This window comes from Paenibacillus spiritus, from assembly GCF_008710135.1.
Classification (GTDB): domain Bacteria; phylum Bacillota; class Bacilli; order Paenibacillales; family Paenibacillaceae; genus Paenibacillus_AQ; species Paenibacillus_AQ glufosinatiresistens.
Genome location: NZ_VYKK01000018.1, coordinates 1 through 56746 on the forward strand (window position 1 = coordinate 1; position 56746 = coordinate 56746).

Consider the following 56746-nt stretch of genomic DNA (forward strand, 5'->3'; position numbering starts at 1 on the left):
GCGTTCCCTTGAACACGGCGGTGGGTTCGAACGGAGTTCCGCTGGTATACGTGAATGCAAGTTCGGGCAGCAGCGCGCCCAGGTCGGGCAGCGTGAGCAGCGGCAGTGTTCCCTTGAATACGCCGGTGGGCTCGAACGGAGTTCCGCTGACGTATCTCAATTCAAGTTCCGGCAGCAGCGCGCCCAGGTCGGGCAGCAGTAGCAGCGGCAGCGTTCCCTTGAACACACCATTGGGCTCGAACGGAGTTCCGCTGGTATATACCAATTCGGCCAGCACCACTGTTAAGCCGTCCGCGGCTTCTGTTCCAAAAGTCAACGAGGCCAGTATGCAAAGTTTATTGCAGCAATTTGGCCGGGATACGGGATATACTTTATTCCCGGGAGAAGTGAGCGAGACTTTCAATCGGGAATCACTTAAATTCAAGCAATACGCTTTACAACAAGGTTATGACCCCGTAACCTTCGATTATATCCCGCCACAGGAACGATCGGCTGCTCATCAGAAATACGACGGTGCCTATTTTGGCAATCTGCAGATGGAGGTGGATGCCTACCAACAGCAGATCCCGCTCGGCCTGCAATTGGCTACCACCTTCGGGGAAGGCGTTATGGACGGTGCCTGGCATGAGGCCGGACAAGCTGCCCAGTTTGCCTATTTAGCAGCAACAGATTTACCAAAGGCAGTGGGGCAGGTGAAGGATCAGGCGGGACAAATCCTGTATGCGTCCACCCATTTGACGGAAACGGCGACGAATGCCTATCAGATGACACAGCAAGCCTATACGGCCTTGAAGCAGATGAGCCCGGAAGAACGGGCGAGAGTCCTTGGGGAAAAGGCCGGAGAATTAGCTGTGGACGCGCTACTCACAAAGGGAGCAGGCGCTCTTGGAAAAGAGGCGCTGAATGCCACGCTGGAGACGGCCGGGACATTAGCCCAAAAGGCCGGAGAGCTTTTGCCTAAACCGGGCGCTGTACTGACCACGCCTGAAGGCATCCGAATCCCGGTGAGCGAAGCGGAGGCTGATTGGGTCCGGAAGATAGAGGGAGGAGTTGAGGGGACGGGTGATCTTAAACCACAAGGACTTATGGACGAACTTGCAAATAGTGGAGTAAAGTATAATCCAAATGATGTTGTTGCTGTAACAAGAAATGCTGATGGTAAATTAGTATGGATTGAAAATGGAAACTCACAGGCAGGGTTAAATCATATTCTTAATCATGCTGATGATTTTGCCGCCAAAGGAATTAGTCAAGGTCAATTGCCTGAATTTATAACAAAGGCAGTAAGTGGTGGGAAAATTGTGGGATATCAAGGCAAGGGAACTGGCAGACCAATTTACGAGGTCAGCTTCAATGGACAGACGCAAAGGGTTGCAATAACTACAGGCAACAATGGATTTATTGTAGGTGCAAATCCAGTGTCGATAAAATAGGAGGGAATATGAAAAAAATAAAACTATACTTAGAGTATCAGTGCTATCCAATGTGGATTTACGATGAAGTTGGTGAGTTGGTTGACAATAATATTGCTATTGAACTTGAGAATGATTCCTTCATTGCTAAAGCGTTAGATGAAATTCAAGAAACGTATGATAGCTTGTTTGAGGATAATGAAGTGAATTTTGAATTTAAGGGATTTGCTCAGGAACAAGATAGAGAGGATTTTCTACGTTTAGTTAACGAAATCGTCATTTCCATTGAGAGAAAATTAAGCAATAAATATAAGGTCGAAAACAAGATTAATCTTTAAAGCTTTATTTCCTTGATTGGCTTTATGCCTTTCAAGGTTTCTTTTTTGGTGGGGCTACCCAGTGCCTAATGAATTCATCATTCAACCCATAACTCAATATAACCCATGTAATACCCGTATAAAGATATTATCATTCCATTGTGCGTACAACGAAGACTGAATTTTATACCCTAAGTAACGCTATTCCATTAAACAGGTCGATTATGGTCAGACACCACCATGATTGACCTGTTTTTTGTTATTCTTTGTTTGCGGACTGAATAGTGGGGCAAGCAATCAGGCTGAACAAAGGAAACCGCGACAAATGCCTATCAGATGACACAGCAAGCCTATACGGCCTTGAAGCAGATGAGCCCGGAAGATCGGACGAAAGTGCTTGGGGAAAAGGCCGGAGAGTTAGCTGTGGACGCGGTACTCACAAAGGGAGCAGGAGCGCTTGGAAAAGAGGCGCTGAATGCCATACCTGATGTTGGTAATACACCAACCATATCTACAAGATTGAGGGATGGAGCAACTTGGCATAGAGCTACTATAAATGGTATAGAAATTGATGTAATCAAAGATGGCGATGATGTAACTAGCGGATATCCAACAGGTACGATAAATTCGTCACGCCCATCAGGTTTTTAGCCCAATTTTAAGTGGAGGCATCAAATATGTTCAAAGAACTAGATAACCTTTTATCTGCTGAAGCAACAGTAGATTCTTGGTACGATGATGGCTGTGTCATAGCTAGCGAGATACTTCTAGAGTTTAGTCCAAGTGATTGGGATGAACTTTCAAATCAGGTGCTTAGTAAGCCAATAGAATGGCAAAGAAAAATAGCATATTGCTTGGATAACAAGTGTAATGTTCATGAACTTAACATTCTAATCTCTTTGCTCAGTACTAATGATAGCGAATTATTCGAGATAGGCATCGATACGTTAAGAAGTTATTCAAATCAAGAAAGTAGAAATATGATACTGGATAACACCCAGATTCTACAACGTGTAAATGATTTACTCCCTACTGCTAGCATACCAGTAAGGAAAATACTCGAAGATTTTCGTGCTAAAATCCGTTCGTAATATTTAGATTTCAGGTTTGGATGTAATATTTTTTTGGCAATGTGCCTAGCCATGCATCACGCACCGCCTAAGTAGCGTGCGGGAGATAAAGGAGCCGAGCAAATTTAGCTTTTCCTGTTCGTACGAAGATTAAAGTCAAAGAATGCATTCAGAAGCTAGGGCCCTGTATCCCATCTAATGGGAGGGTTTCGTAGTTGCATGTATGATTTATTGATCCTAGACTGGAATGAAGGTAAGGTTTGACCCGGGAAAACCGGGAGCGAATGGCTTTGAGGGCAAAGACCATTACCATGTTAATAATCCGAATAGTAACATAAAAATATATAATTATATTGACACAAATGGTAATCCTGTTGCTAAAGGCTCAAAAGCGTCTCATATCGTCCCGTAGGAGGAGATTATTATTAAACCAACTGAGTTGCTGGCGACTTTTGACTTGCACGATAACATTGTAGAGGACATTGAATATTTGCTTAATGAGAATAAGGTTCAAATCAAACTCGACTTGTGTCAGTGGAAGCAAGCAAATTATGATGAATCTGAACCCGAGATGCAGGCGGGGGTACTGACTTTCACTGATGTAGGCTCGTTTCAGATTGAACCGCCAAAGTTTATGATTAACAGCAATGAGATTCTCGAAGTGAAAGTCCAAGATGATAAGGGGAATATAGAAATCATTCTTGCAGGTAATGATGATGTTGGAAAGGTCTGCATTGTAGCTCAGGACGTTTACTGGGAAGTATGCGACTAAAAGCGGCGGGGGCTACCCAGTGCCGAATAAACAGGTCGATTATGGTCAGATAACCCATGATAGGCCTGTTTTTTGTTATCTTCGTTTTCTTACAGGTTTTTGAAAAAAATCGCAACTTTGCGAACAGATACCCCGATAGATATAGTGTCGGGTACATCGCAACTATTTTATAGTCCGACAACTATATTGTCAGGACTATACTGAACATTTCACAACGGGAAAGTCATGTGTTAAAGGCTAGCCACCTGCCCTCTAATTAAGCCAAAAAGTTATTAAGCGAAAATCAACGAATTACTGATAGCAATAAGTAATAAATTAAGCTAATTTCATTTATGTTGGACGGCGGGGTGTTTCGTACTAAAGGGTTCAAGGTGGCGAAATGCCAAATGCTAGCCAAGTTAGAATACAGCTTGATGTAAATACAAATGTGATACCGAACAAAGAAGCGATCCTTCGTAATCAATGGGAGCAGCACCATATGAATTTCCTGCCCCTTGGATTCAGTGGCTTGAAGAGGATGATAAAATAAAAAAATAGAATTATCGAGGTACTTGAATGCTGAGGAGGAGGCAAAGTGCTTAAGAAGCCGAAGTATGCTGAGACTGTAATAGTTCTTGTTAAAAATAAGAACCATTTCAGATGGTTTGTTGCAGATAAGGAGATATGGTTTTTAGATTTGAAAAAACTAAATTCTTCATATCTTGAGAAAGGATATAACATTCCTGATCCTGATGATTTCTCCGACAGATTTAATATTGCCGTAGTAAGCGAGGAAACGGCGGAAGACTTCCTCCTACAGCTTAGTGACTTCGAGGCAAGAACAGAAGAATTAAGGGAGATGTTAGAACAGAGAACGTATAGTCATATTTCAGATATGTTACCTTCCCTATACGTGGATTTTGATAATAAGGAGTTGACATCCTACTATCCCGAGCCTGCGTCTTATGAATTTTATGTGCCGGATGGATGGCTGGGAAAGTACGGGCAATTTATAGAGGTCATTCCTGAGGTCTATCGTTATTGGATAATACAAGGAACAAATCAATTTTTGTAAGGAGAATAACGTATTCGGTTACATCGAATAGGTCGATTATGGTCAGACGCCACCAATGATTGATCATGCTCAAGAAGTTTCTGATGCATATCGTGGTTTAGTTGATTTAAAAAGAAGTTGGGAAGGGATGCTGAAAAATCCTAATTTAGATGCTGAACTTCGACAAATTTACACATCTAAGTTTAATGAGGTAAATTCTAAAATGGAAAAAATTGAGACTATGTTTAATCCACATGGCGGAGTGTTTCCACCTAATTAAGGATTGGAGTAATGTATATGATTAATAGAAAAAAGACATTAAAAGAGTATTTGACTGATCAAGAATATGAAAGTGTAGTATATGTCACTACCTGTATGGCACTTGGAAATCACCGGGAAGTGTCTATGTGAGTTATCTAATTTTGATTTGATTCGTTGTATCAGACAGGATGTTTTTACAGATTTAGTGACGTTTGAAATTATTGAAAGGATTGATGAACAGAATACACCTTTCTATGCTGATATTGATTCAATAGAATTAATGGAAAAGTTATCATCTGTTCATTCGGAAATACTCTCTGCATATAAGAGTAAATTAGACAGAATGATTGAAAACGTTGAAAAAAACGAATTAATAGATTTAGCGGATATTTGGATGTTCGATGAACAGAAGGAAACGTATCAAGGCTATATCAATATAATAAAAAATAAAATTCTGGAGTGCTACGATATAAATGCAATCGAAAAACACCCTCGTATGAAATAAAATGAAAGCTGACGAGGAGATTAAAGAAGATGCAGTAAGATTGAGCGATGAGATGGTACCAAAGAAAGCCGCCGAGCAGTTAGGCTTACCCTACTATACCTTGCAGGAATGGATAGAAAATGGAAATTTTATTCCAAAAAATTGCAAATATATTAAATAGCATGATTCCGGAAGATTGGGACAGAGTGTCACTCTATGCTGAGGTTAGGGAAGGTTTCTCACAGGTTTTTTTCTACTATTACCCTATCGGCTCTGATAAACCAATTTATAGTTTGGATATTTTGGATATCTCCAGTGTAGACAAACGGAAACACAGAGAATTAAAGCATCAGCTTTATGAATTTTTTGAGGAACTTTGGAATGAGTTTAAGGTTCAAGAACAAGAGCAATGGACGAGTTTGACCTATTTACTAGATATTTCGGGTAAAATGAAAGTCAACTACGGCTATGAAGATATTTCACTTCTTAGTCCAGTTAAGAAACAAGAAAAGTGGGAAGCGGAATACCTGCGTTAATAATTAATACAATTAAGACCTTGTGTGGTAGAAATACTCAGTGCTGAAGAACCCATCATTCAAGGTAGTCTCAATCGGCTTCCCGTTTCGAGCCGCATACAGGGGACGTAGGCAGGATAGATCTGGTTCATCCCCTAGATAAGAATAATGGTTACTATGGGCAGGTCGATTATGGTTGGATACAACCATAAAGGCCTGTTTTTGTTAATCTCGTTTCAGAAACGAGCTGAAGTTAAGGAAATCTCCGCGTAGGAGGTGGAGATGTCGACTAGTGGATTCGGGCGGTTCAGCCGAACCGCTGTCGGTGAAACGGCAAGTCTCTTTATCCGTTAAATATGGTATCAGAACAAAAGGGAGACTATGGGGATGGATCAGTTTTTTGAAACAAAACTCACCATGTTGAAGCATGAAAAGGAAATTTGGAAGGAGTATCAAAAAGCGGAGAGAAAGCGTCATCGGCGCTATAGGAATTGGATCACCATCTCTGTAAGGAGTGCAGCCCTTTTATTGAGCATTCTTGGTGTTGTCGGAGTACCTTGGATCATCATTACCCGACAACTGGTTTGGTATTGGCAGATTATAGATGTTAGTGTGATGTTTGCAGGGTATTTCCTACTCAAACTTGCCGATAACCTTGAATTCGGCCTTATGGCGAAATCTGCCCCCTTCCATGCTCTAAAGCCGGATTCTCCTCCCTGGCTCTTCTTCGAGCTGGAGCGCCATCCCCTTCACATAGCATTTCTGGCACACGAACTGGGCATGTATATTTCAACGATCTCTCCAGAACAGCGCAAGCAACTTTCGAATATTTTTCTAAAGCGGTCAGAAACTGCAAAACGAAAAGTGTGGTTTACGCTTTCAATGATTGGCGTGTTTTCCTTTGCTTCCTATGGAGCATTTGTACAAGCTGCTCTTGGTCTGGATACAGACGTTAAGAAGATGATGGAGGATTCTATAATTTACACTATTCTCTCGATGACCTTTGTTATCGTGGTTGTGTTCAATCGGTTCTCTCTGGAGAAAAGCGTTTTAAAAAAGTCGGTAGATTATCAGATACTCTCCGAGCTTTTGTCCGATTGCTAATTTATGGGTCCTCTCCTGCTTCAAGCGAAAGATAAGGTCTGACTTTATATCCAACCCTCATGAAATACCCGTATAAGAACTTTAGTTTCAGTAGTAAGACATCCATGCTTCAAGTTGAACAGGCTACCAAGGCAGGCTCCGTACCCGCCAAGATAGGCCTGTTCTTTGTTATCCAGCGTTATTCAAAAAAAGGTCTGCTGAAGCTGGTTCAGCCATTCATTCGGGAAGTGTCCGGAATGGAGGTCGGACAGAATGAGATGCAGCGACTTCAGGCTGCCATCTACTTGTTCGGGGCCAAGCACGCCCAGGCGGATAGCGGTTCGGTATTCATCCAGATCCAGTACCTGGTAGCTGCCGTCCGGATTTAGGGCGACGTCGATGAACAGGTCATGCACGCAGAAGACATTCGGCCGAATCTCCCGGATGTCCACAATGTCGATTAACCACCAGGGGTACCGGGTCTTGTAGTGCAGCGAGTATTGGAGGCCAAGGTCCAGGCGGTACACGATAAGAAAAGGCCGGTCGGCCGGCGATGCCGGCAGCTCCAGCAGGGTGACGTCGTCATAGCGGATATAGCGGGTGGAAGCGGCATTGTCCCGGCAGCGGCGCTCTTTGAGCGCCAGAGCCTGCGCAATGACATCCGGCGGGTTCTTCCGGATATCGGGGGCGTATTCCAGTCCGCCGTGTTCCCTGCCGACATGGTTCCAGAAGATCAGAGTCTCCACGGTGCTTCCCCTACACCCGTACCCGGACTTCGCCGAGATAGGCCAGCAGGGCGGCGATGCCCGCCCCGATCATCGTTCCGCGCGATCCGAGCTTCGAGAAGGCGATGGTCAGTTCGCGTTTGTGATAGGGCAGGGTGCGCTCGGAGACGACCCGGCGCAGCGGTTCGCCGAGCCATTCCCGGGCTTCGGAGAGCGGGCCGCCGATGACAATCAGCTCGGGGTTGAAGCTGTTGATGAGGTTGGTGATGCCGATGCCGAGATATTCGCCGATCCGCGCAAAATGTCCGGCCGCGACTGCATCGCCGGCCGCCGCCAGCCGGGTCAGCCCGCCGGTCGTACGGGCGGGCAGGTCGGCGTCGTCGTAAGTCTTCTCCGACGCGTACAGCTCCCAGCAGCCGCGGTTGCCGCAGCTGCAAGACCGGCCCTGGGCCTCGATGGTCATATGCCCGGTCTCGCCGGCATAGCCGCGGGCTCCCTTGTACAGTTCGCCGCCGATAATGATGCCCGACCCGATCCCCGAGCCGGCGCTGATATAGAGCAGATGGCGGACGCCGCGCGCCTCGCCGTAATTCAGCTCGCCCTGCGCGCCGGCATTCGCTTCATTGTCGATTGTGACCGGAACGCCGAAGGCCCGCTCCAGTCCGCTCTTGAGATCCACGCTCTCCCAGCCCAGGTTGGGCGCAAGCAGAATCAGTCCGTCCTCGTCCACCATGCCCGGGACGCCGATGCCGATTCCGACCAATCCATGGGGCGTCGCCGGAGCGAGGCCGGTCAGCTCCCGGCCCAGCGCGATCAGCGTCTCCAGCACCTCTTCCGGCCGGTGGGAGGGGAGGGCCGCCTCGCGCTCCTGCAGAATATGGCCGCCGAAGTCGCACAGCACGCCGGCCACTTCCTTAACCCGCAGTTCCATGCCGATCACACAGCCTGCGCCTTCGTTGAAATGCAGCATGAGCGGCTTGCGCCCGCCGCTGGATTCGCCGGGTCCGGCTTCGATGACCAGCTTATCCTCGCACAGCTCGGCGACCAGGTTGGAGACCGTGGCCTTATTCAGTCCCGTGAGCTGGGAGACCCGGGTCCGGGAGAGGGGAGATGCGCCGCGAATCGTGCGGAGGACAAGCGATTTATTGATTTTTTTGACGAGTGCCTGATCGCCGGTGACGTTCACAGAGAGATGCCCCATTTCGTATCGTATCGTTGGTTACAGGCCGCGTCGGCCAGTTGCTGCCCCTAAGTCTAGGACGGTCTCCGGCAAAATGCAACAGATTTCACACCCAAGTCCCGTCCGGTTCCAGGGGAATAAAATTTTTTGAATAAACTTAGTTTAACCAATATACAAAGTCAAATCCATATGCTATGATGATTTTGCAAACGCTTGCTAATGCAGGCGCTCCATTATGAAGACCAGGGAGGATTTTACCAAATGGCATACTTTGAAACGGTCGGCAAGATCAAGTATGAAGGCAGCCGTTCCACCAACCCTTACGCATTCAAATTCTACAACCCCGAAGAAGTGGTAGCCGGCAAGACGATGGAAGAGCATATGCGCTTCTCGATGGCTTATTGGCACACCCTGACAGCCGGCGGATCGGACCCGTTCGGCGCAGAAACCGCCATTCGCGGATGGGATAAATACAGCGGTATGGATAAAGCGAAAGCCCGCGTTGAAGCGGCTTTTGAATTCATGGACAAGATGGCGCTGCCGTTCTACTGCTTCCATGATGTAGACATCGCTCCGGAAGGCAGCTCGCTGCGCGAATTCTACGCCAATATTGACACCATTGTGGATCTGCTGGAAGCCGGAATGAAGACTTCGGGCAAGAAGCTGCTCTGGAATACGGCCAACATGTTCACGAATCCGCGCTACATGCACGGCGCAGGTTCGACGTGCAACGCCGATGTATACGCCCATGCCGCAGCCCAGATCAAGAAGGGTCTGGAAGTCGGCAAGCGTCTGGGCGCAGAGAATTACGTGTTCTGGGGCGGCCGCGAAGGCTACGAAACCCTGCTGAACACCGACATGGGACTGGAGCTGGACAACATTGCCCGCCTGTTCCATATGGCCAACGACTACGCGAAGGAAATCGGCTTTGAAGGCCAATTCCTGATCGAGCCGAAGCCGAAAGAGCCTACCAAGCACCAGTACGACTTCGATGCCGCTACCTGCATCTCGTTCCTGCAGAAGTACGAGTTGGACAAGGTCTTCAAGCTCAACCTGGAAGCGAACCATGCGACACTGGCCGGCCACACATTCGAACATGAACTGCGCGTTGCCCGTCTGAACGGCATGCTGGGCTCGCTCGACGCGAACCAGGGCGATCCGCAGCTCGGCTGGGATACGGATGAATTCCCGCTGAACATCTATGACGCCACGCTGACTCTGTATGAAGTGCTGATGAACGACGGTCTCGGCAAGGGCGGCATCAACTTCGACGCGAAGGTCCGCCGCCAATCGTTCGAGCCGGAGGATCTCTTCCTGGCCCACATCGCGGGTATGGACACGTACGCCAAGGGGCTGAAAGTAGCTGCCAAGCTGATTGAAGACCGCGTATTCGAGGACTTCATCGCCAAACGCTACAGCTCCTTCAAGGAAGGCATCGGAGCGGACGTCGTCGCAGGCAAGGCCACGCTGGCTTCCCTGGCCGAATATGCCCTGAATAACGAGAACCCGCGCAAGAACGAATCCGGGCGTCAGGAAATGCTGAAGGCTGTCCTGAACCAATACATTCTGGCGGAATAGAAGGCTCGCGTGAAGCCGGGCGGCGAGGCGGATGAACCGTCTCCCTCCCGGCTTTTTGACATTCGGCGCGCCGCGGAGAACGGCCGGGGAGCGGACCATTATCAGAGGAAGATTCAAGCCAAATACAGGAGGTACGTTCATGAGTTATGTAATCGGGATCGACCTGGGAACCAGCGCCGTGAAATCGGTGCTTGTAGACCGCGAAGGCAGAGTTACAGGCGAACATTCGGAGAGCTACCCGCTGATGCGCCCCAAGCCGGGCTACAGCGAGCAGAACCCGGAAGATTGGGTGAAGGGAACGCTTGTCTCGCTGAACCGGCTGGTCGAGAAGACCGGCGTCCGGCCCGCCGAGATCGACGGAATCAGCTTCTCGGGGCAGATGCACGGACTCGTGCTGGTGGATGCGGAAGGCAAGCCGCTTCGCCCGGCGATTCTGTGGAATGATACGCGCACTACGGCGCAGTGCCGGCGAATTGAGAGCACGCTCGGCGCCAAGCTGATTGACATTGCCCGGAACAAGGCGCTGGAAGGCTTCACGCTGCCGAAGCTGCTCTGGGTGCAGGAGAATGAGCCTGAACTGCTGGATCAGGCCAAGCTGTTCCTGCTCCCGAAGGATTATGTGCGCTACCGCCTGACCGGCGAATACGGCGCGGAATATTCGGATGCGGCAGGAACGCTGCTGCTGGACGCCGCCTCCAAGAGCTGGAGCGCGGAGATCGCCGAAGCCTTCAACCTGCCGCTGTCGCTCTGCCCGCCGCTTACCGAATCCTTCGGACAGACGGGCGGACTGCTGCCCGAGATCGCCGAAGCGGCCGGACTTGAGCCGGGCACCAAGGTGTTCGCAGGCGGTGCGGACAATGCCTGCGGCGCGCTGGGAGCGGGGATTCTTGGAGAAGGCAAGACGATGTGCAGCATCGGGACTTCGGGAGTCGTTCTGTCCTACGAGAGCGACAAGACGCTGAACCTTGGGGGCCGCGCCCACTTCTTCAACCATGCCGAGAAAGACGGCTATTACATCATGGGCGTAACCCTGGCGGCAGGCTACAGCCTGACCTGGTTTAAGGAGACGTTTGCCGCAGAGATGGGCTTCGATGAACTGCTTGCGGGAATTGACCGGATTCCGGCGGGAAGCGGCGGTCTGCTGTTCACGCCTTATATTGTCGGCGAACGCACGCCTCATGCGGACTCCGACATCCGGGGCAGCTTCCTCGGTATGGATTCGGGCCACACGCTGAAGCATTTTGCCCGGTCGGTGCTGGAGGGGATTACCTTCTCCCTGCGGGAGTCGGTGGATATCGTGCGGAGTTCCGGCAAGGCGGTTACCGAGATCGTCTCGATCGGGGGCGGAGCGAAGAATGCGGACTGGCTCCAGATGCAAGCCGATATATTCAATGCTACAATAATAAGGCTGGAGAGCGAGCAGGGACCTGCCCTGGGAGCGGCCATGCTGGCAGCTTACGGCGCCGGATGGTTCGACTCTCTCGGCGACTGCGCGGCCGCCTTCATCCGGACAGCCGGCCGCTACGAGCCGAACCCGGAGCAGGCGGAGCGCTATGAGAAGATCTATGCGCTGTACCGCGAAGTATACGGACAGACACAGGAACTCAACCGCCGGCTCGCTGAATTCCGCAACTAACAGAGCCCGGCATCACCCGCCGGACCAGCGACGAAGGGGTAATCCTATGATAAAAGTGCTGATCGTGGATGATGAGCCCAAGCTGAGGGAGGGGCTGCGCCTGCTCATTCCCTGGGAGGAACTGGGCTATACGGTGGTGGCTACCGCAAGCAGCGGTATCGAGGGGCTTAAACAATATCAGCTTTTTGCTCCAGAGTTGATCATCGCCGATATCCGCATGCCCGGAATGGACGGCCTGCGGATGCTGAGCGAGCTGAGGCAGGGAGGAGAAGAGTGCCATGTGCTGATTCTGAGCGGCCATGCTGACTTCGAGTATGCGAAGCAGGCCATCACGCACAGGGCTGACGGCTACCTGCTGAAGCCGGTGGATGAAGACGAACTGATCGATTATCTGAACAAGCTTCGGGAGACGATCCAGAACGAAGCGCTCCTGAAAGAGCAGAGCGGACCTGACCGGGACACGCTGCTGTATCAGCTCCTTCAGCCGGGAGGAAGCCGCGAAGCCGCCGATGAGGCGGCTGTGCTGCTCGGCGTAGCCGGCCGCGAGACCGAGGTGGTCCTGATCGAGCTGAAGCGGCCCTTGAAGAAGGAGGAAGAACGCCAAGAACGGGAGGAGCGGGCCAGACAGGCGCTGCAGCGGCGCTGGTCCGACCCCGAACGCGGCTTGTTCTTCGTCTATCCGCCTTATCTCGGTCTGCTTCTGACGGAACCGCTCCAGGATCAGGAGGCCCGGGCTGCGCTGTGGGGAGAGCTGGAGCGAATCATGCTCAAGGAGAATCTGGAGTTCTTCGCGGCTGCGGGCGGAGCGGTATCCGGCGCCGGGCTGTCCGTTCGTTCCTGCGCCGCAGCTCGCGAGCTGCTGGGTGTCCGTTTCTTCGGCGCGAAGGGCGAGCTCTTAAGCGGAGATTCTTCCTCCTGGCCGCTGCCTTCCGTTCATCCCGGAGAAGCTTCTCTCCGGGATGAGGAGCACCGGCTGCTGCTGGCCGTTGAGAGCGGCAGCGCCGGAACCATTGAAGATACGGTAACGTCCCTGCTTGGCCGGCTGGCCGCAGACAAGCAGGAGGAACGGACCGTCAAGGACCAGCTGATGCGGATTGTCAGCGGCATTTCGGCGCGGCTGGAGAGCGCCTATCCGGAGTCCCGCCCGATGATCGAGGAGAACCAACCGGCGCTGAGCCAAGCGTATACCGCCGATTACCTGAGCGAGTTCCGCGAACGGCTGATTGCCTACCTGGAGCGGGTTGCGGAAGGGCTGACCGCCGGAAGGGGAGACGAGCTCAAGCGGATTCTGGATCTGATTCAGCGCCGCTATAGCGAGAATCTCAAGCTTGGCACGCTGGCCGATATGTTCAACTACAACAGCGCCTATCTCGGCAAGATGTTCAAGAACTACACCGGCGAACATTTCAATACGTATCTGGACAAGGTGCGGATCGAGAACGCCAAGCAGTTCCTGGCGCAGGGCATGAAAGTGTATGAAGTGGCGGAGCGGGTAGGCTACGTCAACCCGGATTATTTCAATGCCAAATTCAGGAAATATGTCGGCATGTCGCCGACAGCCTACCGCAAGGAATGCTAGGCGGCACGCCAGCGCAAAGGCAGGCGGACCGCTTGCCCTTGCGCTCTGACGTCCAAGCGGCGCACCGGCCGAAGGCCGCGGTAACCAAGCAAGCAGAGCGTCTCCGCCCCGCGGACGGAGACGCTCTGCTTGTGTTTTTTTATCGGGTATTATGATAGTATAGGACCTCGGGCACGAGCCCGGCGAAGGGGTGGGTATCATCAAAAAGCTGATTCGCGCCATCAATGATATGAAGATGAAGAACAAGCTGATTCTGTTCTACTGTGTGTTCGTCATGCTCCCCGTGCTTGTGGTCGGCATCAGTCTGACCAGCTACTACCGCAGGGAGGCGCTGAGCCGAGCCATTGACCAGGCGACCAACAACGTAGCCAAGATCAAGAGCCAGATGTCCTCCATGCTGACGGTGCCGACGAACATCTCCAGTCTGCTCGTCTTTGATTCGAACCTAAGCGAGCTGGTCAATACCAGGTACGAGAGTCCGCTGCAGCTCACGAAGGCCTACCACGCCTACGAGGTTTTTGACAATTACGTTCTTCAGTATCAGGAAATCTCGAATATCCGCTTCTTTATTGACAATCCGACGCTGGTCGACAATATGTCCATCGCTCCAATCAACGACGAGATCAGGTCCAGCATCTGGTACAACTCGGTGTTGAAGAACAAAGGGACGTACTGGCTGTACATCCCCGACAAGGACATCTACAGCTCCAGCTCGACCGGATCGATCAACAAGCTGAGTCTGATTCGTCAGGTGAACTACCAGGAGTACAAGCGGACCGGGATATTGATGATTCAGATGAAGCCCGATGTATTGGCCCGCATGCTGTATCAGGAGCCCTTTGAGACGCTGGTTGCGGATCAGCAGGGCTATATCGCCGCCGCCAAGAGCCAGGAGCAGGTCGGCCGAACGCTGGATTCGCTGGACATCGGAGTCGATCTGTCGAACGATACGCGCAAGGTCATCAAGACAACCGTCAAGGGCGTGAATTCCTATGTGATTGTCGATGAACTTATGCCCCTCTACAGCATCAGCAAGCTGAAAATTATCTCGGTGTTCGCCACCGAGGATATTGTCCGCGATGCCAATCGCGTCAGCGCGCTCGGTCTGGGCATCATTCTCGGCGTTCTGGTCGTTGCGCTGGGCATGGTGAACGCCATTTCGTTCCTCATGACGAAGCGGCTGCTCCGGCTCAGCCGCCAGCTGAATCAGGTTGCGCTCGGCAATTTCAGCGTGCTGTCCAATATCGACGGCAACGACGAGATCGGCCAGCTCAGCCGGCAGTTCAACTACATGGTCGGGAGCATCAATCAGCTGATCGAACGGGTGGTCGAGACCAATGAGCGGAATAACAAGCTGGAGCTGGCCCAGAAGGAAATCAAGTTCAAGATGATGGCCAGCCAGATCAACCCGCACTTCCTGTTCAATGCGCTGGAGTCGATCCGGATGAACGCCCATATCAAAGGCGAGAAGGAAATTGCCAACACCGTCCGGCTGCTCGGCAAGCTGATGCGCAAGAACCTTGAGGTCGGCCGTGATATGGCTCCGATCAAGGATGAGATCGAGATGGTCCGCTCCTACCTGGAAATTCAGAAATTCCGTTACGAAGACCGTCTGGCGTACACGCTGAATGTCGACCCGGACTGCATGGCTACCCTCATTCCGCCGCTGATTGTTCAGCCGCTGGTGGAGAACTCGGTCATCCATGGGCTTGAGAACAAGGAAGGCACGGTTCAGGTCAAGGTGTGCATTCTGTGCCGGGACGACTATATCGATATTCGGGTCAGCGACGACGGAGCGGGGATGACGGAGGCTCGTCTGGAGGAAATCCGCAGCGTTATCGGCCGGCCGGAGGAAGAATCCAAGAACCGGATCGGACTCCGCAACGTTCACCAGCGACTTGTGCTGTACTACGGGGAGGGCAGCGGACTGCATATCGACAGCAGGGAAGGAGAGGGCACCACAATCGAATTCAGCATTCCGAGAGTGGCCGAACCGATTCAGTAACAGGGCCAGTCCTCTGGATCAATGTCAAATTTCTATATGATTTTACGTGCAATCTGCCGGGTACTGAAAGCGCATCCTTTTCGTTATCATTAAGGCATAACAACGAAGGGGGATGTAGAAAGTGGAAGCGCTAACCGAGCCAAGTGTATCGGCCAATGAAAGCGTAAACTCCTCTACCCCGCGCAAGAAGCGGTCGAATGGATTGTGGAAGAGCATTGTTCAGCAGAAGTATCTGTATATGATGTCAATTCCATTCGTAATTTGGGTGTTTATCTTCAGTTATGTACCGCTGTGGGGCTGGACGATGGCTTTCCAGAATTACAAACCGGCCAAGTCATTCAGCGAACAAAAGTGGGTAGGATTCGATAACTTCACCAGGCTGTTCCAGGATGACCGTTTCTATCTGGTACTCCGCAATACGCTCGTCATGAGCGGACTCGGCCTGGTATTCGGCTTCATCGTTCCCATTATATTCGCCGTTATGCTGAACGAACTCCGAGGCAACAAGTTCAAGCGCACGGTTCAGACCGTATCGTATCTGCCTCACTTTGTATCCTGGGTCGTGGTTGCGGGGATCGTCACCAAGATGCTCTCGATCGACGGCGGCATTATCAATCAGCTCCTCTTGTGGACGAATATTATCGACAAGCCGATTCAGTTCATGGCGGAAGGGAAATACTTCTGGGGCATTGTAACCGCCTCGGACCTGTGGAAAGAAACCGGTTGGAACGCGATCATCTATTTGGCAGCGATTACAGGCATCGACAAGGAACTGTATGAAGCCTCCCGCGTCGACGGCGCAGGCCGGTTCAAGCAAATGTTCCATATCACGCTTCCGGGTATCCGCTCTACCGTAATGGTCCTGCTGATTATGTCGATCGGCCATCTGGTCGGCATCGGCTTCGAGAAGCAGTTCCAGCTCAGCAACAACCTGGTTACCGATTATTCGGAAGTCCTGGATTTGTACGCGCTTAAATACGGCATACAGATCGGACACTTCTCATACGGCACCGCAATCAGCATGTTCACCTCCGTGGTCAGCATCATTCTGCTGCTAAGCGCCAACGGCTTGATGAAGAAATTCACGAAAGAAAGCATCATGTAAGGGGGGACCAAAGATGAACACCAAGGCTTTTAACATGACCAAGGGAGAACGCCTCTTCGACATCTTCCTCTACGTCTTTCTCGCAATCATCATGATCGTAACTTTGTATCCCTTCCTGAACGTGCTGGCTATTTCGCTGAACGAATCGGTCGATACGGTAAGAGGCGGCATCTACATCTGGCCCCGGGAATGGACACTGGAGAACTACGAGCGCATCTTTGCCTATAAAGGTCTGATCCAAGGTTTCAAAATCTCGGTTCTGCGCACCCTGGTGGGCACAATCATCGGTCTTATCAGTGCCTCGATGCTGGCCTTCACGCTCAGCCGCCAGGAATTCCGGGCCCGCAAGGCGCTGTCTACCTTCCTGGCCTTGACGATGTACGTCTCGGGCGGTCTGGTTCCGATGTACATCCTGATGAGACAGCTCGATCTGATCGGCACGTTCTGGGTCTACATTCTCCCGGGCGCCGTATCCGCCTTCAACGTATTCGTCATCCGTTCCTTCATGGACGGATTGCCATACGCCCTGCAGGAATCCGCGAAGCTGGACGGAGCGAACGACTTCAAGATCTACTACAAAATCATCATGCCGCTCTGTAAGCCGGTTCTTGCGACCATCGCTTTGTTCCTGGCCGTCGGCCAGTGGAACGAATGGTTCTCCACCTATCTCTACAACGGCAGCAAGCCTCAATTGACGACACTGCAGTACGAGCTGATGAAAGTGCTGGCTACCACCAACCAGGGCGGCGCCGGCGCAGTAAGCAATGTGAACGACATGGCGAAGCAGATGGCGAATATCTCGCCGGAATCCATCAAGATGGCCATTACCATCGTGGTTACCGTACCGATTCTCCTCGTCTATCCGTTCCTGCAGAAGTACTTCGTAGGCGGCATGACGCTCGGGGCGGTCAAAGCCTAGGAACAGCCAGTACTCAAGGGGGAAAGGGAAGTCCGGCAAGCCAGCCGGGCTCCCTGAATCTCTGCTAACAACCGGAAAAATTATGAAATTGTCGGCCGCTTCAACTCCTTTTTTACAGCTGGTGTTGTAAGCGTTACCCAAGTATCGGCATAGCCAGGCCTTGCCTGATCCATGCATAGATGAACCAGATTTAACATTATCAAGGGGGATCGAACCATGAAAAGCAAAAGCATCCGTTCCGTCTTTATGCTGACGCTCGCCAGTTCTATCATGATTGCCGGCTGCGGCGACGGAAACAACAACAATAACAAGGAAAGCAGCAAGGCCACCAACAGCGGGGCCGCTGCTTCCGCAGGCGCCTCTGCAGGCGCTTCAGCAGGCGCCGAGAAGATGGATACATCGCCAATCACGTTCTCGTTCTTCGGGGCAGACGCCAGCCCGAACTGGAACGGCATGAAGGACGACGTGGGCAAAGTGATCACCGAGAAGACCGGCGTTACCATCAACGCCGAATATGACGTAGGCAGCGGCGGCGGACAGAGCCGCATTCAGCTGATGGCCGCCAGCGGCGAAGTTCCGGACATTCTGTTCGGCAAAAGCGAAATCAAATATCTGGTCGATGCCGGCGAGCTGCTGGATCTGACCGATCTGATCGATAAGTATGCGCCGAACATCAAGAAGATCTTCGGCGACAACATGAACCGTCTGAAATACAGCAATGACGACAAGGGCATCTACTCCATTCCGACGAACGTAGGCGTGGACGGCGTAGCTTTTGACGCCGGCGGCGGCTTCGAGCTTCAGCACCGCGTGCTGGAAGAACTCGGCTATCCGGAGATCAAGACGGTGGAAGATTACGAGAAGGCACTCAAGGATTATGTTGCCAAGCATCCGGAGACGGACGGCCAGCCGACGATTCCGCTGACGCTGAACGCCGATGACTGGAAGATCATGATTACGGTAACGAACCCGGCCTTTATTACAACCGGAGCACCGGATGACGGCGAATACTATGTCAATCCGGAGACCTATGAAGCCCAGCTGCACTACAAGCGTCCGGAAGAGAAAGAATACTTCCGCTGGCTGAACAAGCTCTACAATGAAGGTCTGCTCGACAAAGACACCTTCGTGCAGAAGGATGACCAATACAAAGCCAAGATCGCCAGCGGCCGCGTACTGGGCCTGATTTCGCAGGAATGGGAGTACCAGGAAGCCGAGAACGCGCTGAAATCGGCCGGCAAGGATCAATACACCTACGCCCACTTCCCGGTGACGATGTCTTCCGAGTATAAGGATCACTCCTTCCAGAGCGTAGGGGTAGACGGCTACGGCATCAGCATCAGCAAGAACTGCAAGGACCCGGTTCGCGCCATTAAGTTCATGGATTGGCTCGCTTCCGAAGAAGGCCAGGTTCTGCTGAACTGGGGCGTTGAAGGCAAGCACTACACGGTTGACGCCAACGGCAAGCGCACCATTCCGGCCGACGTGCTGGATAAGAAGGTCAACGACAACTCCAACTTTGCCAAAGAAACCGGCATCGGCCTCTACACAGCGTTTGCTCCGCACTACGGCGACGGCGTGAAGGATTCGACAGGCAACTACTACACCACGAACTTCCCTGAGCAGATTACGGCAAGCTACTCGGAAGCCGAGAAGAAATCGCTGGCTGCTTATAAAGCGACGACCTGGAAAGACCTGTTCCCGCAGGAATCGGATTTCGAACCGAAGGCATGGGGCGCGCTGTACAACATGGCGGTTCCGACCGACGGCGACTATCAGGTGATCTACCAGAAGACGCAGGACATCGTCCGCAAGCGGATTCCGGAAGCCGTTCTCTCCAAGATAACGGACTTTGACAAGGTATACGACGGATTCCTGCAGGAGCTGGACAAAGCCGGCGCCAAGGATATGGAAGCCCAGTATACGGAGCTCGTGAAGAAGAGAGTCGAGCTGTTCACAGGCAAAGCCCTGTAAGGCAACGGCCGCTTGGCCGAATGAAGGATAACTGCCAGAGACCCCGACCTTGCGTCAGGGTCTTTGCGCATTCCGGAGGCGTCGGCCGCCCGCGAAGGGAGAAAGGATGGGGAGCATGAACGGGAATACGGAGAAGGCGGAAGGCAGGAACTGGAGACTGCTGTATGACAAGCCGGCATCGGTCTGGGAAGAGGCGCTGCCGCTCGGGAACGGCGGCTTCGGAGCGATGCTGTTCGGCGGCGGGGCGCGCGAGCTGGTGCAGCTCAATGACGATACGCTGTGGTCGGGGTTCCCCCGGGACACGAACAATTATGAGGCCATCCGCCATTTGGGCAAGGCGCGCGAGCTGGTATTTGCCGGCAAGTATGCGGAGGCGCAGGAATGGGTCAATGCGCGGATGCTGGGCGTGAACTGCCAGGCGTATATGCCGCTCGGCAGTCTGCATCTGGAGCTGGAAGGCGGACGGGAAGGCCACGCCTACCGGCGTCTCCTCGATCTGGACAGCGGCATCGCCCGGGTCGAGGCGGAGGCCGGAGGCCATCCGGTCCTTCGGGAAGCGTTCGTTAGCGTCCCCGACGGAGTGTGCGTAGTGCGGGTGGAAGGGAGGGCTGGAAGCCTGAACGCCCGGGTGACGGCAGACAGCCCTCTCCGCTATGAGACGGCTTCCTTGCCGGAAGCCGGACTGGTCATGAAGGGTCGCGCGCCCTCGAACATCGCCGACAACTATTTCGGCGACCATCCGCTCTCGGTACTGTACGAAGAGAACCTCGGCATGACCTTTGCGCTTCATATTCATGCTGTCGCCCAGGGCGGCAGCGTCGTCTCCAGGGATGGCGTCCTGACGATTCGGAATGCGGACAGCTTCACGCTGCTGCTTGCGGCCGAGACGAATTATGAAGAACTCCGGCGGCGGGCCGCGCATCTCCCGGCAGATTCGGAGGGAGCCCGCCCGAGCGCCCGGCTGCCGGGAGCGGCCGAGCGCGTTCTTCGGGCGGGAAGGCGCTCCTACCCAGAGCTGCGCAGCCGGCATGCCGGGGAGCATCAGGCCCTGTTCCGGCGGGTGGACCTCGATCTCGGCGGAACCGGACGGGACGATATTCCGACAGACCGGCGTCTGGCGGCCTATCGGGAAGGAGGCGCAGACCCGGCGCTGGAAGCGCTGCTGTTCCAGTACGGCCGCTATCTGCTCATGGCCAGTTCGCGGCCGGGAACCCAGGCGGCGAATCTGCAGGGCATCTGGAATCCCCATGTGCAGCCGCCGTGGAACAGCGATTATACGACCAACATCAATACCCAGATGAATTACTGGCCGGCCGAGGTGTGCAATCTGGCCGAATGCCATGAGCCGCTGTTCGACCTTATCGCCGAAGCGAGCCGGACGGGAGCGCGGACGGCCGCGATCCACTACGGAGCGCGCGGCTGGGTCGCCCATCACAATATGGATCTGTGGCGGATGACGTCCCCGACCGGCGGGGACGCCAGCTGGGCCTTCTGGCCGATGGGCGGCGTCTGGCTGTGCCGGCATCTGTGGGAGCATGATGCTTTTCACCCTTCGGAGCCGTTCCTCCGGGAGACGGCCTACCCGCTGATGAAGGGAGCCGCGCTCTTCTGTCTGGATTGGCTGGTGGAAGCGCCGGACGGCTTCCTCGTCACCAATCCTTCGACCTCGCCCGAGAACCGCTTCCTGACCGCGGACGGGGTCAGCTGCTCGATCTCGGCCGGATCGGCGATGGACATGACGCTGATCCGGGAACTGCTGGAGAACTGCATGGAAGCAGCCGAAAGACTTGGAATTGACGCAGAGTTCCGGGAAGAGCTGAAGGCGGCGGCGGACCGGCTGGCTCCGCTGCGCATCGGCGAAGACGGGCGGCTGCTGGAATGGTCGCAGCCGTTCTCCGAAGCCGAGCCCGGCCACCGGCATGTCTCCCATCTGTACGGCTTGTATCCGGGCGATCTCATTAACGCCCGGGATACGCCTGAACTGGTGGAAGCGGCCCGGCGGTCGCTGCAGTACCGGATCGAGAATGGGGGCGGGCATACGGGATGGAGCTGCGCCTGGCTGATCAACCTTCACGCCCGGCTGGGCGACGGGGAGGGCGCTTACCGCTTCGTCCGCACGCTCTTGACCCGGTCGGTCTATCCGAATCTGTTCGACGCGCATCCGCCGTTCCAGATCGACGGCAACTTCGGGGCGGCGGCGGGCATCGCCGAAATGCTGCTGCAGAGCCATCTCGGCGAGCTTCATCTGCTGCCTGCGCTCCCGGAATCCTGGGCGTCGGGCCGCGTGCAGGGTCTCCGCGCGCGCGGCGGCTACACGGTCGATATGGAATGGGCGGAAGGAACCATCCGGTCCGTGCGGATTACGGCCGGCCGGGACGGCCAGCTCCGGCTGCGCTGCGGCGGAGGGGAAGAGCTGGCCGAAGCCGGCGGAGCGCAGCCGGAAGCGGACGGCAGCTACCGGATGAAGAGCGGTGAGACGCGGGTCTGGACGTCTTCGCCCGGAGCCGCGCCCCTCTGAACACCGTAAGACGGTTCTATGGACAGTCCTTTGGACGGTCTGTGGAGCCGTCTCTTTTTTTGGCCGAAGCGGGTCTTATTCCGCGCGCCGTGAGTACCGATAATAAAGGTAGGTCTGAACACCGTGCCATCCTGGCGCAAAGTTAGCGCTCGGGCCGCATTGGAAACTCCGATAATCCCAAGTAAAATATGGAAGTATGTGAGTCCGGACCCACTTACGGTCCGGGCCGAAGACCAAACCAGAAGCGGGAAGGCTGAAGAGGATGGGGAAAATAACAAAGGCCGTTCTGCTCGGCATGCTGGTCGCCGCGGCGGTTCCTCCGGTCGTGTACTGGGGGCGTGACGAAGCGTACGCTGCCTCCAAGGATGCGGCGCTGCGGAACACCGCCGAAATGACGGCCCGGCTGGCGGGGGCCATGACTAACCGGAGAGAAGGAGTCAGCTTCGCCTATGCAGGCTCGACGTCCCGCCTGAAGGCGGCCATCAAGACCTCTATCGAGCAGGCGATGGCAAGCGATCCGTATCTCTATTACATTGTAGACAGCTATGCCTATTCGTATCAGGGCGGGTCCAAATCGGCACAGGTATCGGTTAAGCTGAAATACCGGGAGAGTCTCCAGGAGACGGCTTATGTCGATGCCAGAGTGAAGGCGGTTCTTCAGAAGATCGTCCATCCGGGCATGAACCCGCATGAGAAGGTGAAGGCCATCCATGACTGGGTGGTGCTGAACTTGAGATATGATCTCTCTTATACCCGCTATACCGCCTATGAGGCGCTTCACGACGGCAGCGCGGTCTGCCAGGGGTATTCGCTGTTGACTTACAAGCTGCTGAAGGCGGCGGGCATTCCGGTCCGGATTGCGGAAGGCACCGCCCGGCAGAACGGAAGATCCCAGTCCCATGCCTGGAATCTCGTTCAGCTTGAGGGCAAATGGTATCATCTGGACACGACCTGGGATGACCCGCTGCCGGACCGGAGCGGGGAAGCCTCCACCAATTACTATCTGCTGAGCGATGCGCAGATGCGTCAGGACCACAGCTGGACGCGGGATTACCCCGCAGCCGGTACGGTGTATGCCGGGACGCTGGAGAAGCTGGCCGCGGCGGGCGGCAGCGAAGCCGCCGTCTACCGGGCGCTGGAGAAGGATCTGGGCTATGATATTCTGAACGAGGAGCAGGCGGTCGGTTCGGCGGCGGAACTCAGCATTCTGGCCTTGCAGAAGAAGGCAGAAGGCGGAACTTCGGTCCAATTCCGCTACCGGGGCGGCGAGAGCAGTCTGAAGTCGGATCTGCAGCAGCTCTATAAGCTCGGATTCGAGAGTCTCTCCTACAGTGCGGAGCGGCTTGCAGGGACGAATGATTTGAAGGTGGAAGTGAACTGGAAGAGCTGACGGCTTCCTTCCCTGTCTGCGGGCAGGCTGTACGACGCAAGAAAGCGGCAGCTCCGGGAGCAATCCCGGGGCTGCCGCTTTCTTATTCTCTAGGATTGGCGGAAGACCGTCCCCGCCGCTGCCTGACAGCTGTTCCGGACCATCCGTTCGTTACTCGGGATGCGGGGTCAGGTCGCATTCGGTGAGCGGAATAATCCGGCTCTTCCGCTTCCAGGCATACCCGATCCAGACGGCCAAGAAGAGCGGCAGACTGACATAAGAGACGAGCAGGCCGTACCAGTCGACCGAGCCGCCGGTGAAGGCGCCGAGATTCTGGCCCAGCACGGCGATCAGACAGAGCGCGAAGGCGAAGAGGGGGCCGAACGGGAACCACTTTGCCCGGTACGGCAGCTCATCCAGCGAACGCCCCTGCGCGAGGAAAGCGCGCCGGAAGCGGTAATGGCAGAGGGCAATGCCCAGCCAGTTGATGAACCCGCACATCCCGGAGGCGTTCAGCAGCCAAGTGTAGACGGTTCCGTCGCCGAACAGGGAGGCGAGGAAGGCAAGCATGCCGACGGCGGTGGTGACAAGCAGGGCATTGAGCGGAACCCCGCGCCGGGTAAGGCGTCCGAGCGCGCGCGGGGCCATGCGGTCCTGGGCCATGGCGTAGAGCACCCGGGTGGCCGCATACATGCCGGAGTTGCCCGCCGAGAGCACCGAGCTCAGAATGACCGCGTTCATGACGGAGGCGGCAATGGCGAGCCCGGCCTTGTTGAAGACGATGGTGAAGGGACTGACGCCGATGTCATCGACTCCGCCGCGAAGCAGGTCGGGATTGGTGTACGGGATAATCATGCCGATCACCAGGATGGCGAAGATATAGAAGATCAGAATGCGCCAGAACACGCGGCGGATGGCGATCGGAACGTTCCGGCGCGGATTCTCGCTCTCGCCGGCGGCGACGCCGATCAGCTCGGTTCCCTGGAAGGAGAAGCCGGCGGCCATGAAGACCCCGACGAAGGCGAAGAACCCGCCGTGGAAGGAACCGCCGCCCAGATTGAAGGTATCCAGCCCGGCAGTGGATTTCCCGCCGAGGATGCCGAAGATCATCAGGACGCCGACGACAAGGAACACGATGACGGTGGCAATTTTGATGAGGGCGAACCAGTACTCGGACTCCCCGTAGCCGCGGGCCGACAGGGCGTTGAGCGCGAACATCAGCACGAGGAACAGCAGGCTCCAGAGCATGGAGTTGCTGCCCGGGAACCAGTATTTGATGATGACGGTGGCGGCCGACAGCTCGGCTGCAATCGTGACGGCCCAGTTGTACCAGAAGTTCCAGCCGATGGCGAAGCCGAAGGCCGGGCTGACGAACCGGGTGCCGTAGGTGCTGAAGGAGCCGGATACCGGCAGGTAAGTGGCGAGCTCGCCGAGACTGGTCATCAGGAAGAAGACCATCAGGCCGACGGCTGCGTACGCAAGCAGGGCGCCGCCCGGTCCCGACGAGGCAATGGCGCCGCCGCTGGCAAGGAACAGTCCGGTTCCGATGGAGCCGCCGAGGGCGATCATGGTCATATGGCGGGCCTTGAAGCTCTTGCGAAGGCCGCCGCTGTTCGTGGTAGGGGTCATGCAGAACACTCCTCTGTTCGTGATGTGGGATACGGAAAGTTCATAAAAGGGGAGTGGGTGGAAGCTGCGGGGAAACAACAAAGAACCGCAGAGCAACAGCGCTGCGGTTCATCCTGTATCGGCTGCCGCATCGTACTCTCCCGTGAAGATAGCGCAACACGCCGCAGGGACAACCAGAACCGGGCGATGCCCGGCAGATTCTCCTTGAAGCGTGACAGTTCCGTCCCTTTCGGCAACGGCCCCAGCCCGTCTGTTCACCAGCGACAGACGGACTTCGGCGGATTTCCCTTTCCGGACGGCTCACTGACGGCTGCTGCGTCTCCCCGTGCGTACTCTTGATCTCCGCGACCTCTACCTCATCGTGAGTATGATGAGGCGTATCATTCTTCATTCGTTTATAAACTGCCAGTTGCCAGTATAGCCGAAGACCCGGCGGGAAGCAATGACAAATAACGGAATTCCGTTCGCTAGGAACGGCGCCGCTCCGACATCTGCTGCCAGACGGTTCCGGCCGCCTCCTCGCCGGACTCGATCCGCTCCAGCGCCATGCGGGCCTGGAGGCCGACCTCGAATTCCGGGTCGTCCGCCGCTCCTCGGAGGGCGTCCCGCGCTTCGGCGGTGCCGACCTCATAGAGGAAGCGGGCGGCGCGCCAGCGGACGATTTTGCTGGAATCGGACAGCGCCGAGAGCATGACCTTCGTCGCCGCAGGATCGCCGATATCGGACAGGGTGTCTCCGGCGGTGCGCCGGACCGCCGGGGCGCTGTCCCGCATCGCTTCATAGAGCAGCTCCATCGCTTCCGGCGTCCGGAGATCGCCGAGATAGACAACGGCGAGCCGGCGGATCTGCAGCTTCGGATCGCGCAGCGCCTTGGCGAGCTGCGGCAGCAGTTCCGGCTTCGGCGTCAGATCCTCCAGCGCGGCGTAGCGCTCGCGCCAGTCCTCGCTGCCGAGCGCAGCGAGCAGCTCGGCTTCCGGCCGCTTGCTGCGCTGCTCGACGAACTCGCCCTTCGCCCCGTGGGCAATCGCCTGTCGGACCACCGAGTCCAGCCGCTCCTGCGGATAGGCGGCTTCAAGCTCCTGCTCGACTTCCCGGGCGATCTCGGCGGGTTCGCCGTAGCGGACGCCGTAATCCGTCAGCTTGCGCTCTTTGATGAGCGTCGCGCTGGCGACCTCCGTCACCGCTTGGGTGAACCGGGAAGAGAGGGCGATCCGCTCTTCGCCGCCGCCCGGCGTTTTGACCCGAATCTGCATCGGAATGCCGCGGAACATCTGGACGAATACCTGCGCCTCTCCAAAGTGCGCGCCCGCGTTCTCGTCGCCGGGGTCAAAATCCGGGCCGCTCAGGCCTTCGCCGCCGAACCGGGTCTGCACCTCGCGCAGAATCGCCGCCCAGTCGGCTTGGGGTCTCCGTTCGAGCGCCGCGAAGTCTGCGGTGTGAAAGACGCTGTCCACGCCCGGAATCGCGAGCATTTCGCGCGCCCAGGCCGGAGCGGAGCGCAGGGTATCCGGGGTATAGGTACGGCGGACGCCGGGCTCCAGACTCTCGTCCAGATGCAGCTTCATGGTGTTGGGACTCGGCGTCGGCTCAATAAAGGTTATCTTCATGTCGGTCTCCCTTCGGGCGGGTGCGCCGCCCCGTAGTGTCGCCTGCCTTGCGTGCGGTTATAGCTTTAGTTTATCTTATTTTTGAGTAATTTACGAAGCCGGACGGGCAATCTCAAATTCCGCGCGGTCCATCCCAACCGGGCCGCCGGGTTTTATGCTATAATAGGCCGGAAACCTATGTGAAAAGGATGGTAATGCGAACATGATCAGTACAAGCGGCGTGACCCTCCGCTACGGAAAGCGCGCACTTTTTGAAGATGTCAATATAAAATTCACTCCCGGGAACTGCTACGGTCTGATCGGAGCGAACGGCGCCGGCAAATCGACCTTCCTGAAGATTCTCTCCGGCGAGATTGAACCGAACACGGGCGAAGTTCATATTACGCCGGGCGAACGGATGGCCGTGCTGAAGCAGAACCATTTCGAGTATGACGAATATCCGGTGCTGGAGACCGTTATCATGGGCCACACCCGGCTGTATGAGATCATGAAGGAGAAGGATGCGCTGTACGCCAAATCCGACTTCTCCGAAGCGGACGGCCTGCGCGCCGGCGAGCTGGAAGGCGAATTCGCGGAGCTGAACGGCTGGGACGCCGAGCCGGACGCCGCCGCGCTCCTGATCGGTCTCGGCATTCCGCGCGAGCTGCACGACAAGAAGATGGCGGAGTTGTCCGGCAACGAGAAGGTCCGCGTCCTGCTGGCCCAGGCGCTGTTCGGCCGTCCGAACAACCTGCTGCTGGACGAACCGACCAACCATCTGGATCTGGAATCGATTCAATGGCTCGAGAACTTCCTCATGGACTATGAAGGCACCGTTATCGTGGTATCCCATGACCGTCACTTCCTGAACAAGGTTTGTACGCATATTGCGGACATCGACTTCGGCAAAATCCAGATGTACGTCGGCAACTACGACTTCTGGTACGAGTCCAGCCAGCTGGCGCTCGCGCTGCAGCGCGAGTCCAACAAGAAGAAGGAAGAGAAGATCAAGGAGCTGCAGGCGTTCATTCAGCGCTTCTCCGCCAACGCCTCCAAGTCGAAGCAGGCGACGTCCCGGAAGAAGCAGCTCGATAAAATTACCCTCGACGACATCCGTCCGTCGAACCGCAAATATCCGTTCCTGAACTTCAAGCCGGAGCGCGAAGCCGGGAAGCAGCTTTTGACGGTTACCGGTCTGACCAAGTCGCTGGACGGCGAGAAGGTGTTGGACGAATTCGGACTCGTGGTCAACAAAGGCGACAAGATCGCGTTCGTCGGCCCGAACGGGCTGCCGAAATCGACGTTCTTCGATATCATTATGGGCGAGCAGGAAGCCGATGCAGGCGAATATACATGGGGCGTTACGACGACGCAGGCGTATTTCCCGAAGGATAACTCGAAGTTCTTCGACGGCGTGGAGATGAATCTCGTGGAATGGCTGCGCCAGTATTCCAAAGATCAGGACGAGACGTTCCTGCGCGGATTCCTGGGCCGGATGTTGTTCTCCGGAGAAGAAGCGCTGAAGAAGGCGAGTGTGCTGTCCGGGGGCGAGAAGGTGCGCTGCATGCTGGCGAAGATGATGCTCAACGGCGCGAACGTCCTCGTCTTCGACGAGCCGACGAACCACCTGGATCTCGAATCCATTACCGCGCTGAACAACGGGCTGATCGACTTCGACGGCACGATTCTGTTCACTTCGCATGACCATCAGTTCATCCAGACGATCGCGAACCGCATCGTCGAGATTACGCCTAACGGCATTATCGACCGCGTCATGTCCTACGACGAATATCTGGAGAACGACGAGGTCAAGGAATTGCGCCAGCGGATGTATCCGGTGGAAGTGTAAGAGCTGTCAAAAAAGGGGGCCGTCCCACACGCCATTCAATGGCTGGGGACGGCCCCTTCCGTATGTGCTGCTAACAAAAACCGTTCCCCGCTTCGTGAGGACAGAAGCGGAAGGAACGGTTTCTTGCAGGCCTTGCGTCAATCCTGCGTTGTTGGGACAGGACAAGCCGGGCGCCGGGCGCGGGCAATCAGGACCCGCCGGTGCGGCGGCGCTGGTTGTTCGGCTTCTTGTTGTTCTGGGTCTTCAGGGTCTTCGCCGTTCCGGCCTGGAAGGAGCCGGGCTTCGCGCTGTTCTGCTGTTTCTTCTGCTCCAGCTTGGCCTTAATGGCGTCGGCGAGATTCACTTTCGGTCTGTCATTGCTCTCGTTCATCTTGAGTAACCTCCGTCAAAGGAATGCGGCAATCTCTGGCATACACCTTGATTTTAAAGGTTTTTAAATAGGTCTACAAGGGCAAGAATAGTTGAAGCTGTTCCCGGCGGGAAGCGCCGGCCAAGGCAAATGGACGGGGCCATCTTCTTTGCGGAGCGGCAAAACTGTTTCTCTAGACCCACCAGTCCGCCGTTTGCTAGGATAGGTGAATGAACTTAAGCAGGGGAGTGTCGGCAATTGACAGACATCTATGAAGACATACGCAAGGGCGAGCGGGGAGCGATGATCAGCATTGCGGCTTATCTCATTCTCTCTTCCCTGAAGCTGATAAGCGGCTATTGGTTCGCTTCCAGCGCGCTGCTGGCCGACGGTTTCAATAACCTTACGGATATTGTAGCGTCGCTGGCCGTCCTGATCGGACTGCGCATCTCGCGCAAACCGCCTGATTCGGACCATGCCTATGGCCACTTCCGGGCGGAGACGGTGGCGGCGCTGCTGGCCTCCTTCATTATGGCGATGGTGGGCTTTCAGGTTATTCTGGATTCTTCGCGCTCTCTGCTGCGCGGAGAACGCGCAGACCCGAATATCTGGTCGGCGGGGATTGCCGTGGTCTGCGCTGTGGTGATGCTGGGAGTTTACCTGTACAATCGCCGGCTGGCGCTGAAGATCAACAACAGCGCGCTGATGGCTGCGGCCAAGGATAATCTGTCGGATGCGATGGTCAGCATCGGCGCCGCGGTGGGAATCGTCGGCGCCCAGTTGGGCTTGCCCTGGCTGGACCCGGCAGCCGCCGTCCTCGTCGGTCTGCTGATCGTCAAGACGGCCTGGGACATTTTCCGGGATTCCACGTACCGGTTGACCGACGGATTCGACGAAGACAAGCTGCTGGACCTGCGCAGCACCATTGCCCGGATCCCGGGCGTGGAGGGAATCAAGGACATGAAGGCTCGTATTCACGGCAATCTGGTGCTGGTCGATGTCGTGGTCGAGGTCGATCCCGGACTGACAGTGAGGGAGAGCCATCTTATCAGCGATACGATTGAAGAACGGATGAGCAAGCATCATAATATCTTCAATGTGCATGTCCATGTGGAACCGAAGACGGAGGCCTCTTCCTAATTCTCTGTAATTTCCACCAATTCCAAGGAGGAATCGAGACTGTAGACTCACTCCGGTTCCATGAATTGGCACTCGGATTTATGAAGTTTGGTTCATGCTCCCGGACGAAGGCGAAGCCTATAATGAGGGCAGAAAAACAATGACGGCTGCGCGCGCCTTGTTGGATTTCGGATCTTCAGTCATCGGGGGAACGACATTATGCATAAATGGATCAGACAGGCGGCTGCCGCTTTGTGGGCAGTCGGCATTGCAGCCGGCGCGGGCAGTGCGGCAGGCGCCGCAACGGTTCACGCGGCGGGGAACTCCGCGTCGCCGGCTACGCTGGCCGGACGCAGCGCAGTCATTGTCTCTACGGTAAATTTGCGCGACCAGCCTTCGCTGGAAGGGCGGTTCCTGACGTATTTGAAACAGGGAAGCACCGTTACGATACTGGATCAGCCGACGGATTACTTCTATAAGATTCGGACACCGGAGGGCCGGATCGGTTACGCGAGCTCGCTTGAGCGTTACATCCGGCTTCTGCCACCGGCCGCAGGCGATTCGCCTGCTCCGGCAGAACCTGCATCGGCTTTTTCTGCCGGACAGGCAGGAGATGCGGCAGCGAGAATCGAACAAGTGATTAGTGCCGGAATGAAGTACCTCGGAACGCCGTACGAATATGGCTCCAGCCGAAGCGACACGGCTACGTTCGACTGCTCGGATCTGGTCCGGCAGATCTTCAAGGAAGCCGCATCGCTTACGCTGCCGGCCGATTCCCGGGCTCAAGGTGCCTGGATTCTGTCGGACAGCAAGGCGGTTTCGGAGATTGGCGGTCTGAAGCGCGGGGACCTTATGTTCTTCATGAGCTACAGAGGCAATTCGGCTTCGGCTTACGCCGGGATCGACAAGTCCGCCGCCGTCATCACTCATGTTGCCGTCTATCTTGGCAATGGACAGATGCTTCATACGTACTCGAAGGCTTCAGGCGGGGTGCGTGTGGATACGATCAGCGCTTCTTGGACGTACCGATTCCTGTACGGAGGTTCGGTCATCCACTGAAATATAAATATTCAGCAGTCGGGAAGCGGACGCGGTACACGTTTGTGACGGGTGCTTAAACGGAAGAAGGGTATTTCCACGGCCGGGTACGGCTGAGGAAATACCCTTCTTCAGTGTGAACATCCCGACCGGTTGCGCTTGGAGGGCTTTGCCGGAACTTGACGGCCTGGCTGCCCGGTTATGTAGAGACTCTATGGTCAGGACAAGTTGGAGTGCCGGTGAAGCGGTGCCGCTCCGTTTACGGCGTGATTACATAAGCGGAAGCAGGGACCTTGATCCAGGCTTTGCCCAGCCAGGTGTAGATTTCTCTCCACTCGTTGCCCATCGCGTCGGTCATGACGTTGCCTGTGGTATCAACTGTCTGCGGAGCCAGAACGCCGGAAGGAGTCAGGGAAGTGCTGGAGAGGTAGAAGGCTGCCGGACGAGTCAGAATAATCATCGGCGTGGCAGGCTTCAGATCAGCCGGAGTGATTACCGGTTCCGGCACCAGCGTGTATGTGCTGCCGGTCACAGTGGAAGTCGTAGCTGTTGTTCCGGTTGCGGTGTCGGCTGCTGCGGCCGTTCCGGCCAGCGCTGCGGTCAAGCCGATGGCTGCTGCGATTGTTGCGAACTTTTTCATGAATCAATTACCTCCCTATGGTTTATAGAAGATGCCGTGTGATCAATATCCTAGTAAACATAAATTGGGCACGATGAACCATCTTTTCGCTGCAAGAAATTTGAGGACTCTTCGAAGGAGGGGAGAGTATACTTCCCGGACGCACAAAACCCGGAGATTCGGCGGCTTCCGGGCCTGCGAAATTTCCGGGCTTGGGCGGCGCGGCCGGGGCGATTCGAGCACTGGCCGACGCATATACATAAGATTGAAGCGGCTGGGGCCGGATAACCGGCTACATCGTTCGTCCCCGGCGTCCCGTGAAGAGCGAAATGACGAACAGGACGAGGAAGACGAAGAACAGAATTTTGGCAATGCCGACCAATGCCGCCACAATATTGAAGAATCCGAATACTCCGGCGATCAGCGCGATTACAAGGAGAAGCACAGACCATCTCAGCATGATTGGTTCACCCTTTCAATTGTTGGTGTAGTCCATCTATAAACGCGTCCCTCGGGCTTTGAAACAAAGGGGAGATGACGCCGGAAAGCCTGCGCCGGACCGTTGTTTCGGTCCCGGAAAGCAGGGGTAACTAGTCAATATTGAGACACAAATACGAACCGAACGGAAGGAGCACACCCTTAATGATTATTGATCTCAGTATCGCACTAGTAGCCATTGCATTCGCCGTCCTGGTCTTCTTCTTGGTCAAGACCCTGAACTCCGCGAAGACCTCGCTCGACAAAGTCAGCCAGACGCTTCAGGAAGTGCAGAAGACCATTGATGAGCTTACTTATGAAGTGAAGACCACCGTACGGCACGCCAACGACATCACAGCCGATGTCCAAGGGAAGATCCAGAAGATCGATCCGATTATGGATTCTGTTCAGAATCTGGGTGAAGTGCTGAGCGAACTGACGTTGACCGTCAAGCAGGTCTCGGTTACGGTAATCGAGAAATTCCGCAAGGGCCGGGAATTGAAGTCGAAGAGCGAAGCGATCTCCATCGACAAGACTCCGCTGTCGCCGGCCGAAGAGCGGACGCTCAAGAGCTACGAGGCTTCCTATCCGAAGAAGAACACGGGCAAACTGACGGCCGTCATGAAAGGCGTCGACGTTGCGGCAGGCCTGTGGCAGAAATACCGGAAATAACGGCACGGGTCAAATAACGGTATCGGTTACCGAGAGAAAGGCGGCGCCGCATGCATACAGTTCTCCTGCTTCTGAGTTTAGTGTTCCCTTTCTTTCAGACACCGGATTCCGCAATGGGCACAGAGCCGCCCCGGGAGGTCCGGAACATCGCTGCTCCGGTCTATTCTCTGCTGACGGCAGGCAGCGCGGACCCTTATCTGTCCAGCTTCGACTCGCTGGCCGGAGCTGCGCTCTTCTCCAGCCGTGAAGAGCTGCTCCAGGCGAAGGGGGACCCTGTCTCCATTACGCCGGACCCAATTGCCGGCGGTGAGGCTTACCGCTACGCCGATGCTACGGTCGGCGTGGAAGGAGGGCTGGTCGTGTATGTACATGTAGAGCCGCAGCAGGCAAGGGAGTACGGGCTGGTTATCAATGGACGAACCATCGACCCGCTTGCTTCCGATCTTCGGAGCATACTGGGCCGGGTCGACTATGCCGCTGAAGACGGCGACGTCTATATGCGCGGTACGGCGGCACTGAAAATTTACCGCAATCCGTCGAGCGGAGCTTGGGAAGGCATAGATTTGTTCGATGAATTTTCCTCCTGAACGGTGTTTCATTTCCCGGTACTCCGGTTAATGAATAGTCGGAACTTTTAGCGTAAAGGAGAATGCAGTCATGGATCCCATTCGTACTCAGGCTTACGCCAAGCTTGTGGAGAACGGCGTTAACGCCATTGAGGAGATCAACCGTCTGAAGGACGGCGGTTATACGAAGGAGGAGATCTATGTCATCAGCTACGATCAGGATCGAGAGGACCGTATTGCGGAAGCGGCCGATGCGAATGAGGTCGGAAGGCAGGAAGAAGGCCTGCTCGGTATAGTAGCGGATCTGTTCCGTTCCCGAGGCAGCGAGCTGCGCGCGAAGATTGCTTCTCTCGGCTTCAGCGACTCCGAAGCTGAATTCTATGAGAAAGAATTGAACCAGGGCAAGGTTCTTCTGGTAGCCAAGAAGGCGGCCCGGTCTTGATGCCTATATGCCTCCCAACATATGGTGAATGAGGGAACCTCCAGAACCACTTCCAGTGGGGCTGGAGGTTGCTTTGTTGAACAAATCAGGCTGTGATATAGTTAAATGGTAGTGGGTCGATTTTTGAAGAATACTTGTCTTTTCTCTATATATCGCTTTGCGAGGTGAACCCATGAGAATTTTGATTGTGGACGATAATCCAACCAATATCATAATTATCCGGGAGATTCTGAAGAAAGAGGACTACCGGAATATTGTTACAGAGTCCTCAGCCCGGGATATGCTGAAGCGGCTTGGAGCCGACCGGCAGATCAGCAGCGAACGTCCATGGAAGTCCGATGTCGATCTGATTCTGCTCGATATGATGATGCCCGAGATGGACGGAATCGAAGCCTGCCGCATTATTCAGCAGCATGAAGTGCTGCGCGATATTCCGATTATTATGGTGACGGCTGTCGGCGATTCCAAGAAACTGGCCGAAGCGCTGGATGCCGGTGCGGTCGACTATGTAACCAAGCCGATCAACAAGGTGGAACTGATGGCCCGAATCCGTCTGGCGCTCCGGCTTAAGCAGGAGAAAGACTGGCACAAGGAACGGGATCAGCGGATTCAGGATGAGCTGAAGTTGGCGGCGCTCGTTCAGAACGCGGTGCTCAGCCTCCCGATTGAAGAGCCGGAATTTCAGGTTCACGCTCTCTATCAGCCCTCCTACGAGCTGGCCGGGGATCTGTATTCCTGGTACCCGCTCGGCGACGGCCGGTACGGCGTTGTACTGCTCGATATGATGGGGCACGGCATTTCCTCGTCGCTGTTCTGCATGTTCATTGCGTCTGTATTGAAGGATACCGTTACTACTTTTGTCGAACCGGCGAAAGTGGTCCAGGAGCTTAACCGGCGGTTCAATCAGCTCTATATCGAGAACCAATTGATCCAATACTATTTTACGGCAATCTATATGGTTATAGACACAAGGCTGAAGTGGATTGACTATGTCAACGCCGGCCATCCGCCGGCGCTGTTCTTTGAAGACGGCCGGGAACGTCCCGTGCTGCTTGAGAGCAACAGCCATCCGGTCGGACTGTTCGACCGGATCGAGATTCAGCCGCAGACGCTCACTTATGAGGGAGAAGGCCATCTGACGCTCTATACAGACGGTCTGCTGGAGATGGCCGAGGGCGGCCAGGAAGACCAGTTGGAGTTCCTTATTGAGCGGTTGAGAGGCGAACACGGATGGAGAGAGAAGGAAATGCGGGAAACCTTCCTTACCGGCGCCCAGAGCAATCGGGACGACGACAAGTGTCTGGTATGGATAACGCTAGGAGAAAGGGAACGATAAGGAATGAAGATCAAGGCCAAACTGCTGATCGGCTTCAGCGCGCTGCTTGTCATTATGCTCGCCCTGACGATGGTCGGCTTCGATCGGCTTAAATTTATGAACCATCAGCTTGACAGCATCTACCAGGATCGTTATCAGAAGATCCGCGCCTCCTCGGGATTCCGGGGCGAGGCGAACGATATTTCCCGCGTACTGGCCAACCTGCTGCTGAATCCGGATGCGACGGACAGCGATGCCCAGCGCAGCGAAATGAACCGGATGCTCAACAGAGCGCAGGAATACTTGAAGACGCTTCGCGATGCCGAGAAGACGGCGGACGAGCAGCAGCTGGCCCGGCAGGTGGAAGACTCCTGGAATGCGTTCGAGACCTACCGTGTGCAGGTGCTGGAGATGCTTGACCGGGGCGAGAGCGTCAAGGCCAACGCTTACCGGAACAATACCGGTCTGGCGGCCCAAATTGAAATGCTGAACAGTCTGAACAGCCTGGCGGACTTCGAGGATCGGGCCATCTCCGATGAGATCAGCGATTCCAAGTCAGCGTATGAGCGTTCCATTCAGGCGGTATCCGTCATCATGATCGTCGGTCTTCTGCTTGGGCTGGGCGTGATTCTGTGGGTGCTGCCAAGCATCACCCGCGGCCTGAACACGGTATCCATGATGATCTCGAGCTTCGGCAGCGGCAAGCTGAAGGCGATTCGGCGCATCCGGATCGCCTCCAAGGACGAGATCGGCGAGATCGCCCATGTCTTCAAGAAGATGGCGGAAGATATTGAGCAGAAGCAGCAATTGGAAAAAGCCTACGCCGACGCCCAGCGCGACCGCTCCTGGCTGAATGCGAACGTCGCCCGCGTCACCGAGTTGCTCCGGGGTGTCAATTCTCTGGACCAGATCGCCCAGATGTTCATCAGCGAGTTCACGCCGGTGCTCGGCGCCCAGTTCGGCGCCGTGTATTTGAAGGAACAGAGCCGCGCCGACCGGTTGAGGCTGGCCGGGTCCTATGCGATGGACAGCAGCCGTCCCGAGAGCTTCCATATCGGTGAAGGACTTGTAGGGCAGGCCGCAGTGGACCGGAAGACGATTGTGCTGGACGAGACGCCGGCGGATTACCTCAAGGTAACCTCGGCTTCGGGCGAGCATCTCCCGGGACATGTTGCGATTTACCCGCTGGTCTTCGAGGAAGAAGTGCTCGGCGTTATGGAATTCGCCGCCTTCTCGGCGTTCACGCCGCTGCATCAGGAGCTGTTGGCACAGCTCGCCGTGAATCTCGGCGTTATTCTCAATAATATCAGCCGTCGCCTGAAGGTGGAGGAGCTGCTCCGCGAATCCCAGGCGCTGACGGAAGAATTGCAGTGCCAGTCCGAGGAATTGCAGACGCAGCAGGAAGAGCTGCGCCGTTCCAACGAGAATCTGGAAGAGCAGACGGAAGCGCTGAAGCGCTCCGAAGAGCTGCTGCAGCGCCAGCAGGAAGAACTGGAGCATTACAATACGGAACTGATCGCCAAGACGCGTTCCCTGGAAGAACAGGTGCAGATCGTCGAAGAGAGCAGGGGCGAGATCGAGGAAGCGCGAAGCCAGCTTGAGAAGCAGGCCCGGCAGCTCTCCATTACAAGCAAGTACAAATCCGAGTTCCTCGCGAATATGTCGCATGAGCTGCGGACGCCGCTGAACAGTCTGCTCATTCTGTCGCAGCTCTTAAGCGAGAACAAGGACGGCAATCTCACCGAGAAGCAGCTTGAATTCGCGCAGACCATCCACACTTCGGGCGCAGACCTGCTGAAGATGATTGACGAGATTCTGGATCTGTCCAAGATTGACGCCGGGAAGATGGAACTGAACCGCGAAGCGGTCCCGCTGGTCGAAATCAAGACGTTTGTGAAGCAGAATTTTGCTCCGGTGGCCCAGAAGAAGAATCTGAGCCTGCGCATTCTGTTCGACGAGCCGCTGCCGGATGTCCTCATGACGGACGGTCACCGGCTCAAGCAGATTCTGCGGAACCTGCTCTCCAATGCGTTCAAGTTCACGAGCCAAGGCTTTGTAGAATTCAAAATCGCCCGGGCCGGCGAAGAGCTTCTGCCGGCCGGGCTGCCCGCCGGGGATTATGTGGCTGTATCCGTCAGAGACAGCGGCATCGGCATACCGGAGGACAAGCGCGATCTCATCTTTGAAGCCTTCCAGCAGGCGGACGGCACGACCAGCCGCAAATATGGCGGTACCGGCCTGGGCCTGTCCATCAGCCGGGAATTGGCCCGCCTGATCGGCGGAGCGATTGTACTGGATTCCGAGCCGGGTCAAGGCAGCGAATTCACGCTGTTCCTGCCGGTCAACGGCGAGTACGTCCGCAAGGCGAAGGAGCCGGGCGCCGAGACCTTCATGGGTCTGCCGACGGCCGTGTATCCGATCCCGGCTGTGACCGAGGCGGCGGCTTCCCAAGCGGCCGAGCCGCTGCGGATTCCCGACGACCGGGAGGAGCTGGCGGCAAGCGATAAAGTGCTGCTTGTAATTGAAGATGACGTCAAGTTCGCCAAGATTCTGCTGGATATGGCCCGCAGCCGCGGATTCAAGGCACTGGCCGCCCTTCAGGGCGATGTCGGACTCGAAATGGCGAAGACCTATTTGCCGGATGCCATTATATTGGATATCCAGCTTCCGGTCATCGACGGATGGGGCATCCTGCGCGAGCTCAAGAGCTCGGCGGAGACCCGGCATATTCCGGTTCACGTCGTCTCGGTGATCGACGAACCGAAGCAGGGCTTGATGATGGGGGCCATGGCCTATCTGCGCAAGCCTTCCTCGCGGGAAGCGCTGGAGCAGGCTTTTACCCAGATCGAGGCCTACACCTCCAGCACGCTGAAACATCTGCTGATCGTCGAGGATGACGACATTCAGCGCCGTTCCATCATGGAACTGATCGGCTACGACGATGTAGCCATTACAGCGGTCTCGGGCGGAGCGGAGGCGCTGGCCGAGCTGCGCCGTCAGCATTACGACTGCATGGTGCTGGATCTCATGCTGGGCGATATGGACGGCTTCGAGCTGCTGGACCAGATCCGCGATGACGAAGAACTCAACGATCTGCCGATCATTATCTACACCGGCAAGGATCTGGACAGCAAGGAAGAGACCCGGCTCCGTCAGTATGCGGAATCCATCATTATCAAGGATGTGCGCTCGCCGGAACGCCTCCTGGACGAAACGACGCTGTTCCTGCACCGGGTGGAAGCGAACTTGCCGGAAGACAAGCGCCGGATTCTTCAGAAGCTGCACAACAAGGAAGAGTTGTTCGAAGGCAAGCGGATTTTGCTGGTGGACGATGATATCCGCAATGTCTTTGCCCTGTCGAGTATGCTCGAAGGCTATCAGATGGAGGTTAAATTTGCGGAGAACGGGCGCGAGGCGCTGGAAATGCTGACGGCCCATGATTTCGATCTCGTCCTGATGGATATGATGATGCCGGAGATGGACGGCTACGAAGCAATGAAGAGAATCCGCGAGATGCCGCAGTATGCCAAGCTGCCAATCATTGCCCTGACGGCCAAAGCGATGAAGGAGGACCGGGGCAAGTGCATTGAAGCCGGCGCTTCCGATTATATGAAGAAGCCGATCGACACGGACCAGCTTTTGTCTTTAATGCGCGTCTGGCTGTATTCGTAACGCAAGAATCGGGGTAATACATGTACAAGGTTTATGACTTCAAGGCGCTGAAACCGAATGCAACGCCTCGCAGGGAGAGCTGGAAGCTATGTTTACTAATAACTGGGAATTCGGGGACCCGGCTTTCGAGGATGTCAGCGGCAGCGAACTGGAGACAATTGAAATTGAATTGCTGTTGAGCGGGATTCACCGGATGTACGGCTACGATTTCCGCAATTATGCGCTCCCTTCCCTACGGCGGAGAATCTGGCATCATGTCCATGCGGAGAATGTGTCTACGATATCCGCGCTTCAGGATAAGGTGCTTCATGACCGGGAGTGCTTCGAGCGTTTTATCTACAGTATTTCGATCCCGGTTACCGAGATGTTCCGCGACCCTGAATTGTTTCTTGCCTTTCGGCGCAAAGTGGTTCCGCTGCTGCGTACCTATCCGTACATCCGCATTTGGCACGCAGGCTGTTCAACGGGAGAGGAAGTCTACTCCATGGCGATTCTACTGCATGAAGAAGGCTTGTATGAGAAAGCCCGCATCTATGCGACCGATATGAACAACCGTTCCCTGCAGCAGGCCAAGGAAGGCGTCTACGAAATCAGCAAGATGAAGCAATATACCAAGAACTATCTGGAAGCGGGAGGTACGGGCTCGTTCTCCGAATATTATACCGCCAAGTATAATTCGGTCATTTTCCAGCCCTATCTGCGTAAAAATATAATCTTTGCCGAGCATAATCTGGCGACCGATACATCATTTAACGAATTCAACGTTATTCTGTGCCGCAACGTAATGATTTATTTCAACGACGAACTCCGCGATCATGTCCATGGCTTGTTCCACGAGAGCCTGAGCCGCTTCGGAGTGCTCGTCCTCGGTGCGAAGGAATCCATTCATTTCACCAGGTACAGCGACTGCTACGAACCCCTGGATAGAGTGGAAAAAATCTATCGTAAAGTAAAATGAATTGCTAGGAGGGGCCTATGGGGGTTCAAGAACCGATTCATATCCTGCTGGTAGACGATCGTCCGGAGAACCTTCTGGCACTGGAAGCGGTGCTGGAGAGCCCGCAGTACGTGCTGGTCAAGGCCGGGTCGGGCGAAGAAGCGCTAAGATGCTTGTTAAAAGCCGAATATGCGGTTATCGTCCTCGATGTGCAGATGCCAGGGATGGACGGGATTGAGACCGCCAAGCTCATCAAAGCCCGGGAGAAGACGAAAGATATCCCGATTATCTTCATCTCGGCCAACAGCAAGGATGCGGAGCACCTGTTCGCAGGCTATTCTGCGGGTGCGATTGATTACATGGTCAAACCATTCATTCCGCAGATTCTGAAATCCAAAATAGATGGCTTTGTCGATATGTACCTGACGACGAAGCGCCATCAGAACCAGTCCATGCTGCTGCAACAGAAGACGCTGGAACTGGAGCGGATCAATCAGGAGCTGATCAAGGCCAAAGATGCGGCGGAGATTGCCGCGAAAGCCAAGACCGAGTTCCTGGCCATGATGAGCCATGAGATCCGGACGCCCATGAACGGGGTGGTGGGGATGATTGATCTGCTGATGGAGACGCCGCTAAGCGAGGAGCAGAAGGAGTACACGGATATTATCCGCCGCAGCGCCGACACACTGGTCACGGTCATCAATGACATCCTGGATTTCACCAAGATGGAATCGGGTAAAATGGAGATGGAGTCACAGCTCTTCGAGGTCCGCTCCTGTATCCAGGAAGTATTCAGCCTGTTCTCGGCTGAAGCGGGCAAGAAGAATCTGGAGCTTGCCTACTTCGTCGACGAGAAGCTTCCGACGCTGATGTACGGCGACATGGCCCGGCTTCGCCAGGTTCTGATGAATCTCGTCTCGAATGCTCTCAAGTTCACGAACCAGGGCGGTGTGTATCTGGTCGCGAATGCCGCCCGATTCGAGGGCGACCGGGTCGTCGTGGAGTTCACGGTCAAGGATACGGGAATCGGCATTTCGCCGGAGAAATGCGACCGGCTCTTCCAGCCGTTCTCCCAGCTGGATTCCTCGATGACACGCAAGTATGGCGGCACCGGTCTCGGCCTGGCCATCTGCAAATCGCTGGTCGGCATGATGGGTGGCGACATCCGTGTCGAGACGGCGGAAGAGCGGGGGGCGACCTTCATCTTCACCATCACAGCCGGACTGCCTGAAGAAGATCCGCGCGGTCCGCGGAACCCGGAGGAAGAGGAGAGAGGGGGCGCGGGGATCCGCCAGCGGCAGCGGATTCTTGTGGCGGACGACCACCCGATCAACCAGCGTCTGATGATCGGCATGCTGGACAAGCTTGGCTATGGGGCGGACATTGCGAAGGACGGTGCGGAGGCTGTGCGGTATGCGGCCGAGCGGCCATACCATATGATTCTCATGGATCTGCAAATGCCGGTGATGGACGGGCTGGAAGCAACGGCGGCGATACGGGCCTCGGGAGGCCCGAACGCCGATTCGGCAGTGATTGTCGCCATGACGGCCAATGTCATGGAGGGGATTCAGGCCCGTTGCCAGGCTGCCGGAATGAATGATTATATCAGCAAACCGCTCAAGCTGGGGAGCCTGAGGCATTTATTGTCTCGCTATCCTTCCGGCTTGCTGCCTTGTTCCAAGGGGGATTCAACCAGCTCGCTGGCCTGATCCCATAATTTGGGATTTTATATATCCCGTTTTAATGATTCAAGCCTGTCCATTAAGGGTTATTGATAAAGAAAACAATGAATCAGGAGAGATTGTCTATGAACACTCACAAAAGCGAAAAGTTTCAGGCGCAAACCCAAACCGAGGGCAAGGTATGCACGGTTTTTCTAAGCGGGGAGTTGGATTTGTCGGTAGCTCCCGATTTTCGTCTGGTGATGGAACCGCTCGTCGGGGACCCCGGACTGGATCTTGTGATTAATTTGAAAGATCTGCGATATATCGACAGCACCGGGATCGGTATTCTGCTCTCGATTCTGAAAGCCAGACATGGCATGGATGTGAAGTTCACAGTTGAGGAAGTTCCGCCGCAGATTCAGAAGCTGTTCGACATGACCGGAATTGCCAAATTTTTTGCTTCCCAAGAGAACTCTCACTAGGAAAGGATCGAATTAGGAATGAGCGATGATGTGCAAAAAGTGACGCTGCAGTTGCCCGCAAGCGCGGAATATGTCGATATTGTCCGCTTGAATTTATACGGAATTGCTTCCAAAATGGGGTTTTCCTACGAAGAGATTGAAGATATGAAGGTAGCCGTCTCCGAAGCGTGCAACAACTCCGTTCTTTATGCCTATGGGCAGGAAGACGGAATCGTAGACGTAATATTCGAGGTGGGGAGCGATGCCCTGTCCATTACGGTCAAAGACGAGGGGGAGAGCTTTGAACGTATGGAGTCCTCGGGTGATCGGTTATCTCTGCATGACAAAGATCTGAACGAAGTCCAGATCGGCGGCCTCGGATTCTATCTGATGCAGGCGCTGATGGACGATGTGAGCGTAACGAGCGAGGCGGGGAAAGGAACGGTTGTCACGCTCACCAAACGGCTTACGCTCAGCGAGGAGCGAGTATGAATGAAAATGTGACTCCCCCAGAGTCCATGGATGAGGCGGTAGGCCTAATTTGGGAATATCAGCAGACCAAGGACAACGAGATTGCCACGGTCCTGATCCGCAAGTACGAGCCGATGGTCAAAATGGCCGCCGGCAAAATCGCACGCAACCGGCCCGATCTCTATGAGGATCTGTACCAGGTTGGCCAGATGGCTCTGATTCGTCTGCTTCAGCAGTACGATATCAGCCTGGGCATCCCGTTCGAGCCTTACGCGATGAAGAGCATGATCGGCCACATGAAGAACTTCCTGCGGGATAAATCCTGGTATATCCAGGTGCCGCGGCGCATCAAGGAGAAAGGCGCCCTCGTTCAGCAGGCGATTGACGAGCTGACAATTCGACTGGAACGCTCGCCGGATGTGAACGAAATTGCCCAGTACCTGGAGCTGTCCGTGGAAGAAACCGTGGAAGTGCTGGCCGGCCGGGAGTGCTATCATTATGTGTCGCTCGATTCCCCGCTGTCTCAAGAAGAGACCGGAGCGACGCTCGGCGAGCTGATCAGTTCCGAGGCCAACGATTACGATGCCGTAGAGAAGCGCATGGATCTGCAGCAGGCGCTGGGCCAACTGAAAGAGCAGGAGCAGAAGGTGCTGCTGCTGGCTTTCCAGGACGGACAATCCCAGCGGGCGATTGCTCAGAAGCTTGGGGTCTCCCAAATGAGCGTATCCCGGATTCAGAAGCGCGCAACCGAGAAATTGAAGCAAATCATGTCGAATTCATCCTATTAATACGAAGGAATGCGAAGCCCCCGGCTGCTGATACAAGCGCCGGGGGCTTTTGGGTGATTTCGCTGTATTGGCGGAGCGCTATTCGGATTCCGTGGAAGAGGTCTCCTGCAGCCGATGCTTCTGGAGCTGCTCCCGCAAGAGGGTGACCCGCAGCCGGGCTTCCGTCTCGATCTGCTCGGGTGCAGGCTTCGGAGACTCCGCCGCGAAGGCGGCGAGCTGCCAGTCTACCACGAGATTGCTGCCGATGCGGATGCCGGGGACGGCATACAGATATTCCACGCTGTCGGCGGGGTGGAACAGGCGAAGAATATAAGTCTCGCCGAGCGCAGCGGAGGCGTTCTCGAATCCGCTCTCTCCAAAAAGATGATGGGCCGTCGAAAACGGATATACATTCGTCTCGGCCGGCCCTTTGCTTGATTCGGTCATCGGAATCTCTCCTTCATCAGCGGTAGGCTCCGCTGTGTGTCTTAGCTGTTGGCGTCGATGTATTTCTTGATTTCAGCCAGGTATTGCCCGATGACAGGCACATCCACGAAGAGACTCAGAATATAGCCCAGGATACCCAGAATGACAAAGGTCCCCAGCGACAAACCGAGTCCTCTTGAAATACCAGCCATCAGGTTGGTAATAATGCGTTTCTTCGGATCGGTATAATTCTCCAGAATGTCCTTGAATTCCGACTTCTCCAGAGAGTCGGCAATCTTGTCCAGTCGGGCATTGAGCCGTTTGACCTCATGCCGAAGCTCAAAGGGATGTTCGTCTACTTCATAGGACTTGGTGCTGCCGACCGGCTTGGGATCAGGATGTGGCATCAGGAATCGCCTCTCTTTCAATTTAGAATGCCGCTGTATAACACGCTGCATAACAATAGCCAGCTTCGGTAAGCTGGCTATTGTCGGATCGTAGCTTCCAAGCAGCGGGTTACCGCGCTTAATAATTCGATTTGTAAGTGGACTTCACGTCATCGGACGCCTTCTTCGCTTCGTCCGTGACATCCTTTGTCGCCTTCTTCGCTTCGTCGGAGACTTCCTTGGAAGCTTCGGCGACATCATCCGCTACATCGGCGGAAGAATCGGTGACCGTATCGCCGATCTTCTTGCCGGTCTCCGACAGCGTAGAAGCAATCTGCTGCTTGCTGTCGGCAACGGTCGTGAAGATGTCGGACGCCTTGGCCGACACTGTGGAGGCCAGATCAGACGCCTTCTCGCCGACGGTAGAAGCCAGCGATTTGGTCTTCTCGGTGACAACGCCGGTCAGTTCCTTGGTCTTGTCGCTGGCAGTTCCGAATTTCTCCGAAAGATCGCTGCGCAGCTCCGTGCCCGGTTTCGGAGCGAACAGGAGTGCAGCTGCAGCTCCGAGCAGTCCTCCGATAAATACGCCTTTGACAAAAGTATTGCTGCTTTGTGCCGGATATTCCGTTTCTGCTTTGTTCATTGCGATTCACTCCTTATCAATATAGTAGGATTGCCGCAGAATCAGGAGGCGCGCCGTATGATTCTGGAGAACAGCCCCAGAATGAAGACCAACAGCGCGGTTCCAAGAACGGCAGGGACAACGGCAAAGTGGCCGATGACCGGGCCGAAGCTGCCGAACAGATACGAACCCAGCCAAGCGCCGATAAATCCGGCAACCATGGAGCCGATAATGCCGCCGGGCATTTTGCCGCCGGCAATGGCGTCGCCGATGATGCCGATGATAATGGCCATAATCAGGCTAATCAGAAGTCCCCACATGCTCTTGCCTCCTTTTTGGCGAAATCCTCAATCTCTTGAAGCTGATCTTACTTCGTATATAAACGCGGCATTTTGCCCTGAAACATTCCGGCCGGGCGTGAGGGAGTGGGGGAGCGCCTCTGATTAGGGAGTGGCGGAACGGGTAATTTTTACATAAATCAAGCGCCTAATTACCCAAAAATTCTGAACAACCATGGAGGTGCATTACAATGATTAAGGTAGTGAGTTCGGCGGAGAGACATACGTCTAATAAGGGATGGATACACAGCGAGTTCAGTTTTGCCTTTAAGGATTATGACGATCCCGCCAATGCCCATTTCGGCAGCCTGCTGGCCCACAACGACAATCAACTGGAGCCGAATCAAGGGCTGCACGAACACCCGCATCATGACTTGGAAATAGTCACCTATGTAGTAGAAGGTACGCTGCATCACCAGGACAGCTTAGGCAACCATGCCGATCTTCAGGCTGGATCGGTTCAGGTCATGAGCGCCGGAACCGGCATTCAGCACTCTGAGACCAATCCGCTCGAAGACGGGAGCGTCCGATTCCTGCAAGTGTGGCTGCTCCCGCAGCAGGCCGGACTTCAGCCGGCCTGGGACGCCAAGCATTATCCGCGGGAATTCCGGCTCAATCGGCTGCTGCCGATCGTTTCGGGCAGAGGAGAAGAAGGAACGCTTACGGTCAATGAAGACGCAGCGATGTATGTCTCCGCTCTGGAGACCGGACAGGAACTGCATTATCCGCAGCCGAACGAGCGGCGGACCCATCTGTATGTCCTCTCCGGTCATGCGGAACTGGACATCGGGGAAGAGCGCTTCCGGTTGGGACCCGGAGATGCGGCGCGCATCCGCGGCAGCCATGACCTGCGAATTCGGGGAACAGGGAGCGGAGAAGATGCGGAACTGGTGCTGATTGATCTTCCTTAGACTTGAGACATGTGGACCTGCAACAGGCCCGCCCGATCTTCCTGTAACAACGGAAGATCAGGCGGGCCTGTGTCATAGGCGGGGAGACAGATAGGGGAACTAGCTGTTCTTGCGCAGACGCCCAAGCTCGGAGACGAGCGCTTCTACCTGCGCGATGCTGAGCCGGTCACTGCCGGTTGCAACCTCATAGATGTCGCGGATATCTTCATACTGCTCGACCGAGAAGGCCGAAGCCTGCATGGCGGCAGCCGTGGCCATCTTCAGACTGCTCTTGATGCTCTCGATCATGAACTCGACGCCTTTCTGGCTCGGTTTGGACAAATCCATCCTGTTCTTCCTTTCTTCCTTGGAGGTTCCCTGTATTTTATCATGGGAGACCTGCCCGGCACCATCCCGGTTTGGCAACGCCGCCGGGAAATGTGATAGAGTGAGGATACAAGCCGGGTGGAGAGGAGGAAGAGTATGGCAGGCTGGGAACAGCACAACGGAGGCAGCGGACGCGTCAAAATGGACGGCGGCCGGCTGACCTCGTTCTTCGCCGAAATTGCGGAGAAGCATCATCCGGATGAGATCGTCTTCCTGTGCATCGGCACAGACCGTTCGACGGGAGACGCACTGGGCCCGCTGACCGGCAGTCTGCTGGCGGCGGCCGGGTTTCCCCATGTGATCGGCACGCTTCCGGCCCCGTGCGATGCCGATACCTTCGGTGCCCTGGCAGCGGGAATTCAGCCGGGCCGGATCATTGTAGCGATTGACGCCTGCCTGGGACCGCCCTGGGCGGTGGGCTTCTGCTTCGCGGCAGAGGGACCCCTTCATCCGGCGCAGTCGATCGGCCTGGTTCTTCCGGCGGTCGGAGACTACAGTGTGGCGGCAGTCGTGGCCGCAGCCGGTCCGAAGCCGTACCGGACGCTTCAGACCACGCCCCTTCACCGGGTCATGGGCATGGCCGACCAGATCGCAGCGGCAGCGGCGGCCGGGTTCGGCATCGGGAGGCCGGGAGTTTCAAGCGGGGGAGACCGGGCTTAATGAATAGTATCCGCTCAGAATTACATAATTCGCTACTTAATGAACAGAAAGAAGGAAGCATTCATGGAAGCCGTTCGTTGTGAAGGAAGCCCCATCTGCTGCAGCGATCAAGGGCAAGGAGAAGCGCTGGTGCTTCTGCATGGATTCTGCGGAAGCGCCTATTACTGGGAGAAGGTAGTTCCGCTTCTGGAGGACCGGTTCCGGGTTATCGTCCCCGATCTGCGCGGGCATGGCGCATCCGATGCGCCGCTCGGCGCGTACAGCATGGATCAAATGGCCGACGATGTCCGTGATCTGCTGGATGCCCTGGAGATAGAGAAGGCAGTGCTGCTGGGACATTCCATGGGCGGATACATAGCGCTGTCTTTCGCCCAGCGCCATGCTTCCCGGCTGAACGCCTTTGGACTTATTCATTCCACGGCCTTTCCGGACAGCGACGAAGCGAAGGAGAAGCGGCTGAACGCCGTCAGCGCAATCCGCGCACAGGGCATCACATCCTTCGTAGACGGGCTTGTGCCCGGACTGTTCGCGCCGGCGACGGCGGAATCGGCACCGGAGCTGATCCGGCGCGCGCAAGAGATCGGTTACCGTACGCCTCCGCAGGGAGCCGAGGGCGCGGCGCTCGGCATGCGGGAGCGGCCCGACCGCCGAGACGTTGTCTCTGCCAGCGCTCTTCCGGTTCTTCTCGTAGCCGGCGAGAAAGACGGTCTGGCTCCTCCGGAGCGGGTATTCACCTCAGACAAGCCGCATGTGGTCCAAGCCTTGATCGCCGGCGCCGGCCATATGAGCATGATGGAAGCGCCGGACCAGCTGGCGGAGATTATCCGGGATTTTGCCGAAGCGGCCATCCGCCTTTAGAGGCGCGTTCGAGCCGTCGGAACTGAGGGAGCGAGTGCGGCAAAGATGGAGCGCTGAAAGGAAGCATGACAGGAAGAAAGGCCGTCCGGGGGACGGCCTTTCTTCCTGTCTTTCTGACAACACATCCGGCGCATGAGGCCGTCCGTTTAACGGAAACGGCGTATCGCAGGCAGAGCGAGGGCGGATGCAAGGGCGGCGATGCCAAGCGCGGCGAAGATGGCGATGGCGACAACGCCACCGATTCCGTCTGCCAGCCAGCCGATGGCGACGAGACCAAAAGGCAAAAGAGCGAACGAGCCCATCATATCGAGACTGGCGACCCGGCCGAACACCTCCTGCGGCACCAGTTCCTGAAGGCTGATCTCCCAGATCAGTCCGAAGATCATCATTCCGAAGCCCTCGGCGGCAAAGAGCGCAATCGCCGCTTCGGGTCCGGGAGCAAGCGGCAGTGCAAGTAGCGCCAGCCCGCTGAGGATCGCGCCTCCGTAGGCCATAACGCCCCGGTGGCGGCGTCCTGCGCCGCTGCCGACCAGAAGCCCTCCGGCAATCGCCCCGCAGCCCGCGCCCGTTACGGCAAAACCGTAAATATAAGGCTGCCAGCCATGATGAACCTTGAACAGCCACGGCAGAAGCACTGTCGTAATGCCCGTGAAGCAGATATTGACGAAGGCAAAGACGATAATCGTTACCCAGAGCCAAGGATGAGAGCGGAGAACGGCGATTCCTTCGCGAAAATCGGCCTTCCAGTCAGCTGTCCCGGCCGTCTCGGTTCCGGCGGCGGTCCCGTTCGCGGTCTCACGGTCAGCCGGAACCGCCAGAGCAGTCTCTGCCGCAGCCGACGAATGAGCGGCGAGGGCGGGAAGCTGCCGGACGAGAGCCGAGCGGAGGTAGAAGAGGAAGAGCAGGGAGGCCAGATAAGTCAGGGCATCCAGCCCGAATCCGAACCCGGCGGACCAGTGGGAGATGAGCAATCCGCCCGCCGACGGCCCGATCAGCCGGATGCCCTGCATGCTGATCTGCGAGACGGAATTGGCGGCAACGCGGATCTCCGGCGTGAACACAGAGGCTCGGACCGCCGAATAGGCGGGCTGAAACAGCCCGTCCATGAGGCCGTACAGCCCTACCAGCACCAGCAGCAGCGGAATGCCGAGCACACCGGTCAATGCCAGCACGGAAGTGGCTCCCATAACCGCGCAGCGAAGAATATCCGCCAGCATCATAATCCGGATACGGTCATAGCGGTCAACGAGATGCCCGGCAACCGGCAGAATCAGTACATTCGGCAGCATGTAGACAGCCATCACAATGCCCATGCGGGTCGACGAGCCGGTCAGCGAGTAGACGAGCACAGGCAGAATGACCAGCGTAATCGAGCTGCCGAAGAAGGAGATCAGGTGGCCGAGCCAGAGGTAACGAAAGGCGGGGGAACGGGTGAAAGGAGCGGCAAAACGCCGCCAGCGCTTTTCCCGGAGAGGCTCTGTCGTTTCGGCGGGAATCACGGGCGTTCACCTTCCTTATCCGAAGAAGCTTCCAACCGCCAGGCAGTGACCTCAAGTCCGTACTCTTCGCCGTCGGTGGCCGCAGCCTCCCAGCGGGCAATCAGTTCCATCATCTCCTGCCGGAACCTGCGGAAATCCGCGTCCGACAAGCTGAGCCGGCTGGTCAGGCGCTCCGCGACCTGTTCCTGGGCAACCGGAAGACGGCTTGCGCCGGAGCCCGGCCAGTTGAACCAGGTGCCTGGAGAACGGTAGAATTTCTGGACAACGCCGCCGGAGACTTCCGTCCGCACCAGTTCCACGAGACCGCCTTCATACAGTTTCTGCAGATGGTAGTGAATGTTGCCGGGCGTTTTGCCGAGCCGGTCCGCCACCTGTTTCGAGGTAAGCGGCTCGCCCGCAAGGGCGTGCATAATCTTGACGCGCAGCACGTTCTCCAGCAGCCGGGCCTGCTCTTCCGTAATCTGGAGCACAGAGCTATCCTCAGGGAGCTTATTCATGGCCCCTCTTCCTTTCCGGGAACGACGCCTATGAAGCCTTGACGCTTCAGGCATATCGATCTGTAAAATAGTTCGATCTGTAATACAGATCGTTGTCGGTTCCAGCTTAACGGAGCGAAACGCCTCCTGTCAAGACAAGGGAGGGCTCCCCTTCCGGGAACATGGCAATCAGCGGACGGATCATATAAGATTAGAAGGGTAATGCGTCCGAATGCTGCGAGTACAAAGGGGGAGTTGTCCATGTTCCGGCGGGATTACATTGTCCGCATGATCGAAGATATGACGGCTATGGTAGCCAAGGTATTCAGCCTGAAGCAGGAGCGCAAGACAACGGAAGCGCTCTGGGAGATCGACGAGCTTCTGAACCGGCATTTTCGCCTCAATTCCCGATTGCTCAATTCCCTTTCGGTCGACGATGTGATCGCCATGTTCCGGCTTGGCGGAACGCTGGAGGCGGACCGCCTTCAGGGCGCTGCCCGGATGCTTCAGGAGGAAGCGCTGATCTATGATGACAGAGGGCGGGAGGACGAGTCCCTTCCCCGCTGGATGAAGACGCTCCATTTCTATTTGGCTGCCCGGGAGAACGGAGCCGATACCGGACTCATCGGGCTGGATGACGAGATTGACCGGGTGCTTGCCCGGGTGAACGGTCTGCTTTTGCCGGCCAAGACCGAGAGGCTGCTCGTCCCTTATCTGGAAGAGCGGGGACGCTACGCCAAGGCGGAGGACGCGCTCTTCCGGCTGGCGGAGCAGGGGGAAGACGCCGCGGCTATGGGCCGCAGCTTCTATGGCAGACTGGCGGCTGAGGACCCGGACAAGCTGGAACAAGGCGGACTTCCGCTGGAAGAAGTGGTTCAGGGAAGACAAGAGTGGGAGCGGTTGTACGGACAAGGGAATACCGGAGAAGAAGAGAACGGACAAGGAGAGGAGAAGGAACAATGAGCATCCCTCTATATATTGTTGACGCTTTTGCCGCAGGTCCTTACACGGGCAACCCTGCGGCCGTATGTCTGCTGGACAGGGCTCCGGACGAGCGGTTCATGGCCCTGACCGCTGCGGAGATGAACCTGTCGGAGACCGCCTTTGCATGGCCTGAAGAAGAAGGATACCGGCTGCGCTGGTTCACGCCCGAGACAGAGGTGGAGCTGTGCGGGCATGCCACTCTGGCAACCGCACATGCGCTCTGGGCATCGGGAAGATTGAGCCACGACGACCCGGCGCTCTTTCATACCCGGAGCGGGCTGCTGACGGCCATCCGCTCCCCCGAAGGCGGAATTATTCTGAACTTCCCTGCGTATGAACTGCTGCCGGCGTCGTATCCGGGGATGGCCTCCGCGCTCGGCGTGGAGGATTCCGAATTGGAGGAAGTGTGGACTTACGGCTCCAACGCGCTGGCCGTTCTGTCCAGCGAGCGGGCAGTCCGGGAGCTGTCGCCCGATTTCGCGGCCCTGCGGAGCCTTCCGGTCCACGCAGTGGCCGTAACGGCCAAAGGCCCGGACGCGGAACGGGGCGGAGAGGCCGGAGCCTATCATTTTGTCTCCCGGTTCTTCGCTCCGGCCATCGGCGTGGAGGAGGATCCGGTAACCGGCTCTGCCCATGCCGCGCTGGCTCCCTACTGGTCATCGCGGCTGAATCTTGACTGCATGACCGGCTATCAGGCGTCCCGCCGGGGAGGGACGGTCGGAGTGCGGCTGGAGGAAGGACGTGTACATCTCACCGGCCAGGCGGTTACCGTCGTAAGGGGCGAACTGCTGACAGACGTTCCGCTTGCTTCTCCCGACGGAAGCGGCACAACGATTCGGAATTGAATGAAAGCGAGTGTATGCATGTGGAATCTTTAACGGAATTAATTAACCGCCTGATCGGCGGGCAGGCTCTGATTGCGGCAACGCTCAGCCAGCTTCGCCGCAAGGAAGGCGCTCTGTATACCAAGGTCGCCGTGAAACCGGTTGAACTGAAGGATGGCCTGCGCTATCAGTTCGCGGGCTATACGGATACCCAGGTGCAGCACCGGAATCTTACGCCCCATGAAGCGGCGGACGAGCTGAGTGCGCTGCTTGCCGGGACATACCGGCAGGCGCTGTTCTGTGCGGCTGATTCCGATTACCAGGTGCTCATCAGCAAGAAGAACAAGGCGGCGATTCTGAAGAAGCCGGCGACGAAGCAGGCGGCGCCGGATCTGGCCCATAACCGGCGCAAGCAGTATGTGCTGGAAGAAGGCGAGCCGGTTCCTTTTCTGGTGGAACTGGGCATTATGAATGCCGAAGGCCGGGTGCTGGCCAAGAAGTACGACAAGTTCCGGCAGATCAACCGCTTCCTGGAGATGGTCGAGGATGTGCTGCCGCATTTGCCGCAGAACCGCCCGCTCACCATTGTCGATTTCGGCTGCGGCAAGTCCTACCTGACCTTTGCCCTGTATCATTATCTTGCCGTCCGAGAAGGACGCGAGCTGAATATCGTCGGCCTTGACCTGAAAGCCGAGGTCATCCGCCACTGCAGCGAGCTTGCCGGCCGGCTGAATTATGGCCGGCTGAAATTCCTGGTCGGCGATATCGCCGAATACAACGAGCTGGAGCGGGTGGATATGGTCGTGACGCTCCATGCCTGCGATACCGCCACCGACGCCGCGCTCGACAAGGCTGTGCGCTGGGGCGCCTCCGTGATTCTCTCGGTTCCCTGCTGCCAGCACGAGCTGTTCGGCCAGGTAGAGAGCGAAGTGCTGGAGCCGCTGCTGTCGCACGGCATCCTCAAGGAGCGCTTCTCGGCGCTCGCCACCGATGCTATCCGCGCCAAGCTGCTTGATGTTATGGGCTACCGAACTCAGCTTCTGGAGTTCATTGATATGGAGCACACGCCCAAGAACATTCTGATCCGCGCCGTCCGCGGCCCGGCAGGAAGCGAGCCGGAAGCAGGAACCGGGCCGGGAAGGCTGGCTGCCTGGCAGGAATACCGGGCTTTCCGCGATTTTCTCGGAGTCCGTCCGTATCTGGAACGGACCTGCGCCGACCTGCTGCCTTCGACCGGGGAGTAAGGAGAACAGGCACCCGCTCGGAACGAACATGAAGGCCGCTGCTGAAGCGGCCTTTTTTGCTGTGCTTATCAAGGCGGCTCCTCGCCGTCTGTTGAAAGACGCTGCTTCGGGCAAGACTGGTAGAAAGTCTGCAAGAACAGGGAAGGAGGGAGGAAGCATGAGATTGAAGCAGAGAGCTATAGCCTTGAACGCTGCGCGGCTCTGCGGAGCTCTGACCGGAGCGCTGCTGCTTGGAGCAACGGTGAATGCCGGATTCTACTTCCCGTCCGATCTCTATCCTTGGGCCGCTTGCTGGCCGGCCTGCGCGTTCTTTGCCGTGTGGCGGGTGCAGGCTGAGCGAAGAACGGCGCAGCGAAGAGCCTGGCAGGGAAGCGCCGCCGGAAGGGTGCGGAAGAACGGGGGTTCGGAGAATGGAGTGCCGAGGAACAAGTATCCGAAGGACGGTGATTGGGCGAAGAGAGATCCGGAGAACGACGATGGGGGAAACAGAGATACGGAGAACAAAGTTTGGTGGGAGGACAGCGATCCGGAGAACGGTGATTCGGTAAAAAGGCTCCCGGAGAACAGGACTCTGCGAGCAGACGTTCCGGCAGCAGACGTTCCCGCAGCCGGCCCGCAGGCTGCACAACCACAACCGCCGGCAGTTCGCCGGGCGGCCCTCTGCCGCGGCATGCTGCTCGCCTGCCCGCTGAGCCTGGCCGGATGCTATGCGCTGGCTTGGCTCCGGGGACCCGTGTCAGCCCAAGGAACGATGAATGAACTGCTGCGCTGGAGCCTCTGCGCCGCCTTCGCCGCAGCGGTGCTGGCTGCTTCGCGGAGCCGGGAGGGCCGGCGGTTGCTTCTTCTGGCCTGGCACGGCACCGGCTTGCTGCTGGCCTTGAGCGGCCTGCTGGCCGTCTGCGCCGGTCTGCCGCTGCCGGGAGCGGTGCTTCGCTCCTCCTCGCCGGAGATCAGCACCGCCGGAGCCCGGCTCGGCGGGCTCCTCCAGTATCCCAATACTTACGGCGCGCTGATGGCCGCCTTTGCCCTCGAGCGGCTGCTGGCTGCCGCCGAAGCCCTGCTTCCTCTCGCCGCAGCCGGCCCGACCGGCCAGCCGCAGAGCGGCGGGAAGAAGCCGGGACGGCGGCAGGACAGCGGCTTCGCCGCTGCCGCCGCGGCCTTGCTGACGCTCTTCCCGTATGCCGCCGCGCTGCTGCTGAGCGAGTCGCGCGGCGCCTGGGCCGCCGGTGCGGCCGGACTGGCCGCCGCGCTCTGCGTGCGGCCCCGCCTGGCGGCCCCGGTGCTGGCCGCCGGCGCGCCGGCGGCGCTTGCCGCAGCGCTGCTCTGGCGGGCGTGCACCGCCTGGCAGCTCGCGCCGCCGCCGGGACCCGGCCTTGTACTCATGGCCGGGCTGTGGGCCGGCGCCGTCTGCGCCGGCTGCGGGCTGGGCCGCCGGGCTGCGCCTGCCGCCCGGGGGCGGGGCGCGGCGCTGGCCGCCGCCGCGCTGGGCTGGGCCGCCGCCGCAGGCGTGGTCCTCCTGCCCGCAGCGGCGCGCGGGCTCGGGCCGTCGTCGACGGCGGCCGCGCGCGGCCTGATCGCCCGCGACGCCTGGCGGCTCGCGGCGGAAGCGCCCTGGCTGGGGCGGGGCGGAGAAGTGTGGCGCGGCGTCTACCGCGCCGTGCAATCTTCGCCCTATGTCGGCAGCCAGGTTCACAGCGGGGTGTTGGATCTGCTCCTGGGCACGGGAGCAGCGGGGCTGGCGGTCGCCGGGGCCGGATTCGCCGCCGCAGCAGGACTTGCTGCGGCAACGCCCCGCTGGCTGGCGCCGCTGATCGTCCTGGCGGCCCACGCCGCCGTCGATTTCGACGGAAGCTTCCTGCTTGTGCCGCTGCTTACGGTCCTGCCGCCGGTGCTGGCTGCGGCGGAAGAGAGCCGGGCGGAGGACGCCTCGTTCGTCCTGCCCGGCGTCCTGCCGACCATGCTCCCGTCCGGGCCGGCGGAGTATTCCCCCGGGCACAACCCGAAGCGCCCTTGGGTCCGGCAGGCGGGGTATGCGGCCGCCGGGCTCGGCGGAGTCTGTCTGCTGGGCATCGGCATGCTCTCCTTCAGCGCCTGGCGGGGAGAGACCCTCAGCCGGCAGGCCGCCGGGCTGGACGAGGGGGCAGCCCGGGACAGGCTGGTAGCCGCGCTGGAATGGAACCCGCGGGACCCGTCTGCCGCTGCCCGTCTGGCCCGGCTGCTGCCCGCCGGTGAAGGGCTGGCCGTGCTGGAGCGGGGCCTGCGCTATTCGCCTGAGGAACCCCGGCTTCACTGGCTCCGGGCGGTCCTGCTGCTTCGAAGCGCCGCTCCCGAGCCGGCCATTGCCGCGCTGGAGCGAAGCCTGGAGCTGGACCGCTTCAGCGCGGCCAAGCAGACGGAAGCCGCCCGGCTGCTGTTGGAGGCCGGACAGCGCTGCGCCGGACGCGGCGAGTTAGGCGCGGCCCGCCGGTATGCGCAGGCCGGACGGGATGAGCTGCGGCGCTATGCTGCGCTCGCGGCGGATGCGGGCCGTCTGGCCCGCAACGACCGGGCTTTTGTCTGGACGCCGGAAGCGGCCGCCCTCGCCGCCCCGCTGGAGCGGCTGGAACGGTTGACCGCGGCCCGGACGGCGCGGAGCATCCCTTAATTCGGCGCGGAACGCTTGAGCCCGGATGAAGGTTCAGCCGCTGCGCCCTTGCCCGCCAGGCGCCGGAACACGCAAGAACCCGCAGCCGAGGCTGCGGGTTCTTGAAGTACGAGTGCTTGCAGAGAGAGCCGTGCCGAAGGCGCGCTTCCCGAAAGACGGCTGACCGGCCGTTCCCTTCCGGCTAAGAACGAAGCCGCCGATGAAGAAGCCAGGAATAGACGACCGGAACGAGGATGGCAAGCACGAGGCCTGAAGCAAGCAGAACCGGGGAGACCGGTCCGCGCGTCAAGGCGCCGGCGATGACCAGAAGTCCTCCGGCTACCCACATCAGCCCGCCGAGCCGGTGGGTTCTCCGCCAGACTTCGGGCGAAGCCAGCGTCCACGGGGTACGGATACCGAGAAAATAGTTGTCCCGGATTTGAGGCATGTAGTTGCCGACAATAATCAGAAGCACGCCGGCAAAGGCGGTCGCAAGCTTGCCCCCGATCCAGGTCGATCCGAGTCCGTAGCGGACCGTGCCCAGCAGCATCAGATCAAAGAACAGGGAGATCGTCAGCACAATCGCGCCTTGAGCGCCTTCGAACCGCTTGTAATTGTCCCGCTTGGGATCGAGCCTGCGGGTAAAACGGATCAGCAGCGGCAGGAGAGGGCCGAGCAGGCCGGTCATCGCGATAACCGCCGCCTTGTCCATATACCCGTTTACTTCACCGTTCCAGCCAAAATGGGAGGGAAGCTTGTCGGGCAGCCGGCTGTAATTCATCAGCGCATAAGCGAGCGTCAGCAGTCCGGCTGCCACCGCAGCCGTCTCCTGCCACTTCCAGTTGATCTTCTTCATTGATCCTGATCCTCCTTAACGGATACGGTCCCGCTTCTGAGATCCAGCAGCCAGCCCAGCACTTCGTCCAGAACGGTCGTATGCAGCGAATAGACGAGAAACTGGCCTTTTCGTTCATCCTGAACCAGCCCTGCCGACTTCAGCACCTGAAGATGATGGGAAATGCTCGGTTTGCTGATATCAAAGCAGTCGGCGATTTCTCCGGCCGTCCGGTCGCGCTCGCGAAGCAGGCGGATAATCTGGCGGCGGGTCGGATCGGCAAGCGCTTTGAAGGAATCGTTCATGGCAAGCGACCTTTCGATATTTAGTCAATTATCTAAATATCACTTTACCTTAAGATGGCTCTTCGGTCAAGTGGATGTGCTAACCTTGCGTATGCTAGAATAGGCTAAGAGAACCGGCCCAGATAGAATCCGGACCAATATGGAGGGAGGAACCCACTTGCATATCCTTTCCGGCATTGTGGAACAGCTGCTGAGCTGGATCCAGAGCCTTGGCTACTTTG

Annotated in this window: 57 protein-coding genes and 1 riboswitch (1 of these 58 cut by a window edge); of the genes, 40 read left to right on the forward strand and 17 right to left on the reverse strand. The window is 56.8% G+C overall.

Annotation, left to right across the window (positions count from 1 at the left end; genetic code table 11):
• A partial coding sequence (locus F4V43_RS13520) for a hypothetical protein (protein WP_150458781.1) occupies nt 1-277 on the reverse strand: 277 nt, incomplete at its 3' end.
• A gap of 49 nt (nt 278-326) precedes the next feature.
• Between F4V43_RS13520 and F4V43_RS19875 the strand changes: the two genes are divergently transcribed.
• The 10 genes from F4V43_RS19875 (at nt 327) to F4V43_RS13570 (ending at nt 6968) form a co-directional block, all read left to right on the forward strand.
• Nucleotides 327-1433 carry a hypothetical protein gene (locus tag F4V43_RS19875; RefSeq protein ID WP_223879890.1) on the forward strand — a complete coding sequence of 369 codons (1107 nt, stop codon included), beginning with the start codon at nt 327-329 and terminating at the stop codon, nt 1431-1433.
• Nucleotides 1434-1441: 8 nt separating this feature from the next.
• Complete coding sequence (locus F4V43_RS13530) at nt 1442-1750, forward strand: hypothetical protein (protein WP_150458782.1); 309 nt, start codon at nt 1442-1444, stop codon at nt 1748-1750.
• 339 nt (nt 1751-2089) lie between these two features.
• Entirely contained in the window at nt 2090-2380 is a 291-nt protein-coding gene (locus tag F4V43_RS19880) for an EndoU domain-containing protein (protein WP_223879891.1), read from the forward strand.
• A gap of 26 nt (nt 2381-2406) precedes the next feature.
• Nucleotides 2407-2820, forward strand: a complete 414-nt coding sequence (locus tag F4V43_RS13540; RefSeq protein WP_150458783.1) for a hypothetical protein — start codon at nt 2407-2409, stop codon at nt 2818-2820.
• Between the two features lie 436 nt (nt 2821-3256).
• A complete protein-coding gene (locus F4V43_RS13545; RefSeq protein WP_150458784.1) occupies nt 3257-3571 on the forward strand; it encodes a hypothetical protein in 315 nt (104 codons plus the stop codon).
• A gap of 574 nt (nt 3572-4145) precedes the next feature.
• Nucleotides 4146-4625: a hypothetical protein gene (locus F4V43_RS13550; protein ID WP_150458785.1), complete on the forward strand. Its 480-nt coding sequence runs from the start codon at nt 4146-4148 to the stop codon at nt 4623-4625.
• Between the two features lie 55 nt (nt 4626-4680).
• Nucleotides 4681-4884 carry a polymorphic toxin type 28 domain-containing protein gene (locus F4V43_RS13555; protein ID WP_150458786.1) on the forward strand — a complete coding sequence of 68 codons (204 nt, stop codon included), beginning with the start codon at nt 4681-4683 and terminating at the stop codon, nt 4882-4884.
• Between the two features lie 81 nt (nt 4885-4965).
• Nucleotides 4966-5370, forward strand: coding sequence for a hypothetical protein (locus F4V43_RS13560; RefSeq protein ID WP_223879892.1), 405 nt, complete (start codon nt 4966-4968; stop codon nt 5368-5370).
• Nucleotides 5371-5489: 119 nt separating this feature from the next.
• Nucleotides 5490-5885 (forward strand): immunity protein YezG family protein, encoded by a 396-nt coding sequence (locus F4V43_RS13565; protein WP_150458787.1) that lies wholly within the window; start codon nt 5490-5492, stop codon nt 5883-5885.
• 366 nt (nt 5886-6251) lie between these two features.
• Entirely contained in the window at nt 6252-6968 is a 717-nt protein-coding gene (locus tag F4V43_RS13570; protein WP_150458788.1) for a hypothetical protein, read from the forward strand.
• A 182-nt stretch (nt 6969-7150) separates the two neighbouring features.
• On the opposite strand, the gene F4V43_RS13575 is transcribed toward F4V43_RS13570, so the two are convergent.
• Together F4V43_RS13575 and F4V43_RS13580 are read right to left on the reverse strand one after the other, a co-directional pair.
• Nucleotides 7151-7693, reverse strand: coding sequence for a hypothetical protein (locus tag F4V43_RS13575; RefSeq protein ID WP_150458789.1), 543 nt, complete (start codon nt 7691-7693; stop codon nt 7151-7153).
• Between the two features lie 10 nt (nt 7694-7703).
• A complete protein-coding gene (locus tag F4V43_RS13580; protein WP_191089579.1) occupies nt 7704-8858 on the reverse strand; it encodes an ROK family transcriptional regulator in 1155 nt (384 codons plus the stop codon).
• Nucleotides 8859-9113: 255 nt separating this feature from the next.
• Here F4V43_RS13580 and xylA point away from each other — a divergent pair, with 255 nt between their 5' ends.
• The 9 genes from xylA to F4V43_RS13625 all read left to right on the forward strand — a co-directional run bounded on the left by xylA (nt 9114) and on the right by F4V43_RS13625 (nt 23556).
• The gene (gene xylA, locus F4V43_RS13585; protein WP_150458791.1) at nt 9114-10430 is read left to right on the forward strand and encodes a xylose isomerase; all 1317 of its coding nucleotides are present in this window, start codon (nt 9114-9116) and stop codon (nt 10428-10430) included.
• Between the two features lie 139 nt (nt 10431-10569).
• Nucleotides 10570-12066 carry a xylulokinase gene (xylB, locus tag F4V43_RS13590; RefSeq protein WP_150458792.1) on the forward strand — a complete coding sequence of 499 codons (1497 nt, stop codon included), beginning with the start codon at nt 10570-10572 and terminating at the stop codon, nt 12064-12066.
• A 46-nt stretch (nt 12067-12112) separates the two neighbouring features.
• Complete coding sequence (locus tag F4V43_RS13595; RefSeq protein ID WP_191089580.1) at nt 12113-13645, forward strand: response regulator transcription factor; 1533 nt, start codon at nt 12113-12115, stop codon at nt 13643-13645.
• Between the two features lie 190 nt (nt 13646-13835).
• Nucleotides 13836-15650, forward strand: a complete 1815-nt coding sequence (locus F4V43_RS13600) for a sensor histidine kinase (protein WP_317983789.1) — start codon at nt 13836-13838, stop codon at nt 15648-15650.
• 202 nt (nt 15651-15852) lie between these two features.
• Entirely contained in the window at nt 15853-16755 is a 903-nt protein-coding gene (locus F4V43_RS13605) for an ABC transporter permease (protein WP_223879895.1), read from the forward strand.
• 13 nt (nt 16756-16768) lie between these two features.
• Nucleotides 16769-17674 (forward strand): carbohydrate ABC transporter permease, encoded by a 906-nt coding sequence (locus F4V43_RS13610; protein ID WP_150458795.1) that lies wholly within the window; start codon nt 16769-16771, stop codon nt 17672-17674.
• A gap of 216 nt (nt 17675-17890) precedes the next feature.
• Nucleotides 17891-19648, forward strand: coding sequence for an ABC transporter substrate-binding protein (locus tag F4V43_RS13615; RefSeq protein ID WP_150458796.1), 1758 nt, complete (start codon nt 17891-17893; stop codon nt 19646-19648).
• A 115-nt stretch (nt 19649-19763) separates the two neighbouring features.
• Nucleotides 19764-22166 carry a glycosyl hydrolase family 95 catalytic domain-containing protein gene (locus F4V43_RS13620; RefSeq protein WP_150458797.1) on the forward strand — a complete coding sequence of 801 codons (2403 nt, stop codon included), beginning with the start codon at nt 19764-19766 and terminating at the stop codon, nt 22164-22166.
• A gap of 262 nt (nt 22167-22428) precedes the next feature.
• The gene (locus F4V43_RS13625; RefSeq protein ID WP_150458798.1) at nt 22429-23556 is read left to right on the forward strand and encodes a transglutaminase domain-containing protein; all 1128 of its coding nucleotides are present in this window, start codon (nt 22429-22431) and stop codon (nt 23554-23556) included.
• A gap of 150 nt (nt 23557-23706) precedes the next feature.
• On the opposite strand, the gene F4V43_RS13630 is transcribed toward F4V43_RS13625, so the two are convergent.
• The gene (locus F4V43_RS13630; RefSeq protein WP_150458799.1) at nt 23707-25164 is read right to left on the reverse strand and encodes an amino acid permease; all 1458 of its coding nucleotides are present in this window, start codon (nt 25162-25164) and stop codon (nt 23707-23709) included.
• Between the two features lie 141 nt (nt 25165-25305).
• A riboswitch (Lysine riboswitch) is annotated at nt 25306-25526 on the reverse strand.
• A 105-nt stretch (nt 25527-25631) separates the two neighbouring features.
• Entirely contained in the window at nt 25632-26771 is a 1140-nt protein-coding gene (locus F4V43_RS13635) for a conserved virulence factor C family protein (RefSeq protein ID WP_150458800.1), read from the reverse strand.
• Between the two features lie 202 nt (nt 26772-26973).
• Between F4V43_RS13635 and F4V43_RS13640 the strand changes: the two genes are divergently transcribed.
• Nucleotides 26974-28599, forward strand: a complete 1626-nt coding sequence (locus tag F4V43_RS13640) for an ABC-F family ATP-binding cassette domain-containing protein (protein WP_150458801.1) — start codon at nt 26974-26976, stop codon at nt 28597-28599.
• A gap of 187 nt (nt 28600-28786) precedes the next feature.
• Here the strand turns inward: F4V43_RS13640 and F4V43_RS13645 are convergent, their stop codons facing one another.
• Nucleotides 28787-28969, reverse strand: coding sequence for a hypothetical protein (locus F4V43_RS13645; protein WP_150458802.1), 183 nt, complete (start codon nt 28967-28969; stop codon nt 28787-28789).
• A 282-nt stretch (nt 28970-29251) separates the two neighbouring features.
• On the opposite strand from F4V43_RS13645, the gene F4V43_RS13650 reads away from it, so the two are divergent.
• Together F4V43_RS13650 and F4V43_RS13655 are read left to right on the forward strand one after the other, a co-directional pair.
• Nucleotides 29252-30088, forward strand: coding sequence for a cation diffusion facilitator family transporter (locus F4V43_RS13650; protein WP_191089584.1), 837 nt, complete (start codon nt 29252-29254; stop codon nt 30086-30088).
• Between the two features lie 198 nt (nt 30089-30286).
• The gene (locus F4V43_RS13655) at nt 30287-31126 is read left to right on the forward strand and encodes a C40 family peptidase (RefSeq protein ID WP_150458804.1); all 840 of its coding nucleotides are present in this window, start codon (nt 30287-30289) and stop codon (nt 31124-31126) included.
• A gap of 238 nt (nt 31127-31364) precedes the next feature.
• On the opposite strand, the gene F4V43_RS13660 is transcribed toward F4V43_RS13655, so the two are convergent.
• Both F4V43_RS13660 and F4V43_RS13665 read right to left on the reverse strand, forming a co-directional pair.
• Nucleotides 31365-31745, reverse strand: coding sequence for a hypothetical protein (locus tag F4V43_RS13660; protein ID WP_150458805.1), 381 nt, complete (start codon nt 31743-31745; stop codon nt 31365-31367).
• Between the two features lie 271 nt (nt 31746-32016).
• Complete coding sequence (locus tag F4V43_RS13665; protein ID WP_150458806.1) at nt 32017-32184, reverse strand: DUF1328 domain-containing protein; 168 nt, start codon at nt 32182-32184, stop codon at nt 32017-32019.
• Between the two features lie 182 nt (nt 32185-32366).
• On the opposite strand from F4V43_RS13665, the gene F4V43_RS13670 reads away from it, so the two are divergent.
• From F4V43_RS13670 to F4V43_RS13715, 10 genes are all read left to right on the forward strand, one after another.
• A complete protein-coding gene (locus F4V43_RS13670) occupies nt 32367-32873 on the forward strand; it encodes a DUF948 domain-containing protein (protein ID WP_150458807.1) in 507 nt (168 codons plus the stop codon).
• A gap of 50 nt (nt 32874-32923) precedes the next feature.
• The gene (locus F4V43_RS13675) at nt 32924-33460 is read left to right on the forward strand and encodes a hypothetical protein (RefSeq protein ID WP_150458808.1); all 537 of its coding nucleotides are present in this window, start codon (nt 32924-32926) and stop codon (nt 33458-33460) included.
• A gap of 70 nt (nt 33461-33530) precedes the next feature.
• The gene (locus F4V43_RS13680) at nt 33531-33881 is read left to right on the forward strand and encodes a general stress protein (protein ID WP_150458809.1); all 351 of its coding nucleotides are present in this window, start codon (nt 33531-33533) and stop codon (nt 33879-33881) included.
• A gap of 172 nt (nt 33882-34053) precedes the next feature.
• Entirely contained in the window at nt 34054-35217 is a 1164-nt protein-coding gene (locus tag F4V43_RS13685; protein WP_150458810.1) for a SpoIIE family protein phosphatase, read from the forward strand.
• A 3-nt stretch (nt 35218-35220) separates the two neighbouring features.
• A complete protein-coding gene (locus tag F4V43_RS13690) occupies nt 35221-38868 on the forward strand; it encodes a response regulator (protein WP_150458811.1) in 3648 nt (1215 codons plus the stop codon).
• Nucleotides 38869-38956: 88 nt separating this feature from the next.
• Nucleotides 38957-39826 carry a CheR family methyltransferase gene (locus tag F4V43_RS13695; protein WP_150458812.1) on the forward strand — a complete coding sequence of 290 codons (870 nt, stop codon included), beginning with the start codon at nt 38957-38959 and terminating at the stop codon, nt 39824-39826.
• Nucleotides 39827-39843: 17 nt separating this feature from the next.
• On the forward strand, nt 39844-41514 hold the full coding sequence (locus F4V43_RS13700; RefSeq protein ID WP_150458813.1) for a response regulator: 1671 nt from the start codon (nt 39844-39846) through the stop codon (nt 41512-41514).
• A gap of 98 nt (nt 41515-41612) precedes the next feature.
• A complete protein-coding gene (locus F4V43_RS13705; protein WP_150458814.1) occupies nt 41613-41951 on the forward strand; it encodes an STAS domain-containing protein in 339 nt (112 codons plus the stop codon).
• A gap of 18 nt (nt 41952-41969) precedes the next feature.
• Entirely contained in the window at nt 41970-42422 is a 453-nt protein-coding gene (rsbW, locus tag F4V43_RS13710; protein ID WP_150458815.1) for an anti-sigma B factor RsbW, read from the forward strand.
• A complete protein-coding gene (locus F4V43_RS13715) occupies nt 42419-43189 on the forward strand; it encodes a sigma-70 family RNA polymerase sigma factor (protein WP_150458816.1) in 771 nt (256 codons plus the stop codon). Before rsbW ends, F4V43_RS13715 begins: the two co-directional genes overlap by 4 nt.
• A gap of 78 nt (nt 43190-43267) precedes the next feature.
• On the opposite strand, the gene F4V43_RS13720 is transcribed toward F4V43_RS13715, so the two are convergent.
• From F4V43_RS13720 to F4V43_RS13735, 4 genes are all read right to left on the reverse strand, one after another.
• On the reverse strand, nt 43268-43615 hold the full coding sequence (locus F4V43_RS13720) for a hypothetical protein (RefSeq protein ID WP_150458817.1): 348 nt from the start codon (nt 43613-43615) through the stop codon (nt 43268-43270).
• Nucleotides 43616-43656: 41 nt separating this feature from the next.
• Nucleotides 43657-44001, reverse strand: a complete 345-nt coding sequence (locus F4V43_RS13725; protein ID WP_150458818.1) for a DUF5665 domain-containing protein — start codon at nt 43999-44001, stop codon at nt 43657-43659.
• A gap of 118 nt (nt 44002-44119) precedes the next feature.
• On the reverse strand, nt 44120-44623 hold the full coding sequence (locus tag F4V43_RS13730; protein WP_150458819.1) for a YtxH domain-containing protein: 504 nt from the start codon (nt 44621-44623) through the stop codon (nt 44120-44122).
• 41 nt (nt 44624-44664) lie between these two features.
• On the reverse strand, nt 44665-44922 hold the full coding sequence (locus F4V43_RS13735) for a GlsB/YeaQ/YmgE family stress response membrane protein (RefSeq protein WP_150458820.1): 258 nt from the start codon (nt 44920-44922) through the stop codon (nt 44665-44667).
• A gap of 209 nt (nt 44923-45131) precedes the next feature.
• On the opposite strand from F4V43_RS13735, the gene F4V43_RS13740 reads away from it, so the two are divergent.
• On the forward strand, nt 45132-45851 hold the full coding sequence (locus F4V43_RS13740) for a pirin family protein (RefSeq protein ID WP_150458821.1): 720 nt from the start codon (nt 45132-45134) through the stop codon (nt 45849-45851).
• Nucleotides 45852-45950: 99 nt separating this feature from the next.
• Here F4V43_RS13740 and F4V43_RS13745 read toward each other — a convergent pair whose 3' ends face one another.
• Nucleotides 45951-46178 (reverse strand): DUF1128 family protein, encoded by a 228-nt coding sequence (locus tag F4V43_RS13745; protein WP_150458822.1) that lies wholly within the window; start codon nt 46176-46178, stop codon nt 45951-45953.
• A 135-nt stretch (nt 46179-46313) separates the two neighbouring features.
• Here F4V43_RS13745 and yyaC point away from each other — a divergent pair, with 135 nt between their 5' ends.
• Together yyaC and F4V43_RS13755 are read left to right on the forward strand one after the other, a co-directional pair.
• A complete protein-coding gene (yyaC, locus tag F4V43_RS13750) occupies nt 46314-46877 on the forward strand; it encodes a spore protease YyaC (RefSeq protein ID WP_150458823.1) in 564 nt (187 codons plus the stop codon).
• 63 nt (nt 46878-46940) lie between these two features.
• Nucleotides 46941-47735, forward strand: coding sequence for an alpha/beta fold hydrolase (locus F4V43_RS13755; protein ID WP_150458824.1), 795 nt, complete (start codon nt 46941-46943; stop codon nt 47733-47735).
• Nucleotides 47736-47881: 146 nt separating this feature from the next.
• Here the strand turns inward: F4V43_RS13755 and F4V43_RS13760 are convergent, their stop codons facing one another.
• Both F4V43_RS13760 and F4V43_RS13765 read right to left on the reverse strand, forming a co-directional pair.
• Nucleotides 47882-49231, reverse strand: a complete 1350-nt coding sequence (locus tag F4V43_RS13760; protein WP_150458846.1) for an MFS transporter — start codon at nt 49229-49231, stop codon at nt 47882-47884.
• Complete coding sequence (locus tag F4V43_RS13765; RefSeq protein ID WP_150458825.1) at nt 49231-49731, reverse strand: ArsR/SmtB family transcription factor; 501 nt, start codon at nt 49729-49731, stop codon at nt 49231-49233. Before F4V43_RS13765 ends, F4V43_RS13760 begins: the two co-directional genes overlap by 1 nt.
• A 240-nt stretch (nt 49732-49971) precedes the next feature.
• Here F4V43_RS13765 and F4V43_RS13770 point away from each other — a divergent pair, with 240 nt between their 5' ends.
• The 4 genes from F4V43_RS13770 (at nt 49972) to F4V43_RS13785 (ending at nt 55406) form a co-directional block, all read left to right on the forward strand.
• Nucleotides 49972-50673: a DUF6483 family protein gene (locus F4V43_RS13770; protein ID WP_150458826.1), complete on the forward strand. Its 702-nt coding sequence runs from the start codon at nt 49972-49974 to the stop codon at nt 50671-50673.
• Nucleotides 50670-51539 (forward strand): PhzF family phenazine biosynthesis protein, encoded by an 870-nt coding sequence (locus F4V43_RS13775; RefSeq protein ID WP_150458827.1) that lies wholly within the window; start codon nt 50670-50672, stop codon nt 51537-51539. Before F4V43_RS13770 ends, F4V43_RS13775 begins: the two co-directional genes overlap by 4 nt.
• Nucleotides 51536-52762, forward strand: coding sequence for a class I SAM-dependent methyltransferase (locus tag F4V43_RS13780; RefSeq protein WP_150458828.1), 1227 nt, complete (start codon nt 51536-51538; stop codon nt 52760-52762). The genes F4V43_RS13775 and F4V43_RS13780 overlap by 4 nt, the downstream gene beginning before the upstream one ends.
• A gap of 157 nt (nt 52763-52919) precedes the next feature.
• Nucleotides 52920-55406, forward strand: coding sequence for a tetratricopeptide repeat protein (locus F4V43_RS13785; protein WP_191089582.1), 2487 nt, complete (start codon nt 52920-52922; stop codon nt 55404-55406).
• 181 nt (nt 55407-55587) lie between these two features.
• Here F4V43_RS13785 and F4V43_RS13790 read toward each other — a convergent pair whose 3' ends face one another.
• Together F4V43_RS13790 and F4V43_RS13795 are read right to left on the reverse strand one after the other, a co-directional pair.
• Entirely contained in the window at nt 55588-56241 is a 654-nt protein-coding gene (locus tag F4V43_RS13790; RefSeq protein WP_150458830.1) for an SdpI family protein, read from the reverse strand.
• A complete protein-coding gene (locus F4V43_RS13795) occupies nt 56238-56525 on the reverse strand; it encodes an autorepressor SdpR family transcription factor (protein ID WP_150458831.1) in 288 nt (95 codons plus the stop codon). Before F4V43_RS13795 ends, F4V43_RS13790 begins: the two co-directional genes overlap by 4 nt.
• 157 nt (nt 56526-56682) lie before the next feature.
• Between F4V43_RS13795 and F4V43_RS13800 the strand changes: the two genes are divergently transcribed.
• A protein-coding gene (locus F4V43_RS13800; RefSeq protein ID WP_223879893.1) for a DedA family protein crosses the window boundary here: on the forward strand, nt 56683-56746 show its 5' end (the start). 554 nt of this gene lie beyond the right edge of the window; 64 of the gene's 618 nt are visible here — the first part of the coding sequence; its start codon is at nt 56683-56685; the stop codon falls past the right edge of the window.

Bases quoted from the DNA above. Each gene is read 5' to 3' on its own strand.
- F4V43_RS19875 (WP_223879890.1), top strand. From the start codon at position 327: ATGCAAAGTTTATTGCAGCAATTTGGCCGGGATACGGGATATACTTTA.
- F4V43_RS13530 (WP_150458782.1), top strand. From the start codon at position 1,442: ATGAAAAAAATAAAACTATACTTAGAGTATCAGTGCTATCCAATGTGG.
- F4V43_RS13540 (WP_150458783.1), top strand. From the start codon at position 2,407: ATGTTCAAAGAACTAGATAACCTTTTATCTGCTGAAGCAACAGTAGAT.
- F4V43_RS13555 (WP_150458786.1), top strand. From the start codon at position 4,681: ATGATTGATCATGCTCAAGAAGTTTCTGATGCATATCGTGGTTTAGTT.
- F4V43_RS13560 (WP_223879892.1), top strand. From the start codon at position 4,966: ATGTCACTACCTGTATGGCACTTGGAAATCACCGGGAAGTGTCTATGT.
- F4V43_RS13565 (WP_150458787.1), top strand. From the start codon at position 5,490: ATGGAAATTTTATTCCAAAAAATTGCAAATATATTAAATAGCATGATT.
- F4V43_RS13570 (WP_150458788.1), top strand. From the start codon at position 6,252: ATGGATCAGTTTTTTGAAACAAAACTCACCATGTTGAAGCATGAAAAG.
- xylA (WP_150458791.1), top strand. From the start codon at position 9,114: ATGGCATACTTTGAAACGGTCGGCAAGATCAAGTATGAAGGCAGCCGT.
- xylB (WP_150458792.1), top strand. From the start codon at position 10,570: ATGAGTTATGTAATCGGGATCGACCTGGGAACCAGCGCCGTGAAATCG.
- F4V43_RS13595 (WP_191089580.1), top strand. From the start codon at position 12,113: ATGATAAAAGTGCTGATCGTGGATGATGAGCCCAAGCTGAGGGAGGGG.
- F4V43_RS13610 (WP_150458795.1), top strand. From the start codon at position 16,769: ATGAACACCAAGGCTTTTAACATGACCAAGGGAGAACGCCTCTTCGAC.
- F4V43_RS13615 (WP_150458796.1), top strand. From the start codon at position 17,891: ATGAAAAGCAAAAGCATCCGTTCCGTCTTTATGCTGACGCTCGCCAGT.
- F4V43_RS13620 (WP_150458797.1), top strand. From the start codon at position 19,764: ATGAACGGGAATACGGAGAAGGCGGAAGGCAGGAACTGGAGACTGCTG.
- F4V43_RS13625 (WP_150458798.1), top strand. From the start codon at position 22,429: ATGGGGAAAATAACAAAGGCCGTTCTGCTCGGCATGCTGGTCGCCGCG.
- F4V43_RS13630 (WP_150458799.1), bottom strand. From the start codon at position 25,164: ATGACCCCTACCACGAACAGCGGCGGCCTTCGCAAGAGCTTCAAGGCC.
- F4V43_RS13635 (WP_150458800.1), bottom strand. From the start codon at position 26,771: ATGAAGATAACCTTTATTGAGCCGACGCCGAGTCCCAACACCATGAAG.
- F4V43_RS13640 (WP_150458801.1), top strand. From the start codon at position 26,974: ATGATCAGTACAAGCGGCGTGACCCTCCGCTACGGAAAGCGCGCACTT.
- F4V43_RS13645 (WP_150458802.1), bottom strand. From the start codon at position 28,969: ATGAACGAGAGCAATGACAGACCGAAAGTGAATCTCGCCGACGCCATT.
- F4V43_RS13650 (WP_191089584.1), top strand. From the start codon at position 29,252: ATGATCAGCATTGCGGCTTATCTCATTCTCTCTTCCCTGAAGCTGATA.
- F4V43_RS13655 (WP_150458804.1), top strand. From the start codon at position 30,287: ATGCATAAATGGATCAGACAGGCGGCTGCCGCTTTGTGGGCAGTCGGC.
- F4V43_RS13660 (WP_150458805.1), bottom strand. From the start codon at position 31,745: ATGAAAAAGTTCGCAACAATCGCAGCAGCCATCGGCTTGACCGCAGCG.
- F4V43_RS13665 (WP_150458806.1), bottom strand. From the start codon at position 32,184: ATGCTGAGATGGTCTGTGCTTCTCCTTGTAATCGCGCTGATCGCCGGA.
- F4V43_RS13670 (WP_150458807.1), top strand. From the start codon at position 32,367: ATGATTATTGATCTCAGTATCGCACTAGTAGCCATTGCATTCGCCGTC.
- F4V43_RS13675 (WP_150458808.1), top strand. From the start codon at position 32,924: ATGCATACAGTTCTCCTGCTTCTGAGTTTAGTGTTCCCTTTCTTTCAG.
- F4V43_RS13680 (WP_150458809.1), top strand. From the start codon at position 33,531: ATGGATCCCATTCGTACTCAGGCTTACGCCAAGCTTGTGGAGAACGGC.
- F4V43_RS13685 (WP_150458810.1), top strand. From the start codon at position 34,054: ATGAGAATTTTGATTGTGGACGATAATCCAACCAATATCATAATTATC.
- F4V43_RS13690 (WP_150458811.1), top strand. From the start codon at position 35,221: ATGAAGATCAAGGCCAAACTGCTGATCGGCTTCAGCGCGCTGCTTGTC.
- F4V43_RS13695 (WP_150458812.1), top strand. From the start codon at position 38,957: ATGTTTACTAATAACTGGGAATTCGGGGACCCGGCTTTCGAGGATGTC.
- F4V43_RS13700 (WP_150458813.1), top strand. From the start codon at position 39,844: ATGGGGGTTCAAGAACCGATTCATATCCTGCTGGTAGACGATCGTCCG.
- F4V43_RS13705 (WP_150458814.1), top strand. From the start codon at position 41,613: ATGAACACTCACAAAAGCGAAAAGTTTCAGGCGCAAACCCAAACCGAG.
- rsbW (WP_150458815.1), top strand. From the start codon at position 41,970: ATGAGCGATGATGTGCAAAAAGTGACGCTGCAGTTGCCCGCAAGCGCG.
- F4V43_RS13715 (WP_150458816.1), top strand. From the start codon at position 42,419: ATGAATGAAAATGTGACTCCCCCAGAGTCCATGGATGAGGCGGTAGGC.
- F4V43_RS13720 (WP_150458817.1), bottom strand. From the start codon at position 43,615: ATGACCGAATCAAGCAAAGGGCCGGCCGAGACGAATGTATATCCGTTT.
- F4V43_RS13725 (WP_150458818.1), bottom strand. From the start codon at position 44,001: ATGCCACATCCTGATCCCAAGCCGGTCGGCAGCACCAAGTCCTATGAA.
- F4V43_RS13730 (WP_150458819.1), bottom strand. From the start codon at position 44,623: ATGAACAAAGCAGAAACGGAATATCCGGCACAAAGCAGCAATACTTTT.
- F4V43_RS13735 (WP_150458820.1), bottom strand. From the start codon at position 44,922: ATGTGGGGACTTCTGATTAGCCTGATTATGGCCATTATCATCGGCATC.
- F4V43_RS13740 (WP_150458821.1), top strand. From the start codon at position 45,132: ATGATTAAGGTAGTGAGTTCGGCGGAGAGACATACGTCTAATAAGGGA.
- F4V43_RS13745 (WP_150458822.1), bottom strand. From the start codon at position 46,178: ATGGATTTGTCCAAACCGAGCCAGAAAGGCGTCGAGTTCATGATCGAG.
- yyaC (WP_150458823.1), top strand. From the start codon at position 46,314: ATGGCAGGCTGGGAACAGCACAACGGAGGCAGCGGACGCGTCAAAATG.
- F4V43_RS13755 (WP_150458824.1), top strand. From the start codon at position 46,941: ATGGAAGCCGTTCGTTGTGAAGGAAGCCCCATCTGCTGCAGCGATCAA.
- F4V43_RS13765 (WP_150458825.1), bottom strand. From the start codon at position 49,731: ATGAATAAGCTCCCTGAGGATAGCTCTGTGCTCCAGATTACGGAAGAG.
- F4V43_RS13770 (WP_150458826.1), top strand. From the start codon at position 49,972: ATGTTCCGGCGGGATTACATTGTCCGCATGATCGAAGATATGACGGCT.
- F4V43_RS13775 (WP_150458827.1), top strand. From the start codon at position 50,670: ATGAGCATCCCTCTATATATTGTTGACGCTTTTGCCGCAGGTCCTTAC.
- F4V43_RS13785 (WP_191089582.1), top strand. From the start codon at position 52,920: ATGAGATTGAAGCAGAGAGCTATAGCCTTGAACGCTGCGCGGCTCTGC.
- F4V43_RS13790 (WP_150458830.1), bottom strand. From the start codon at position 56,241: ATGAAGAAGATCAACTGGAAGTGGCAGGAGACGGCTGCGGTGGCAGCC.
- F4V43_RS13795 (WP_150458831.1), bottom strand. From the start codon at position 56,525: ATGAACGATTCCTTCAAAGCGCTTGCCGATCCGACCCGCCGCCAGATT.